Source organism: Streptomyces sp. NPDC048248 (assembly GCF_043201875.1).
Classification (GTDB): Bacteria; Actinomycetota; Actinomycetes; order Streptomycetales; family Streptomycetaceae; genus Streptomyces.
Window position 1 is genome coordinate 56,424 of sequence record NZ_JBICZL010000018.1, and the last position, 55,973, is coordinate 112,396.

Sequence of the window (55,973 nt, forward strand, 5' to 3'; positions counted from 1 at the left end):
CCCTGGCCTTCGACCCCGATGTGCTGCTGATGGACGAGCCGTTCGCCGCACTGGACGCCCAGACGCGCGATCTGCTGCAGGAGGAGTTGCTGCGGATCTGGGAGCGGACCGGCAAGACCGTCGTGTTCATCACGCACGGCATCGACGAGGCCGTGTACCTGGGACAGCGGGTGGCCGTGCTCACCTCGCGCCCCGGGCGGATCAAGGAAGTCATCGACGTCGATCTCGGCGACCGCCGTATCGGCGATGTGCGCTCCAGTCCGGAGTTCGCGCAGCTCAGGCACCGTATCTGGGAGCAACTGCAGGACGAGGTCCGGCAGGCGGCCCGCGAGGGAGAGGAGGCGGTGGCGCGTGTCTGAGACATTGCAGCTCGACCGTGAACGGACGGTTGCCGAGCCTGTTGCCGCCGGATCGCCGGTGTCGCCGCGGCCGAGTCCGGCGCGGCGCGCGGCACGCCTCGCGGGCGCCGTGGCCAAGCGCTCGGTGGCCATCGCCGCGCTGCTCGCCCTGTGGGAGGTGACACCCCGGGCGGGTCTGGTCGACAGCGTGTTCCTGCCGCCGTTCTCCGAGGTGGTCGGTGCCTGGCTGGAGGCGGCGGGCAGCGGACTGCTCTGGGACAACCTTCAGGCCAGTGTGGTGCGTTCGGTGGCGGGCCTGGCCATCGCGGTGGTGATCGCGATCCCGCTGGGAGTGCTGATCGGCTGGTACAGGACGGCTGCCGAGCTGCTGGGGCCGTTGCTTGAGCTGTTCCGCAACACCGCGGCGTTGGCCCTGCTACCGGTCTTCGTCCTGCTGCTGGGCCTCGGTGAGAGCTCCAAGATCTCGCTGGTCGTCTACGCCTCCACCTGGCCCATCCTGCTCAACACCGTCAGCGCGGTGCGCGGGGTGGACGCCCTGCTGGTCAAGTCCGCCCGCTCGCTGGGCTTCTCCTCCCTGCAGCTCTTTCGCAAGGTGGTGCTGCCGGCGGCGCTGCCCACCATCTTCACCGGTATCCGCCTGGCCGGCGCCGCATCCATCCTGGTACTGGTCGCCGCGGAGATGACCGGGGCGAAGGCGGGCCTGGGCTACATGATCAACGCCGCGCAGTTCAACTTCGCGGTGCCGCAGATGTACGCGGGCATCGTGACCATCGCCCTGCTCGGTCTGGCCTTCAACCAGGTCCTGGTGTCACTGGAGCGCCGTTTCTCACGCTGGCGCGTCGAGCCCTCCCGGTAGCCCTCCGATCGCGCGGCACCGCCGCACCGGCCATCGCCTCACCTCCCACCCCTCAGCTCCCACGCCTCACACCCGCACACCGTCGAACCCTCGAAAGGACATCCGTCATGACCGCACCCGTTTCCGCCGTCTCCCTCGACATCGTCAGGGTCTCCGGGAACATCGGCGCCGAGATCCACGGCGTCGATCTCTCGGCAGACCTGCCCGCCCCGGCCGTCGAGGCGATCCGGGCAGCCCTGCTGGAGCACAAGGTGATCTTCTTCCGCGGCCAGGAGCTGGACGCCGCGGGCCAGGAGCGCTTCGCCCGCCGGTTCGGCAGTCCGACCACGGCGCACCCGACGATCCCCTCGCTGGACGGCGCCCCTGCCGTGCTCGACCTGGACTACGGCCGTACCGCCGGCCGCGCCAACCACTGGCACACGGACGTGACCTTCGTGCAGCGGCCGCCGCTCGGCTCCATCCTGCGCGCGGTGACACTGCCCCCGTACGGCGGCGACACGGTGTGGGCCAACACGGTCACCGCCTACGAGCGGTTGCCGAAGGAACTGCGCACGCTTGCGGACGAGTTGTGGGCGGTGCATTCCAACGCGTACGACTACGCCGCCTACAAGCCGTCGGACGACAGTGAGGACGCCCGCCGGCACCGCGAGGTCTTCACCTCGACCGAGTACGTCACGGAGCACCCGGTGGTGCGGGTGCACCCCGAGACCGGTGAACGCTCACTCGTGCTGGGCGGCTTCGTACGGCGTTTCGTCGGCTGGAACGCCGACGACTCCCGTGAGCTGTTCAAGTTGTTCCAGTCCTATGTGACGAGCCTGGAGAACACCGTGCGGTGGCGCTGGGCGCCGGGCGATGTGGCCTTCTGGGACAACCGTGCCACGCAGCACTACGCCGTCGCCGACTACGGCACCCTGGCCCGCCGCGTACAGCGCATCACCCTGGCGGGCGACACGCCGGTGGCCGTGGACGGCTCGGCCAGCCGCTCGGTGACCGGCGACGACACCGCCTACAACACGGCCCTGGCCCAGCCGGGTGACGCGACGCGCTGACCCGCACCCGGTGACGACCACCGCTCGCCCTGCGGGCCCGGCAACTGCGCCGGGCCCGCAGGCATGGGCGCGGACACACGAGAGCCCCGACTGGACGGGGGAGACCAGCCGGGGCGTTTGTGGGCGGGCAACCAAGGGCGGTCGCCTCGCGGCGAAGGGCTCCACGAGACTTCAGCCGAACGATCTTTCTCGTGGGCGATAAGTCGGGCCCGGGGACACTGTTCCCTTGGCAGCCACTCATGTTCTACAACGACGTCCTGTCCCCGTTTGTTCCCCTTCGCAGCCCTGTCGCAGAGGTTGTTCAGATCTTTTTGCAGGTTGCCCTGCCATCCGGGCGACGCCGGCGGCACGGCCGGCTGCGACCCACCGACGTGCGAAGGACAGTGGGCCGCAGCCTGTTCCCGCCGGGTGGCGGGCCGTAGCCCGACGGTAACGGCGAACAGTCGTCGGCGCGACGAAGCCGCCGCCGAACGGAGCCCGGCCGGTACGTCCGCGAGGACGGCACGCCGCTCGCCGCACCCGAGAGCAGCCCTCCGACCTGCAGGTCCTGGTCGCAGACACCTTCCGCCGCTCGGCGGCTGTCACCGTCGCGCCACACACGTCCTGCCGTGCGTCGTGGAACGAATGCGGGATGGTGGATACAGGCTGTTCGTTCGCTGAGGAATCGCGCTGAGGGAGAGTGGCTGCATGAGCGGCACGGGCCTGGGGCCCGCCGACCGGATGCTGGGTGACCTCATCGCCGCCAGTCACGTGATCACGCTGGAGCAGATCCCGGACGTGGTCGGCAGGCACGCGGAGCGCGTGGGCTGGTCGCAGGTGCTGGTCTATCTGGCCGACCTGCAACAGGAGTCCTTGCACCTGCTGGCCGCCGACGGTTCGGCCGCGGGGCAGGAAAGTGCTGACGAGCCCACCGAATTGCAGGTGGAGGGCACACTCGCCGGACGGGCGTTCCAGACGGGCGGCATCGTCAAGGGCGTCACGGCCCCGGTGGGCCAATGGTGGGTGCCGCTGCTGGACGGCACGGAGCGTCTGGGTGTCCTGCGGGTGTCCGCCGGCGAGGCCGGCGCCCCGGTCGCCGACGATCTGCGCACCGTGGCGGGGCTGGTCGCCTTCATGCTGGTGAGCAAGCGCGCCACCAGCGACGGGTACGCGGGGCTGGTGCGACGCCGTGGGATGAACGTGGCGGCCGAGATGGAGTGGCGGCTGATGCCGCCACGGACGTGCGCCACCGACCGGGTGCTGATCAGCGCCGTGATGGAACCCGCCTACGAGATCAGCGGTGACGTCTTCGACTACGCGGTCGGCACCGACACCGTTTATTTCGCCCTCTTCGACGCCATGGGCCACGACACGGCCGCGGGGCTGACCGCGGCACTCGCCCTGTCCGCCTACCGCAACAACCGCCGCGACGGCGCCGGCATGCCGGAGACGGCCGCGGCCATCGAAACGGCCCTGGTCGAACAGTTCAGCGCCGCGCGCTACGCCACCGGCATCATGGCCGAATTGAACTTCGCGACGGGGCTGCTGAGCTGGACGAGCCTGGGGCACCCCGAACCGGTGCTCATCCGCCGGGGCCGTACGGCCTGGAGCCTGCCCTGCCCGCCCGCGCCGCCCGCGGGAACCGACCTCGGCCTGGAACCAACCGTGTGCCAGGAGCAGCTGGAGCCCGGCGACCGTCTGCTGCTGTACAGCGACGGCATCACCGAGGCCCGCAACAGCGACGGTGAGGAGTTCGGCCTGTCCGGCCTGACCGACTTCCTGCTGCGCCACCACGCCGACGGCCTGCCCGTGCCGGAAACCCTGCGCCGCCTCATCCGTCACCATCTGCGGTACCACAACGGCCGCCTCAACGATGACGCGACGGTCCTGCTGCTGGAGTGGAGCGGCCCCGATCCCTACCGCCCCGCCCGGGTCGAGGCGCTGACCGGCCTTCCTCCGCACACCACGCCCGAGGACGTCATGGAAGGGCGCCGCCCGCCACCCGGGGCGGACCCCGAGGGAGGGTGAGACGTCCCCGACGTGCTGGGTCTCGTTTCGAGACCCGCCGTATCCTGGGCGCATGAGACGGTCCTCCTTCGCCAACTGGCCCTGCTCGATCGCCCGCACCATGGATCTGCTGGGCGACTGGTGGACGCCGCTGGTGCTGCGGGAGGCGTTCTACGGCGTCCGGCGGTTCGACGAGTTCCAGCAGTCGCTGGGCATCGCCCGCAACACCCTCACCGACCGGTTGCGGCGGCTGGTGGACGAGGGGCTGCTGGAGAAGCAGCCCTACCAGACCCAGCCGGTGCGGCACGACTACGTCCTGACCGAGATGGGCCGTGACTTCTTCGGCGTGCTCCTGGCCATGAACGCCTGGGGCGACCGCTGGCTCGCCGACGAGCAGGGCCCGCCGATCGTCTTCCACCACGACCGCTGCGGGCACCGAAGTCGCGCCGCTGTGGTCTGCGACGACTGCGGCGAGCCGATGACCGCGGACAACACCCGCCCGCGGCTGGGTCCGGGCTACCCCGCGAGGCTGGCCGAGCGCGCGGACGTACGCGAGCGGTTCGCGGACTGACGCGGCCGTCCCGCCGATTCGAAGGTCCAATTACCTCGCGGCACCTCTTGACGAGTGAGTTCATCTACGCAACTTTAGAGGTCAGGCCCTGTTTCGCAGGGATCTTCTGACGGTCGAGGAGGCTGCACCGTCGTGGAGTGGACAGGCGCACGCTATGCGGACATACCGACGGTCGAGGTGTCGATCGGGATCGACGCACCGCCGGAGCGGGTGTGGGAGGTGGCCTCCGACATCGAGACGATGCCGCGGACGAGTCCCGAGCTGAGGTCGGTGGAGTGGCTGGACGGCCGCACCGGGCCGCGCCTCGGAGCCCGCTTCGTCGGGCACAACCGGCACGAGGCCTTCGGGGAATGGTCCACCACCTCGCACCTCGTGGAGTACGAGCCGCCACGCGTCTTCGCCTGGGCGGTCGAGGACATCGAGCACCCCTCCGCCGTCTGGCGGTTCACCCTCACCCCGCAGGAAGACGGCGGCACACTGTTGCACCAGTGGATGCAGATGGGGCCCGGCCGCTCCGGACTCTCGTACGCGATCGATCGGATGCCGGAGAAGGAGCAGTCGATCGTCTTTGTGCGCCTGCGGGAATTCGAGACCAATATCGGCAGGACACTTGCCGCGATCAAGGAGCTGGCCGAAGGCAGTCCCGACCGGCCATCCGCCCTCTCGGAAAAGACCCCGGGAAAGGTGGGCGAATAATGCGTACGTCCACCACGATCGAGGCGTCCGGCGGCAATTGGCGGGAATCCGTCGACTTCGTGCGCGAGGCGGAGAAGCTCGGGCTGGACATCTGCTGGGTGGCCGAGGCGTGGGGCTCCGAGGCGCCGTCGCCGCTCGGCTATCTCGCCGCCCGCACCGAGCGCATGCTGCTCGGCTCCGGGATCATTCAGCTCGGAACGCGCACACCGACGGCCATCGCCCGGGCGGCGATCACCCTGTCGAACATTTCCGAGGGACGTTTCCTGCTGGGCCTCGGCCCGTCCGGTCCGCAGGTCATCGAGGGTCTGCACGGCGTCCCGTTCGCCCGGCCGCTCGCGCGCATGCGGGAGACCGTCGAGATCGTGCGGCAGGCCGCGACCGGCGGGAAGATCTCCCACGCCGGGCGGGAGTTCACCATTCCGCTGCCCGACAACGACGCCGGAAGCATGCGCCTTTCGATGCGCTCCGAATACGACATTCCCATCTACCTCGCGACCCTCTCGCCCAAAACGCTCCGGTTGACCGGGCAGATCGCGGACGGCTGGCTGGGCACCAGTTTCGTGCCGGAGGGCGCGGGCGAGGCGTATTTCTCCCACCTGGACAAGGGCCTTGCCGAGGCGGGCCGCGCGCGCACCGATCTCGATATCTGCCAGGGCGCGGAGGTCGCTTTCGCCGAGGATGAGGACGCGTTGCGGGCGATGGTCGCCGGCCGGAAGAAGGAGCTGGCGTTCAGCCTGGGCGGAATGGGCTCCGCCACCACGAACTTCTACAACGACGCCTACAGCCGCCAGGGCTGGGCCGAGACCGCGGCCGAGGTACGGGAGCGCTGGCAGTCCGGTGACCGGGAGGGCGCGGCCGGACTCGTCACCGACGAGATGGTCCTCGGCACGACGCTGATCGGCACCGAGGACATGGTGCGGGAGCGCCTGCGGGTGTGGCGCGACGCCGGGGTGGACACCGTCCGCTTCTACCCCGCGGGCGAGACCCTCGAAGCACGGCTCACGACCCTCGGCCGGGCTCTGGACCTGACACGCGCCATGGAGCCGAAGGCGGGCGGCTAGCGGCCCGGGCCGGGGCGCGAGAAGGTCGGTGGCGTGCGGGGCTCCGTCCCGCTACCGGGCAGCGGGCGAGGCCGCGACACCGCCGAGGCGTACGACGACGAGCGCGATGTCGTCGCGGGCACCGGCGCTGACACCGAGACGGGCCAGCAGCGCATCGGCGAGCCGTTCGGGACTGAGCCGGCTCAAGCGGGCCAGACCGTCGGTGAGGCGGGCCAGGCCCGCGTCGATGTCCTCGCCCCGACGTTCGATGAGCCCGTCGGTGTACAGCACCAGGGTGTCGCCCGCGCCGTAGGTCAGTTGCGCCTCGGGACGGGCGACATGGTCGGGGCGGGCGCCCAGTGGCGGGTCGGTGGCCCGGTCCAGGAAGTCGCAGGTGCCGTCGGGATGCAGGAGCACGGGCGGCGGGTGGCCGGCGCTGCTGTAGGTGATGCTGTGCGCGCCGACGTTGATCATCACCTTGATCGCGGTGGTGGCCAGCGCGCCCTCGACGGAGCGGGCGTACAGGCCGAGCACCTCCAGCGCCTTCGCGGGCCCCTCCACGGCGCGGGTGGCGGCACTCAGCGCACTGCGCAGCATCCCCATGACGGTGGCGGCTTCCAGCCCATGACCGACGACATCGCCGACAGCGACGGCGAAGCCGTTTCCCGGCAGGTCGACGACGTCGTACCAGTCTCCGCACACGTTCAGCGAGCCGATGGCGGGCAGATAGCGCACCGCGATGTCGCGGTGCCCGGCCAGATCCGGCGAGTGGAGCATCGCCTCCTGCAGGGTGACGGCCACCTGACGCTCGCGGGCATGCGCCTGGCGCAGCTCCTCGTTGAGGCGTTGCAGCTCCCGGGCCCGGGCGTAGAGCTCGGTCTCCATCCCCTCCTCCCGCTCACTCAGGCTGCCGCCGGTCATCCGCAGCTGGGTACGGCGTGCCCGGACGAATGAGGTCACGTCCTCGACCCGGTGCAGGATCCAGGCCACCGCGCCGTCCACGCCGAGGACGGGAGTGTTGATCGTGGACCACCAGCGCTCCTCGAACCGGCCGGGCCGGTGCACGAGGGGGATGTCGTACTTCTGCAGCGCCATGGGGTCCTGCGTACGCGTCGTCAGCACGCGGTGCAGGGACGCGCTCAGCGTGCGCACCCCGTCGGCGTCCGGGTCCGCCGGATTGTCCGGGAAGGCATCGAATACGTACTGCCCCACGAGGTCGGCACGGCCGCGCCCGGTGGCCCGGCAGTACGCCCGGTTCGCGTCGACGATCACCAGGTCGGGTCCCAGTACCAGGCAGGGGCTCGGGGTGGCGGCGAACAGCGCCGCGTAGTCGATCTGAGATGTTGTCACATGTTCCTGCCAGGTGGCCCGCCGGGTCGAGATCATCCCAATCTACGAGCCGCACGCCCCCGGCAGCCGCCGCAACACCGCCGGCCGTCGGCTCGGCAGGGCCGCCGTGACGCTCCCAAGTGAGGGGCCATGAGGAGCGGCGGGAATCGAACCCGCATCTTCCGGTTCTGGAGACCGGTGCTCTGGCCCTTTGAGCTACGCCCCTCGGCAAGGGAGCTTGGCACCGGTCGGCGAAGGGGTAAAGCCCTTTCCCGTATCCCGCCGTTTCGGGCGCGGAAGATCGCTGGAAACAGCCATGGAACGGACGCACGACGGGCGGGGAGGCTCGTTGCCCGGGGGCGCTCGCGATCGGCGGAAGTTCCGGCCGCTGCGATCACACGGACACCCAAAGTGACGGAATCACAGCGACAGAGGACTCGTCTTGACGAATTGGCCGTGCCCGATCTTCACTGCCAGAGTCCCCCCACGTTTTCCTCCCACGACGAAGGTTTAGAACACATGCCGGTTGACGTCTCCGCCGCCACTGAAGTCGGGCAGTTCCTGCTCGGCGACTCCTTCGCCTGCCTGGCCGGTCGTTCGGCCTGGCGGCAGGGTGGCATCACCCATCGCCATTACACGTGGCTCGGGGACGATACGGCGGCGCGGGACATGGCTGCGGACCTGGAGGCCTACGTGAGGGCCGTGGACTGGGCCGCCAAGCCGTTCACCAGCTTCATCGCCACCTTCTCCGGTCCGCTGAACGTGTCGGAGACCGAGTTCGAGCATCTGCTGTGGCAGCAGCTCCAGGCCGTGCACGACCACGACAGCCTGACGCACCCCTGGGCCGACGGCTACGACCACGACCCGTCGTCCGGCGCCTTCGCCTACAGCGTCGCCGGGCACCCGTTCTTCGTGATCGGCCTGCACGAGTCGCACCGCCGCGTGGGCCGCCGCCCACCCTTCCCGATGCTCGCCTTCAACTCCCACGCGCAGTTCGACCGAATAAAGGCCGCCGGCCTGTGGGACCGCCTGCAGGAGAAGATCCGCAAGCAGGACATCGAACTGCAGGGCGACATCAACCCCAACCTCCTTGAGTACGAGCAGCTCTCCGAGGCCCGGCGCTACTCGGGTCGGCCGAAGCCGGCCGACTGGGCGTGCCCCTTCAGCGCCCGCACCGACCGCGAGCCGGTCGGCGCACAGCCGAGCGCGGTCGCCCAACCCGTCGGCTGAGAACGTCCCCTGCCCGGCCCCGCCCGCGGCCGGACACGACATCTGAGGCAGGGCCGACCGCGCCCGGGCCGCCGGACTGATCCGACGGCGCGGGCGCGGGTGGTACCGCGGTGCGACGTCAGGAGACGATGTCCTGCAGCGGCTTGCCTTCGATGTGGTTCACGACGTTCTGCACGGCGGCCAGGGCGATGCGCACCAGCGTTTCGCGGGTGACTCCGGCGACGTGCGGTGAGAGGACGACGTTGGGGGCGCGCAGCAGCCGCAGGTCCGCGGTGGGCGGTTCGGGATCGAAGACGTCGATGCCCGCACCTGCGAGCGTGCCGGCCTCCAGCGCGTCCGCGAGGGCGTCCTGGTCGATCAGGGCGCCCCGCGCCGTGTTGATGACGAAGGCGGTCGGTTTGAGCAGCGCCAGCCGCTCGGCGTCGAGGAGGTGCCGCGTCCCGGCGGTCAGCGGAGCGTGCAGGGTGACGTAGTCGGACATCCGCAGCAGCTCCTCGAGCTCCACATGGCGCGCACCGCCGAGCGCGGCTTCGGTCTCGGCGGCGGCGGGCCTCGGACCTGCGTAGACGACGTTCATGTCGAACGCGACGGCACGGCGGGCGACCTCCTGCCCGATGTGGCCGAGCCCCACGACGCCGAGGGTCTTGCCGGACAGCTCGGTGAGGGAGTGCTGGAGGCGCGGAAGCGCCCAGTCGGCTTCGGCGAGCGCGGTGTGTGCCGGGATCAGTTGCTTGGCGAGGGCGAGCATGAGCGCGAAGGTCTGCTCGGCGACGTTCTGCTTCTCCGCGCCACTGGAGCCGATGCTGCACACGAGGACACCGCGCTCGCGCGCCGCGTCCAGGTCGACGTAGTCGAAGCCGTGACTGGCGCACTGGACCAGCTCCAGGGCCGGGGCCGCCGCGATGTGCTCGGCGGTGACCGGCCCCAGGCCCGTGATGATCACGTGGGCCTCGCGCAGAGCCGTGGGATCCTCGTCGGCGCTCTCCACGACGGTGACACGCGCCTGCCCCGGGAAGACCTGGGCGAGCGCGCCTCCCGCGGCGCGGCCGCCCACATGGGGCGAGACGACGGCGAGCACGTTCTTCACGGTGTTCGTCGCTGTGGTGGTCATACGGCTCCTTGGGATTCGAGCGAGGGATGACGGGAGGGCGTGGGCGTGCCGAAGGCGCTAGACGACGCGCTGGAGCGCTTCCGGAGTGAGCTCCGACAGCGTCGGGTAGCCGTCGACGGCCATGATCAGGTCGGCTTCGGCCAGCAGGGAGCGGAGCACGTGCACGACGCCCTCGGTGCCGCCGAGGGCGAGCCCGTAGGCGTAGGGACGGCCGATCCCCACGGCGGTGGCCCCCAGCGCGATGGCCTTCACGATGTCCGCCCCGCTGCGGACGCCGGAGTCGAACAGCACCGGCAGCCCGTCGGCGGCCTCCACGACGGCGGGGAGCACATCGAGGGCGGGCAGCCCCCCGTTGGCCTGCCGGCCGCCGTGGTTGGAGCAGTAGATGCCGTCCACACCGCCGTCCTTGGCGCGGCGCACGTCCTCGGGATGGCACATGCCCTTGACGATCAGCGGCAGGTCGGTCAGCGACCGCAGCCAGGGCAGGTCCGCCCAGGTGAGCGGATTGCCGAAGATCTGCGTCCAGCGCAGCACGGCGGCCTGCGGCGCCTCCTCCGGGGTGTGCTCCAGGCCGGCGCGGAACACCGGATCCGAGGTGTAGTTGGCCAGACAGTGCCCGCGCAGCTGAGGGAAGTTGCCGGTCGCCAGGTCCCGGGGGCGCCAGCCGGTCACCCAGGTGTCCATGGTGACGACGATGCCCTTGAAGCCGGCTTCCTCGGCCCGCCGCACCAGGCTCTGCGCCAGGTCCCGGTCGGTCGGGGTGTAGAGCTGGAAGAAGCCGGGGGTGTCGCCGAGTTCGGCGGCGACCTGCTCCATCGGGTCGACGGACAGCGTGGAGGCCACCATCGGCACCCCGGTGTGGGCGGCGGCCCTGGCGGTGGCCAGGTCGCCGTGCCCGTCCTGCGCGCACAGGCCGATGACACCGATCGGTGCCGCGAAGACGGGTGAGGGCAGCGTCATCCCGAACAGCTCGACCGACAGGTCACGCTCCGCGGCGCCGACGAACATCCTCGGGACGAGTCCCCACCGGGCGAACGCCTCGACGTTGGCCCGCTGCGTACGCTCGTCCCCGGCGCCGCCGCAGACGTACGACCACACGGAGGGCGGCAGCACGGCCTCGGCTCTGGCTTCCAGTTCCTCGAAGCCCATAGGGAAGCGCGGCATCACGCCGCCGAGCCCGTTGAGGTAGATCTCGTCCTGATAGGAACCGAACGTGCGACGCATCAACCCGCCTCTTCCTTCCCGGGGCACCAGTGGCGAGCACAGTGTGCTCGCCCGGACAGATTGCGATACTGCACTGTGCCGCCCGCCTGATTGCAGGATTCCCGCAGAGGAGAGGTGCAGATGCAGGATCCGGCCACGTTGCTGAGCGAGGACGACCTGGCGCTCATCCATGCGCTGCAACTGCGACCACGCGCCTCATGGACGGAACTGGGAGGCGCCCTCGGGGTCGATCCCGTCACCGTGGCCCGGCGCTGGAGCCGGCTGTCCGAGCGCGGCGAGGCGTGGGTCGGCCTCTCCCCCGGGCCGCGGCTGTTCGAGCAGGTCTGTACCGCCTTCATCGAGATCGAGTGCGCTCTCGGCGACCCGGCCGCCGTGGCGCGCTCCCTGAGCCGGCACCCCCACATGCTCACCATCGAGCGCGCGTCCGGCGCCCACGACCTCCTCGCGACCGTGGCCACCCGCGACCTGCCCGCCCTGTCCCGCTACGCCCTCGACGTCCTGCCCGCCGTGTCCGGTGTGAGCGCCGTCCGCCCGCGGATCGTCAGCCATATGTTCACCGAGGGCGGGCACTGGCGGATCGCGGCACTCGCCCCGGGGCAGCGCGCCCAACTCGCCGCCGGCGCCGAGGCATTGCCCGCGGACCGGGGTCAGGGCGGGATCACCGCATCCGACCGGGCCGTCCTCGGCCACCTGGTGAACGACGGCAGAGCCTCCTACCAGTCCCTGGCGGCCGCGTTGGACATCAGTGCCTCCACCGTCAAGCGGCGCACCGACCAGCTCATCCGCCTCGGCCTGCTCCGCTTCCGCTGCGACTTCGCCCGCCCGCTCGGCGGCTGGCCCGTCTCCGTCACCTTCTGGGCCAAGGTGCCGCCTTCGGACCTGCCCGACCTCGGGCAGGCCCTCATCCGGCTCCCGGAGACCCGCAACTGCGCCGCGATCAGCGGCACCGAGAACCTCATCCTCCAGGCGACCCTGCACTCCGTCACCGACGTCCTCCGCTTCGAGACCCAACTCGCAGCGACCCACCCCAGTCTCGACATCGCCGAGCGGGTGATCACCCTCCGGCACGAGAAACTCCTGGGCCACCTCCTGGACGAGCACGGCCGCTCGGTGGGCGTCGTCCCGCCCGACGTGTGGACCGATGTCGGCGCGGGGCCCGGCTCGGAGGTCTGAACCGCCGCGCACGCCGCCGGACGACGGGGAGCCGTTCCCCGTGCGGGAGTTGGAGCAGGACCGCGCGGCTCAGGCGCGCGGGGCGTGTTGCGATCATGGGTACGTTCGGCCCGCCACAGCCGCGCCGGGCCGGTCGGCCGGTCCGGCGCCACGGAGAGGAAGTCGCATCGTGTCACCTGTCATTCCCCCTGACCCGACCGTGGTGCACCCGATGCCCGGCCAGCCGCGGGTGGTGCTGCTGAAGCCGCTGGTCACCTCGCCGCTGATCGAGGTCGGGGAGTTCACCTACTACGACGATCCCGACGACCCCACCGCGTTCGAGACGCGGAACGTGCTGTACCACTACGGGCCGGAGAAGCTGCGCATCGGAAAGTTCTGTGCGCTGGGCGAGGGTGTGCGGTTCCTCATGAACGGCGCCAATCACCGCATGGACGGGCCCTCCACGTTCCCCTTCCCGATCATGGGAGGTTCGTGGGCCGATCACTTCGATCTGATCACCGGCCTCCCCGGACGGGGCGACACCGTGGTCGGCAACGACGTCTGGTTCGGCTACCGCGCCATGGTCATGCCCGGTGTCCGTATCGGCCACGGGGCGATCATCGCGTCCGGCTCCGTCGTCGTCGATGACGTACCGGACTACGGCATCGTCGGAGGCAACCCGGCCAAGCTCGTCCGCCGCCGGTTCGACGACGCGGACATCGCTCGTCTGCTGGCGCTGGCCTGGTGGGACTGGCCGATGGACCACCTGAGCGAGCATCTGCCCTCTGTCATGTCCGGCGGCATCGACGCCCTGGAAGCCGCGGCTCCGGACAAGCGTTAGCGGCGGGCACCCAGGGGCGGTCGGACGCCGGGGTCCGGACGTCCTTGGGATGGCCGACGTCCGGGCGGATACTTGACGTATGAACGTCTCGTCGCGAGGGCTCCTCGGTCTGCGCGAGAGGGTGGGCAGCAGCCTCTTCCACCGCGTCGCAGGCCCGCAGGGGCCGGTCAACCGGGCCCGCATCCACGGCGCGCCCGGGCCTCGCTGGTTCGGCCCGGACCGGCCCATCCGTACCGTCCACGGTGACGCCTCGATGTTCATCGGCGGCCTGCGGGCCCTGTTGTTGCAGTCGCTGCACCCGCTGGCGATGGCCGCCGTCGCGGCGCACTCCGGCTACCGCGGCGACCCCTGGGGCCGGCTCCAGCGCACCAGCACTTTCCTCGCCATGACGACGTTCGGCCCCGCCGCGGACGCGCAGCTGACGGTCGACCGCGTACGCGAGGTGCACGAAAGTGTGGCGGGGACCACCGCCACCGGGGAGAAGTACCACGCCGCGGATCCGCATCTCCTGGCCTGGGTGCACATCGCGGAGGTCGACAGCTTCCTGTGCGCTCACCGGCTCTACGGCGCGCGCCCGCTGGACGCCGCCGGGCGCGACGCGTACATCGCCGACGCCGCACGGGTGGCGACCGCGCTCGGCGTGCTCGACCCGCCGCGCAGCCAGGCCGAGCTGGACGACCGGTTGGCCGCCTACCTGCCCGAACTCCGTGCCTCGCAGGAGGCTCGGGAGGCGGCGCGCTTCATCCTCCTTCATCCGCCCCTGCCCTGGGTCGCCCGGCTCCCCTACGCCGTCCTCGCTCTGAACGCGGTCGCCTCCCTCCCGCCATGGGCCCGCAGACGACTCGGGCTGGCACGTGTCCCCGGGATCGAGAACCGCTTCGTCCGATTGACCGGACGCGCCCTGACGGCGGCCATCCGATGGGCCATGACGCCTCCCCCGGCGTCCTCCCGCACCGATTGAGCACACCGGGACCTTCTCCGTCTCCGCACGCCTGGTGAGGGGCTCTGGGGAGTGTCCGGCATCCCGGAGTGCCCCGCATATGCCCCATGACGTTCCCGGAGGCAACCCGATTGCCCTCCCCCTGTTGCGGCATCGCCTTCCGTACCCGCCCCTTGGAAGAGCAAGGCAGCAGCAGAACACCCCCCACTCGATCACCTCGCCAGGCGGTAGATTCCCATGCCAGCTACGTCGAAGACGCTCAAGGAACTGGACAAGCAGGCCAGAGCCGCCGCCCGTCGCTACGGCGAAACGAGCGCCCAGCGGCAGGCGACCCGACGTGAGCTGGACGAAGGGGTGAAGTTCCCGGACTCGCCGGAGGCCCTCGCGGCCCGCGCGACCCGGCTGCTCGACCGGGGCGGCGTACCGGCAGCGGCCGCGGTGGCGAAGATCCACGCGGATCCGCTGGATGTGCCCGTGACGAACGAGCGCATCATCGGCACCTCCAAGGAACTCCAGGCGTGGAACTTCCTGCCGCGCGGCGTACGGGCCGCCGGCACCGTCGCCCGGATCTCGATCCGCGAGATGGGCCGGGAGCTGCCGCAGGGCACCGGCTTCCTGGTGTCCCCCCGGCTGCTGATGACCAATCACCATGTGCTGCCCGACGAGGCCACCGCGCGGAGCTGCTTCGTGGAGTTCAACGCCCAGGTCACCATCGACAACACCCCGGACGCTGCGACGCGTCTGGAACTCGACCCCGGGGCCTTCTTCCTCGCGGACGAGCGGCTGGACTTCGCGCTCGTGCAGATCGCGCACGCCGCCGATACCCCCGCCCCCGGCGAGACGTTCGGCTGGAACAGGCTCAGCGTCCAGCAGGGCAAGCTGGTCGTCGGCGAACCCGTGAACGTCATCGGCCACCCCAGCGGCCGCTTCAAGGAGATCGCCGTCCGCGACAACGCGCTGCTCGTCCGGCTGGACGACTTCCTGCACTACGAGACCGACACCGAACCCGGCAACTCCGGCTCCCCGGTCTTCAACGACCAGTGGGAAGTGGTCGCGCTGCACCACTCCGGCGTGCCCAGGACGGACGGCGAGGGGCGCATTCTGCGCAAGGACGGCCAGGTGTGGCGGCAGGGTGACGGCGACGACGCCGTCGACTACGTCTCCAACGAGGGCGTGCGCATCAGCTCCATCCTGCGGCATCTGGCCGGGCAGCAGCTGGGCCCCGCCCGCCGTGCGCTCCTGGCCGAGATGGGACCCGACTCCGGCCTCCAGCAGGGCACCGACGCCGCCTCCCCGATGGACGGGGCGCCCTCTCCCCCGCCGGTCACACGCGTCACCACGGAGCGCGCCGAGGAGCATATCGGCCTCCGGGCCCGCAGCACCGCCTTCGGCGGGCGTCGGCATCTGGTCTTCCTGCACGGCAGGAGCCAGGAGAAGAAGATTCCCGAGGACATGCGGCGCGAGTGGACCGGCGGACTGAACAAGGGACTCACCCTCGCGGGCATCGCCCCGATCGACCCGGCGGACGTCTGGCTGCCGTTCTACGGCACCCGGTTGATGGGCGCTCTCGGGCAGCAGGAATCCCTCCCCCGCCAGTTCGAGGAGCTGACCACCGGCTCCGCCGCGGAGGCCTTCGCGCCCGCCGGTTCCGCCAGGGATACGTACGAGGAGCTGATCGCGGAGGCCGCGGGCAGGGCAGGCATGCCGCAGGACGGCCAGCCCGCCACCGAGGGATTCGGGAACGCGCTGGTGGGCGCCCTGCAGGGGCAGTTGAGCTGGCTCGCGGCCAAGACGGACCTGGACGAGTGGGTCATCGCCACCGTCCTCCGGGACGTCGCCGCCTACCTCGACGACCGTGCCGTCCGGCAGGCCGTCCTGGACTGCGTGCTGGAGACGATGCCCACCTCCGGCAGGCTCGTCCTGGTCACCCACAGCCTCGGCACCGTGGTCGGCATGGACCTCATCCCGAAGCTCCCGGCGGAGCTGGAGGTCGACCTGCTGGTCACCGCCGGCAGCCCGTTGGGCATGAACGGCGTCTACGAGCGGCTGCTCGTCCCCGGCGCCAAACGCCCGCAAGGCATTCGCGAGTGGGTCAACGCCTGGTGCCCGACCGACACCGTGGCGATCGGCTGCCCGCTCGAGGACTCCTGGGGCAAGCTGACCGAGCGGGCCGTCGTCAACCCGCGCGACAAGGCACACAACATCGACGAGTACCTCGCCCACCAGGAGGTCGCCGCGGAGATCGGCCGGGCCCTCACCGCGAACTGACGAGCACCCGCCTCGCCTCCTGCCGTCGGCCGGTCACGGCCGAGATGAGTCCTTTCCGGCGGCGTCCGCGTCGGTGTGCGCCGCCGGGTCCCCGGCGGGCGGAACGGACGTGGGCGCCCGCCGCGGCAGCCGTCCCTGGGTCGCGGCCAGGACGGCGCCGGACAGCAGGACCAGCGCACCCACCGCCTGCAACGTCCCGAAGGTCTCCCCGAGGAAGAGCGTGGCGCATACGGTGTTGACGACCGGGACCGTGAACATCATCAGCGAAGCCGAAGCGGGCCCGACAGCCCGCACGCCCCGGTAGTACAGGAGGTTGGCGACGGCGGTGGCGCACAGCGCCAGGTATGCCGCGTTCAGCCAGACGCCGGGCGGGAGTTCGCCCCAGCGGACGTCCGGAAGGTCGGGCGTGGCGACGAGACCCAGGAGTACGGCCCCCGCGCACGTCGCGTAAGCGGTCGCGCGCAAGGGATCGGTGCCGGCGAGCACTTTGGGGCCCGCGAGGGTGTAAGCAGCCCAGCACACCGCGCTGAGCAGGAAGAGCGCGTCGCCGGCGAGCCGCGTTCCGCTGCCGTGCGTGCTGCCGCCCGCCCCCAGGAAGAAGAGCACGGCTCCGGTGAGTCCCAGACCGAGGCCGGCCAGCCGTGCACCCGACGCCCGCTCCCGGCCTGTGATCAGGAGGAACAGGCTGGTGAGCACCGGGCTCATGACGGGTATGAGGATGCCCGCGTCCAGGGAAGGGGCGAGCGAGAGGCCCCAGAAGAAGGCCCCGTTGTAGGCGAACACTCCCAGAATTCCGGCCATCGCCGCTCGTCCGCCGGACCGCCACGGCGCGTCGGGGCGCCGGCCGCCGAAGAGCGACACCGCCACCAGCAGCGCGACGGCGGCGCCTGCGAACCTCAGCAGCGCGGCCACGGTGTGCGGGACGTGCTCGACCACCGACTTCGAGCTGGAGAAGGCGCTGCCCCACAGCAGCATGGTGATCATCAGGAACAGATACGGGCTGCTCAGGCCCCTTTTCATTGGCATGCGTCGACTCTGCCGAACAGGAACCGCCGCGTCTTGAACGTGTGTGCGCACGCCATAATGTGCGGATGGCAACGGCCGGTAGCTGGGTGCGGTACTGGCGGGACGAAGAGCGCCCCGTGGAGGCGATGCACGCACACTTCCGGGACCACGTGTACCCTCCGCACGCTCACGACACGTACTCCTTCGGCATCACCGACGCCGGAGCCCAGCGCTTCCGCTGCCGGGGCGCTGCCCACACCAGCGGCGCCGGCATGGTGATGGCGTTCAACCCGGACGAGGTCCACGACGGCCGGGCCGCGGCGGAACTGGGCTACCGGTACCGCATCGTGCACCTGGGCCCTTCCGTGGTGCGTGAGGTGCTCACCGACGCGGGCGACGGACGCGCCGGTGCGCTGCCGCTGTTCACCCATCCGGTGCTGACCGACCCGGCTCTCGCGGACGCGCTCACCCGGCTGCACGCCGCCCTGGCCGGCGGCGCCGATCCGCTGGTCCGCGATGAGCGCCTGACGGCGGCCGTCCTGGCGATGGCGCGCCGCGGCGCCTCGTCCGCCGTCCGCGCGGACCGCACCCCGTCCGACGGTATGCGGCAGCAGGCCGCCCGCCGGGCCCGGGCGCTGCTGGACGAGGCGTATCCGGAGCCGGTGTCCGGCGAGCGCTTGGCGGAGGCAGCCGGATGCAGCCGGTTCGCCCTCTACCGGGCCTTCCGTGCCGAGTTCGGTCTTGCCCCCAGCGACTACCAGCGGCAGCTGCGGCTGCGCCACGCCCGTTCGCTGCTGATGGCCGGCACCGCACCCGCCGCCGCCGCGGCCGCCACCGGTTTCGCCGATCAGGCCCACTTCACCCGCTGGTTCCACCGCGTCTACGGCATCACACCCGGCGCCTTCAGCCGCGCCTGACTCGTGGTGTGCTCAGCCGGCGCTCCCGCCGCTCTTGTGGCCGAGTGCGGTGATGTCCGCGGAGCGGCTGCCGGCGGGCTGGAGGTCGGCCCAGGCGTGCAGAGCGGCGCCGGCCGTGCCGTTGACGAGAGTGCGCTGCGGCTGGGCGGGGGTGGGCCGCGGGCCGGTCTCGCCCAGGCGGCGCAGGGTCGCCTCGGGCCCCTGATCGCGGCGGATGGCGGCGAGTTCCTCCAGGTCCCAGACCATCGTGCCGACCACGGTCCTGCGGGGTCCGCGGCGTTGGACGACGCCGCGGACGAGCAGGAGCCCGGAGTGGAAGACGGTGTGGGCGCACGCCTCGTGGGAGTCCTCGAAGAAGGCGAGGTCGACCATGCCCGAGCCGTCCTCCAGGGTGACGAAGATGATCCGCCGGCCCGAGCGGATGGGCGGGGTCTGGGTGGAGGCCCGCACGCCGGCGACCAGGACGCTCTGCCCTGCCGCCATGCCCGCGAGGTGCCGGGCGTCGGTGGCGCCGATCTCGCGCAGCAGACGGTGGTGGTGCTCCATGAGGTGACGGGAGACGTCGATTCCGAGGACCTGCAGCTCGTTGCCGAGCTCTTCGCGGCCGGTGATCTCCGGCAGTCCGCTCGGCTCCGCGGCCACGGTGCTGCCGTCCAGGGGCAGTTGGCCGTCGCCCTGCCGGCCCCGGGCGTGCCGGTGCAGTTCCGCGATCTGCAGGAGGAGGTCGCGGCGGGTGAGGTCGCCGCGTACGGAGTCGAGGGCGCCGATCTCGACGAGGTGTTCCGCGGTGGGGCGGGCGGGGCGGGCACGCTCCCAGAAGTCCTGCAGGCTGGTGTAGGGACGGCAGGCGGCGATGCGCTGCACCTGATCGTCGCTGATGCCCTTGACCGCCGACAGGGCGAGGCGGACACCCCAGGTGCCGTCGGCGCTCTTCTCGACGGTGTGGGTCTGCCGGGAGTGGTTGATGTCCACGGTCAGGACGGGGACGTCGTGGCGGCGGGCATCGGCGACGATGACACGCTTGGGCCACATCCCCGGATCGTGCTCCAGCAGGCCGGCGTAGAGGGCCGCCGGGTGGTGGGCCTTGAGCCACGCCGACTGCAGCGCCGGGACCGCGAAGGCCACCGCGTGGGCCCGGCAGAACCCGTAGGCGCCGAAGGCTTCGATGATGTCCCAGATGCGCTCGCGGGCCTCGGAGGTGTAGCCGCGTGCGGCTGCCTTCCGGTGGAACCAGTCGCGCAGGGCGGGCAGGCGTGCGGCGTCGCCCAGGGCGCGGCGCGCGACCTCGGCGAGTGCCAGGTCGCAGCCGGTCAGCCGGGCGAGCATGAGGATGATCTGTTCGTGCCAGATGGTGACGCCGTACGTGTCCCGCAGGATCGGTTCGAGGTCGGGGTGCGGATAGGCGGGGGCCGCGCCGTGGCGTGCGGCGATGTACTGCTCCGGCATACCGCCGGCCACCGGGCCGGGCCGGAAGAGACTGATGTCGGCGATGACGTCCTGCGGGTCGCGGGGCTGCAACCTGCCGAGGAGGTCCTGCTGGCCCGGTGATTCGAGCTGGAAGAGCCCGATGGTGTCGCTGGCCTGGATGAGCTTGAAGGAGAAGAAGTCGTCCAGGGGCACCTGGCGGCCGTCGTCGAGGTCGATGTCCTGGCCGGTGGTGCGGCGGACCTCGGCGACGGCATGCGCCATGGCCGACTGCATCCGGACGCCCAGCACATCGAGCTTGATCAGGCCGAGGTCCTCGACGTCCTCCTTGTCGGCCTGGACCATGGGGTAGTCGCCGCCTGGGGTGGGCTGCACGGGGAGCCGGTCCAGCAGGGTGGCGTCGGTGAGGATCACCCCGCACGGGTGCATGGCGATGCCGCGCGGCAGGCCGTCGAGACCCTCGGCGAGCTCCCACAGCGGGCCGTACGCCTCGGCCTCGGCGGCGAGCGGCCGCAGCTCCGGCAGCTCGGCGAGGGCCGCGGTCACATCGCATGCCCTGATGTGCGGGAACGCCTTGGCGATCTTGTCGACGAGATGCGGGGCGATGCCGAGCGCCAGGCCCGTGTCCCGGAGCGCGTGCCGGGCGCGGTAGGTCTCCGGCATGGCGGTGACCGCTACCCGGTCGGTGCCGAACCGTTCGATGATGCGGTCGTAGACGTCCAGCCGGCGGGCGGACTCCACGTCGATGTCGATGTCGGGCAGCGAGGAGCGGCGTTCGGAGAGGAACCGTTCGAAGAGCAGCCGGTGTTCGAGCGGGTTCGCCGTGGCGATGTACAGGGCGTGGTTGACCATGCTGCCGGCGCCGGAGCCGCGGGCGGCGACCCGTACCCCCATCTCCCGTACGTCGGCGACGACTTGGGCGACGGTGAGGAAGTAGGTGGCGAAGCCGAGCCGGCCGATCACCGCCAGCTCCTCCTCCAGACGCCGGACGGCCTCCGCGTCGCGGTCCAGGCCGCGGCGGGCCATGCCGGCTTCGCAGCGCTGCCGCAGCAGCCGGTCGGCGTCCCCCGGCGCGGAGCCGGCGCCGACCGTCTCCGGCTCGGGGAAGCGGGGCGTGCCCAGTCCCAGATCGGCCACGGGGTCGATCCTGCATCCGTCCGCGGTCCGCTCCGTCTCGGCGAGCAGCCGGGCGGCGCGCGCGGAGCCGGCACCCGCAGCCGTGGTGATGCGTTCGGCGACGTCCAGCAGGGCTGCGGGGCCTTTCAGCCACCGCTCCCCCGGATCGAGGCGGCGGCGGTCGATGGGCCGCAGCAGGCGGGCCGCGTCCAGCACGTCGGCGAGGCGGTGCCGGTCGGGGTCGGCGTAGCGCACCGCGTTGGTCAGCACGGACGGGATGCCGAGCCGGTCGCCCAGGGCGAGGGTGCGGCCGGCGAGCCGTACGGAGCCGGGGCCGCTGCCCGCCGACCCGAAGGACAGCACCTCCAGTCGCAGCGAAGCCCCCGCGGCCGCCAGCTCACGCCACGGCGCCAGCAGCCGCTCGGCCTCGTCCGGCCGGGCGGCGGAGAGGGCACGCACCGGCTCGGAGACCGGGCCGAGGAGGACGGTCAGCCCCTCCCCCGCGTGTTCGGCCAGCGCGGGCCAGGGGATCACCGGCGAACCGCCCGCCGCCTGGTTGTGGGCGGCCGACACCAGGCGGCACAGCCGTGCCCAGCCTGCCCGGTTCCGGGCGAGGAGGGTGACCCGGAGCGGTGGCTCGGCGACGTGGGCGCCGCCGCGTACCGGGGTGCGCCGACGGTTCGCGGCGGGCGCGGGGGCGTACGGGGCCACGGCCGCGTCGACGCCGAAAATCGGCCGTACGCCGTGGACGGCACAGGCGTGGGCGAAGCGGACGTGCCCGGAGACGGTGTCCCGGTCGGTGAGCGCCATCGCCGTGATGCCGCGCTCGGCGGCGCGGCGGACCAGGTCCTCGGGGTGCGAGGCGCCGTAGCGCGCGGAGAAGCCGGAGGCGACGTGCAGGTGTACGGCACTCACCGGGCGCCACCTCCTCGCATCCCTCCATAGACGGATTTCGCCACCATGGCTTGATATCCACTCTAGACCAAGTTCGAGCAGACGTTCGAATGGGGGTTTTCCGTTGCCGCTGAAACCCTGCGCACCGCGGAGCCGCAACCGAGCCTCGACGTGGCACGACGGGGCGGCCGGCTCGGTCAGCCGCCCGGACCGGCGATCACATGCCGTATCCCCCGCCTCCTCCGCCCCTCGGACACAGCCGACGCGTCCACGCAGCCGAAAGAAAGACGTCACACGAGAGCCGGAATGCCCGGCCAACTTCCGCTGGTTGGCGCTGACATGACTGTGGGAGCAGCACTCAACACGACCGGTCCCGACAACCAGATCGACGCCACCGTGCGGCTCGCCGAGGAGGCCGCGGCCGCGGGCCTGCGGTCCGTCTGGTTCGGGCAGACCTTCGGCGCCGACTCACCTCAGCTCGCGGCGATCGTCGGACGCGCGGTACCGGGGCTTCAGGTGGGCACGTCCGCGATCCCCGTGTTCGGACGCCACCCGCTGACCGTCTCCAGCCAGGCGCAGACCGCGCAGGCGGCCACCCACGGCCGCTACCACCTCGGCCTCGCGCTCGGCACCAAACTCCTGACCGAGGCAGGCTTCGGCATCCCCTTCGAACGGCCGGTCGCCCGTCTGCGTGAATTCCTCATCGCCCTACGGCAGTTGACCGAGACCGGCAGCGCCGACTTCCACGGCGAGCTGCTCACCGCGACCACACCGATCCCCGCCCGGGTGCCGGGCGCGGAGGTCGGTGTGCCGCTGCTCGTCGCCGCGATGGGGCCGCAGGCACTGCGCGCCAGCGGCGAGCTGGCGGACGGGATCCTGCCGTATCTCGCCGGGCCCCGCGCCCTGGCCGAGCACATCGTGCCGGCCGTCACCGCGGCCGCGGAGGCCGCGGGCCGCCCGGCGCCCCGGATCGTGGCGCTGGTGCACGGAGTGGTGACCGATGATGTCGACGCCGTGCGCGAGACGGTCACGGAGCAGCTGGCGTTCTACGAGCAGATCCCGTCCTACGCGCGTGCCGTCGCGCTCTCCGGCGGCACACGGGCCGCCGACGTGGCCGTGATCGGCGACGAGAAGACGGTGGCAGCGGAGGTGCGGCGCTACCGGGACGCCGGCGCGACGGAGGTGGTCTTCTCGGGCACGGAGGTCGCCGGGGACGCCGACCGCCGCCGTACCTGGGCGCTCCTCGGCGAGCTGGCGGGCTGAGGCCGGGACGGCTTCCCCCGGGCCTTTCGTCAGTCGCGCAGGGACTCGATGCCCTGGGCGAGGATGAGTTCCTGCATCAGGGAGCGGCCCTTGTCCGGGTCGTCCGGCCACGGCGTCCAGCCGTGGCCGACCGGACAGATCAGCCGCGCCTGGTCCGTCCAGTGCCCCATGGCCGTCCACCCGCGGTCGGCATCGCACTCCGGACACCGCAGGGCCGTCACACGGAGGAACGGGGCGTACTGCCCGTCCGCGGCCCGCCTCTCCTCACCGGCGCCATCACTCTCCACGGCCACCGGATCTGCCTCATGCACCCGGATCTGATCACGCACCTCGATCGACCAGAAAGCGCCCTCCGGCACCTCGTCCCGATCCCGCTCGTCACTCCCCATACCGGCATCCTCCTCCGACCGCGCCCGTCCCGGATGACGCTAGCCCAGCGCCCTCGACCGGCGTCACCTGCGGTCGGCCCCGCCGCCGGTTCATTCCGTCGGGGGCGTGCACGGTGGCGGTCACGCCTCCGGCTGCTCCCCGGGGCCCGGGGTACGCGCGGGCCATGAGCGACACAGTGCAAGCAGGAATGTGGGGACTGGTGGCCGGGTCGGCCCTGCTGCTCGGGGCCGTGCTGGGATACGGGATGCGGATCCCGCAGCGGGTGGTGGCGTCGGTGATGGCTTTCGGTGCGGGGGTGCTCCTGTCCGCGGTCTCCTTCGAACTGGTCGAGGAGGCGTACCACCAGGCCGGACAGGCTCCGGTGGCTGTCGGGACCGTGTGCGGGGCGGTGGCCTACACCGCGGGCAACGTCTGGCTGGCGAGGCGGGGTGCGCAGCACCGCAAGCGGTCCGGTCGCCGTCATTCCCAGCCCACAGAGGCCCAGCACGCCGGCTCCGGTCTCGCCCTGGCGCTGGGCGCCCTGCTGGACGGGGTTCCGGAGTCGGCGGTCATCGGCGTCAGCCTCTCCGACGGCGGGAAGGTCAGCGCGGTCACGGTGGCGGCCGTCTTCCTCAGCAACGTGCCCGAGGGCCTGTCGAGCTCCGTCGGCATGCGGCGGGCGGGCCGCGGCAAGAAGTACGTCTTCGGCGTCTGGGGGGCGATCGCGGCGGCCGGCACGGTCTCCGCGGTTCTCGGCTACGCCGTCGTGGGCGGGATGCCCGCTCCGGTGGTGGCCTCGGTGACCGCGGTGGCCGCCGGTGCAATCCTGGCGATGGTCGCCGACACCATGATCCCGGAGGCCTTCGAGGACGCCCACCTCGCGATCGGCCTGATCACCGTCAGCGGCTTCCTTGTGTCGTTCGCGCTGTCCCACGTATGAGTTGCCGCCGACAACCGCGGCCCGGAGGTCCGGCGGATGCCGGGCGATCCCGCTCCCCGCCCCGGATTGTTGCCTCATCCGCGTGGGTTGCCCGGCGAGTCGGTTGTGCGGCCCTTGACGGTTCGGCACGGTGACAGCGTGCGCCCTCCCCTCCTTCTCGCCGCCGCCGCGATCGTGCTGCTCGCCACCACCGGTTGCGTCTCCGTCCCCGACCACGGCTCGCCCCGGGCCCCCGACCGGTCGCCGGAGGTGCACACGGTCGCGCCGGCCCGGCCCTCGGCACAGCTGACGCCGACACAGGAACCGGCCCACGAAAGGCTGGTGACGGTGGCGGACGCCCGCACGCCCATGAAGCGTGTGCGCCAGGCGAAAGCCCCCGCACGCGAGGCCGCCCCCCGACAGCTAGCGCGGCAGCCGCAGCGGTGGCAGGCGCCGCACGCTCGCCAAGCGCCACGGCAGCGCGTCCGACAACGGCCGGCCTCCACGCCGGCGCCCGTCCGGCAGCAACGGCCGAAGCGCCGTACGGCGGCCGCCCCGACTCCCCGCGAGACGGTGGACTCACGAGTCGTGTGCCGCCTGGCGTCCGGGAATGTCCGCGCGGACCTGCTGCGTCTGTGCCGGGGAATGTACGGCCGTTGAGGCCGCCGGTTGTCGGTCGCCGGTGGCGGTTCTGCTGACAATGAGCGCGATCAGAAGCCGGTCAAACCCTCGATCGCCGTCCGCGCCCACTCCTGCGCCCCCACCGCCGTACCGGCCGCCACGCCGGTCGCGACCGGAGCCAGCGCCCCCTTGAGCATGGCAAGCGCGCGGCGGAGCCTGCCCTCCTCCGGGGCGTCCGGCTGTGTGATCGCCGCGAGGACCTCCCGGGCCGCGGACTCGGCGTCCTCGCGGTCCCGATCGGCCAGGCCGGACTGCGGCAGTTGACCGAGCAGTTCGGAGACCCGGTCGGCGAGCGCCTCGAAGCCCGGGGCCACGGCGCTGTTGTTCTGCTGGTTCTGGGTGACCGTGTCGTTGGAAAAGGGCCCTGCCGTGCAGGATCGCGCTGTCCCGCAGCGTCACGGAGGTGTTCGGCCGCGCGTGCACGCTGACGCCGTTGTGCGCCCGGATCTCCGCGTGTTCGAGTGTGAGCGTTCCCGCACGGCAGCCGACGACATCGGCGTCGCGGCCGATCAGTACGAGGCCGTGCACGGCGACCGCCCCGAAGGCGTCGAGGACGGCACCGCGAGGCCGGCTCACCACCACGGAGCCCGGACCGTCGATCGCCGCCAACCGGACCTGGCCCCCGACCGTGAGCGCCTCTTCGTAACGTCCGGCCGCGATCTCGATCAGCGCGGGCCGGCCCCGTCCGGCTGCCGCGGACAGAGCGGACGAGATGTCGGGGTAGGCGCGACGGCCGCCGTGCGGCGCCACCAGATACCTCGCGACCATTCCCGCTTCCCCCCACGCCGCCCGCTCGCAGGCGCCGATATTACCCGAGCAGGTGAACGACGGCGGCTGCCCAGGCGTCCGCCCCGGGGGTATTCACCGACACAACGGTCCTTGACGGCAACGCAGTTGTCTCACAGGTCGAGGTCGGCGTACACCGCAGCGTGGTCGGAAGCCTGGTCGCCCTTCGAGGTCACGGTCGGGAACGACTTGAAGGTGCCGGGCGCGTGGATTCCACGCCGCTCCACCTTCACGTCCTCCACCAGATCCCACAACGCAGGGGCGAGCATCACGTAGTCGAATTTCTGGGCGAGGGAGGTGCCCGTCCCATGGGTACCGGGCGCGCCGGTGTACGTCCGGTGGCTCATCACGTCCTGCAGGCCGGTGTCAAGGAGCAACGCCAGCGGCTCGCTCTCCGGGTCGTCGTTGAGGTCACCGGCGACCACCACATTCGCGGACCGCTCCAGGGCGCTCTTGTAGATCTCCCGTACCCGCTCTGCCTGAGCCTTTCGCTTCTTGGTGGTGGCGGCCGGGCTGCCGATCTTGCTCTTGAAGTGGTTGCCGAGGATCCACAGCGGCGCTCCGCCGGTGAGTTCGACCTCGAACTCCGGGCAGTCCCGGCTGAAGATCGGCCGGCCTGCCGCGCTGTCGAAGATGTGCGACCGCACCGAAGTGATCGGCCGACGGCTGTAGAGGCCGATGTCGATGCCTCTGCTGTCATTGCCGTCGATCAGCATGTTGAAGGGGTACGTCTTCGCGCCCATCAGGTCGCTCAGCACCTGCTTCTGGAAGCGGTGCAGGGTGAGCCGGTCCTCGACCTCGACCATGAGCAGCACGTCGGCATCGACCTCGGCGACCACCTGACCGGTGTTGTGGACGGCCTCCTCGTCGAGGTCGTCGCGCACGAGTTCGGCCCAACCGACCCAGTGGGCACGCCCCTCGGCGACGATTTCGATACCGCCACCGCGCTTGGTCCGGAAGAGCTTGGCGCCGCCACGGGTCTCGTTCACCAGGATGGGGCGGCTCTTGGACTGGGAGGCGGGGACGTCGTACTTGTCGAGGAGTGCCGCGATCTTCTCCTTGTCATCGGCCGTGTAGAGGTCGTGGTCGAGGAGGGAGACAAGGGCGGCGAAGTCCTCCAGCGTCCGCTTGCGCTCCTCCGCGTCGGGAAGCGCGAAGACTCGTGGGCGGTGAAAGAGGTTCTCGGCGTTGAAGGTGGCGATGCGGAAAGTCATGGCGCCTCCCGTCGCGGCGCGGGTACACGCGGCCGACCGGGCAGGCGCGCCGCCGAGGACACTGCTCGCCGACACTTCCAATTCTCCGAGCGTGTGCGTTGCCTGTCCAACGGAGCGGACGCTCACGGCGAGGCGGGAGCGGGCACCTCGGCAATCCGGTGGCGGTGGTCCCGGCCTGCGGAGCCCCGGCCCTCATGACCACGGAGCGCACGATCGGCGTGACCTCTCGCCGCCCCGCTTCGTTAGCACCATCGACGCGTGCATCCTTCCCCCCACGGGAGACGCGCCGCGAAGGCCCTGAATCTGCCCGGCTCAGGGCCTTCACCCTGTCAGCTCGGTGCCCCCGCCCTCCGCCTCGTGCCGGCACCGCCTTCGGCGAAACTCCTTTGCGGCGGCGTTCGCAGGGCGGCCACGATCTGCGTATGGCTTCCAGAATCCGACGTATCAACCCGGACCGTCTCCATCCGACGCCGGGCTACCACCACATCACCGTCGTCGAGTCAGGACGTACCGCCTATCTCTCCGGTCAGTGCCCGCTGGACGTCTCCGGCGCGCTCGTCGGCGAGGGTGACCTGGACCGGCAGATCGACCAGGTGACGGCGAATGCGACGGCCGCCCTGGCCGCCGTCGAAGCCGGTCCCCACCATGTGGTGCGGTCCGTGGTCTACGTGGTCAGCGACGAGCGAGAAGTGCTCGCCGCCGCCTGGCACCGCTTCCACACCTCGGCGCTCGGGCCTGCGCTCAGCACGGCGAGCACCCTTCTCGGCGTCACGCGGCTCGGTTTCCCGGGGCAATTGGTGGAGTTGGACCTGACGGCGGCGCTTCCTGGGTGACGGGGCGGCGGCGTCCGCGAGTGCGGCCGCGGCGGGCCCCGAGCCGGCAGCTCAGCAGTACCGCTCGGCTCAGCGGCTCAGCCGAGCGGTGCACCGCGCCGGTCGCTATCCGTTCCGCCGTACCCGGTGGTTGTGCCAGGCGAAGGCCCGATCGAGCTGGCTGCGCGTCAGGCCGGTGGCCGCCGCCATCTGCTCGAAGGTGAGCCCGTCGGGGTGCCGGTCGAGCGCGCGGGACATCTTTCCCGCCCATTGCTCTTCGTCGATGAAGGGGCGCCGCTCGTACTCGTCCCGGAGTTCGGCGAGGTGCGCCGCGGAGCAGGCCGTGAGGCGGCGCCATCCGTCCAGCTCCGGATCGTCCGGGTGGACGACGGAGGAGTCGGGCACCCGGGCGCGCACCTCCGAGTGGTCGGTGATCACGGCGCCGCAGACATCACACAGCTCGGGCAGCGTCTCGCCCGCGTCATCCCGGTCGGCGTCCATTCTTCCGGTGTACTCCGGAATCACCCGGCATGCCAGTGCACGCGGCGGCGCCGAGGCCGGGCGCTCCCCCGGCGGCCCGGCCCTGTCGCGACGGCTCGCGCAAGCAGACGGCTGCCCGGGCGGAGAGCCGGTTGACCCTCCCCTTACGTCAGGCTTGAGGCTGTCCATCGACGAGAGGGCGGGTGCATGAGTTACTCGGTAGGGCAGGTCTCGGCTTTCGCCGGAGTGACGGTGCGTACGCTGCACCACTACGACAGGGCGGGGCTGCTCTCGCCCAGCGACCGCAGTCGCGCCGGGTACCGCCTCTACAGCGATGCCGACCTGGCGCGGCTCCAGCAGATCCTTTTCTACCGCGAACTCCGTTTCCCCCTGGAGGAGATCGCCGAGATCCTCCAGGATCCGCAGGCGAACGCGCTGGAGCGACTACGAGCCAGGCAACGGCAATTGGCCGAGGAGATCAGCAGACTTCAGCAGCTGGCGGAGGTGGCGGAACGCGCCATCGAGGTCCAGCAGACCGGGGTGCCCCTGACACCCCGGGAACGCTTCGACGTCTTCGGCGAGATCGGCTTCGACCTCAGTTACGCCACGGAGGCGCAGCTGAAGTGGAGGGACTCGGACGGACACCGCGAGGCGATGGCTCGCGCTGCCGCCCACACCAAGGAGGACTGGCAACAACTCATGGGCGAGGCCGCCGTCTGGCGCGCGGAGCTGCTCACGGTCTTCGACGACGGGGAGCCCGGCGACGGCGATCGGGCAATGGACCTCGCCGAGGAGCACCGCCGGTACCTCGCGCGCTGGTTCACCCCCTGCCCGCCCGACATGCATCGGCGCATCGCGGACGACTTCGCCGCCGATCCGCGCGCCTTCGCCCTTGTCGTACCACCCTCACAGCAACGCCCGGGCCTGGCGGCCTACTTGTGCAAGGCGATCCACGCCAACGCGTCCCGCAGCGCCGGTTCGCGTCCCGAACCGGAGGAAGACCGATGAGAATCATGATCGCCACTGCCGGCTCGCGCGGCGACGTCGCGCCGTACACCGGCCTGGGCGCCGCACTGCGCCGCGCCGGGTACGACGTCGCCCTGGCCACCACCGACTCCTTCGCACCCCTCGTACGTGATGCCGGGCTGGAATTCCGCCGTCTGCCCGCCGACACCCGTCCACACGCAGGTGTGCGGGGCAAACGTGAACTGATGCGCGCCGCAGCCGCCTTCCTCACCGAACTGGGCCAAGGATTCGCCGGTGCGGTGGCCGAGGGCACGGACCTGCTCCTGCTGTCGGCCACCACTGCCCCGCTCGGCTGGCACCTCTCCGAGGCCACGGGCATACCGAGCCTGGGCGTCCACCTCCAGCCCACCGCACCGACCGGTGACTTCCCACCCGTCATCACGGGCTCCCGTTCGCTGGGCCGCCCGGGCAACCGCGCGGCGGGGCGCTTCGCTCTGCGCATGACCGACCGCGTCTACGAGCCGGCGGTTTCGGAGCTGCGCCATCGTCTTCACCTGCCTCCGCTGCCCGCCTCCGCGATGCGCCGACGCCAGGAGGAGGCCAACTGGCCCGTTCTGCACGGCTTCAGTACGGCGCTGGTGCCGCGCCCCTCCGACTGGCGCCCCGGTATGGAGGTCGGCGGCACCTGGTGGCCCTACCTCGACGCTGCCGAACGGCTGCCCGCGGACCTGGAGGACTTCCTCGCGGCAGGGCCCCGCCCCGTCCTGATCGGCTTCGGCAGCATGGCGGCCGGGGAGGGCGAGCGCTTGAGCGAGATCGCCGTACGGGCGCTGCGGCGTGCCGGGCTGCGCGGGATCCTGCAGTCGGGGAGCGCCGGGCTCGCCGCCGACGGGAACGACATCCTCACCGTCGAGGACGTACCGCACGCCCTGCTGTTCCCGCGGCTGGCAGCGGTGGTTCACCACGCCGGCGCGGGCACCTCGGCGGCCGCACTGCGTGCCGGGGTGCCCGCGGTCACCGTACCGGTCACGGCAGATCAGCCGTTCTGGGCGGCGCGGCTCGCCTCGATCGGCGCCGCACCGGCCCCGATCCCCTTCCGGTCCCTCACCTCCGAACGACTTGCCGACGCGCTCAGCCGTGTCACCGGGGAGCCGACCTTCACACGCGCCGCCGCGGCCGCCGCGCGCCACATGGCCACGGAGGACGGAGCGGGGCAGGCCGTCAAGGCCGTCCAGCGGATGACCCGGGATTGATGCGCCTGCGTGCTCGGTGCGTCCGGGTCCTCGCCGCTGTCAGCCGCCGCTTGCCGCAGCCAGGCCCTTGCGCATGTCTTCAGTGTTCATCACAGGGGTGTAGGTGACCTTGGCACCGAACTCCAGGAAGAAGGGTTCGGACAGCTTCGGCATCTGCGACGGGTCCTGCAGGTCGAAGACGATGAACGCGGTGCGATGACCTTCGAACGTCGTGAAGTAGGCCGCCTCCGGGCGCAGGGCTTGCAGCGCCGACTCCATGGTCTTTGCCATCGTCCCGTTCCTGTACGCCTGGTTCCCGGCCTGGGTGTCCATCTCCACCTTCAACAACACGCGCATCCGGCTCACTCCCTCCGGCGGACCGAGCCGGGCGCCCGTTTGCGTCACGTGGGACCCAGTCCCGTTTCGCCCCCCGCTTTCAGCGTCTCTCGGGGTGACGAGAGCCGCCACCGGGCGCTCGCCGGCTCCGAGGCCGCCCTCCCGGGGGCCGGCTGTGGAGGCGAGCGCCACAACGCCAAGTGCAGCGCTCGCCTTCGCGACCCGGCAGGTCAGTTCTGGAGCCAGACGGTCGTGTCCTGCGGAAGGCGGTCTCCGGTCAGCGGGCCGCTGGCCAGCAGCACCTCGCCCGGCGGGACGGGCACCGGGCTGTCGGAGAAGTTCGTGACGCTGTGCCATCCGCTGCTGCGGCGGAAGTGGAGAACACCGCCGACGGCGGCGTCGTCCGCGCCGACCCACTCCAGGCTCTCGTCGCCCATCATCTTGCGCCGCAGCCGCAGGGCGGCCCGGTACAGCTCCAGGGTCGAGCCCTCGGCCCCGTCCTGCGCCTGCGGGGAGTAACCGCCGAAGGTCTCCGGCTGGGGCAGCCAGGGCGTACCCGTGCTGAAGCCGAACGACGGCCCGTCCACGGTCCAGGGCAACGGCACACGGCAGCCGTCCCTGCCCTTGCGTCGGTGCCCGGTGCGCTCCCACACCGGGTCCTGGAGCGTGTCCGGTGCCAGGTCGGCGACCTCGGGCAGGCCGAGTTCCTCGCCCTGGTAGAGGTAGGACGAACCGGGCAGGGCCAGCATCAGCAGCGTCGCCGCGCGGGCCCTCCGCAGCCCGGCCGCCCCGTCGGGGGCCGGCTCGCGGCCGTCGCCGAGCAGCCAGGAGTCCAGGTCGGTGCGGCTCATACCGATGGGCAGGGCGTAACGCGAGGCGTGCCGCACCACATCGTGGTTGGACAGCACCCAGGTCGCCGAGGCCCCGGCCGCACGTGCCGTGACCAGCGAGGTGTCGATGACGGTGCGGAACTCCAGAGCGCTCCAGGGGCATTCGAGGAACTCGAAGTTGAATGCCTGCCCGAGTTCGTCGGGACGGGCGTAGAGCGTCCGGCGGGCGTTCGCCACCCACGCCTCGGCCACCGCGGTGCGCGGCGGGTCGTACTCGTCGAACACCCGGCGCCACTCGCGGAAGATCTCGTGCACCTCCTCCCGGTCGTACAGCGGGTGGCTGCCGTCGAGCGGGAGTTTGCCCAGGGGGCGGCCCTGGCCGGCGCCGAGGTCGCGCAGGGGCTCGGCGAGATCCTTGGCCAGGCCGTGGGCAACGTCGACACGAAAGCCGTCGACACCCCGGTCGGACCAGAAGCGCAGGGTCGTGAGGAAGTCGGCCCTGACCTCGGGGTTGTCCCAGTTCACGTCCGGCTGCTCGGGGGTGAACAGGTGCAGGTACCACTGGCCGTCGGGCAGCCGGGTCCAGGCGCGGCCGCCGAAATTGGACTCCCAGTCCGAGGGCGGCTCGTCGCCGTTCTCGCCGCGGCCGTCGCGGAAGATGTAGCGGTCGCGCTCGCGTGAGCCTCGCGGGGCACGCAGGGCCTCCTGGAACCACACGTGCCGGTCGGAGGTGTGGTTGGGGACGATGTCCACCACCACCTTCATGCCGAGCCCGTGCGCCTCTTGGACCAGGGTGTCGAAGTCGGCGAGCGTGCCCAGGCGCGGGTCGACGTCGCGGTAGTCGTCGACGTCGTAGCCGCCGTCCGCCAGCGCGGAAGGGTAGAAGGGGCTCAGCCAGACGGCGTCCACGCCGAGGTCGGCGAGGTAGGGCAGCCGGGCGGTGATACCGGGGAGATCCCCGATGCCGTCGCCGTCCTGGTCCGCGAAACTGCGCGGGTAGATCTGGTAGACGGTGGCCTGGCGCCACCAGTTCGGGTCACAGGTCGCCTGGTCCGCGGGGTGCGAGGTGCTCACAGGGGCTCTCCATGTCTGCGGTGTGCGGTCTGCGGGTGAGGTCCGGATCGGCCGGGCGGGACGGCGTCGGCCGGTCCGCACGGGCCGGGTACGGGTGGTGGTGGCCCGCGGGGGCCGGGGTGCGCAGCGGGCTTCATCCGGTCACCCCTTGACCGCCCCGGCGGTCAGGCCGGAGGTGATCGAGCGCCGGAAGACCAGGACGAGGATGGCGATGGGCACGGTGGCGGACATCGCCCCGGCGAAGATCGTGCCGTAGGGAACGGTGTACTGGCTGCCGAAGAGTGCGATGCCGACGGGCACCGTGCGTGCGGAGTCCTCGCTGTTGAAGGTGAGTGCCATCAGGAACTCCGTCCAGGTGCCGGTGAAGGTGAACACCCCCGCGGTGAACAGGCCGGGCCGGGCCGGCGGCAGGATCACCGACAGCAGGGTGCGGGTGACCGAGGCGCCGTCGATCTCGGCGGCCTCCTCCAGGCCGCGGGGAAGCCCCAGCAGGGAGTTGCGCATGATCCAGACGGCGAACGGCAGATGGAACGCCACGTACGGGATGATCAGGCCGAGGTGGCTGTTGAGCAGCCCCAGGGAGCGTTCGACGAGGTAGAGCGGGGTGACGACGGCGATGGCCGGGAAGACCGAGATCATCAGCAGCGCGACCATGATCGTGCCGTGTCCGCGCATCGGCAGCCGGGCCAGCGCGTACCCCGCGAAGAGCGCGAGTCCCAGGACGACGATGGTGGAAACGACCGCCACCAAGGTGCTGTTGAGGAGGTAGTGGCCGAGGCTGTTGCCGCCGAAGGCGTCGGAGTAGTTCGCGAAGGTGGGGTCGGACGGGAAGACGCTCGGGGGGTTCGCGCCGATGTCGCGTGAGTCCTTGAAGGACGCCGAGGCCATCCAGTACAGCGGCATCGCGGTGAGGACGACGAGGACGAGCGCCCCCAGGTTCACCGGGTTGAGCCAGCGCCGCCGGCCCCGGCCGCGCGCCTGTGTCAGCTGTCTCATCGCAGCTCTCCTTCCGACGCCTGGGACGTGAACGCCCGCAGGAAGACCAGGCAGCAGACCAGCACCAGCAGAGCGGTGGTGGTGGCGATCGCGGCGCCCGGCCCCATGTTCAGGTCCTGGAAAAGGGTCTTGTAGCCGAGGATCGCCAGCGACTGGGTGGCGGTGCCGGGGCCGCCCTGCGTGAGGACGAACGGCAGGTCGAAGATGCCGAACGCCTGGAGGATGCGGAACAGCACGGCGATCCCGATGACCGGCCGCAGTTGGGGCAGGGTCACGCGCCAGAAGGTGGACCAGGCGTTCAGGCCGTCGATCTCGGCCGCTTCGAAGACGTCCCGCGACAGCATCACCAGACCGCCGAGGACGATGATCGCCACGAAGGGCGTGGTCTTCCAGATGTCGGCGACCATCATGCCGCCGACGGCCGTTGCGGGTGTGCCCAGGATGACCGGGGAGTGGCCGAGGAAGATCTCGCAGAACCAGGTGGCCAGCCCGTACGAGGCGTCGTAGAGATAGCCCCACAGCTGGGCGGAGACGACCGTGATCAGCGACCAGGGAACGAGCAGCAGCGCCATGATCCAGCCCCGCCCGGCGCCCAGTCTCTCCAGCACCAGCGCGGCCAGCGTCCCCAGCACCAGCTCCACCAGCACCGTGACCACGGTGTAGAAGAGAGTGAAGAGCAGCGCCTCGCGCCATTCCGAACTGTTCAGCAGAGCCGCGTAGTTGGCCGTGGTGAAGGAGTCGACGCGGAAGCCGTCGTAGGTGATCCGCACGGTGGTGAAGCTGAGCACCACGGAGAACAGGATGGGAAAGATGGTGACCGCGCCGACGACGAGAAGGGTCGGAGCGGTGTAGCCCCAGCCGACCCGGGCGCGGCGACGGCGTGCGCTTCCGGGCCCGGCGTCGGCCCGGCCCTTGGTTTTGTGGCTCACAGCACCGCTCCCTTCAGTGCCGCCCGCACCCCGGCTTCCATGGCGGACAGGGACTCCTCCACGGCCGCCGAGCCGCCGACGGCGGAATTGGCGCCGGTGTAGAGGGCCTTGCTGACTTTGGGGTAGTACGGCGTGCCCGACGGCCGGGCGACCAGCTCCAACGTCCGTGCGTTGTCGAGGACCGGGCTGCCCAGCTGCCGGGCGGCACGGCTGTTCAGCGCCGAAGTGAGCGCGGGGATATAGCTGCTCTCCCGTAGCAGCACCTGCTGCCCCTCCTCGGAGAGGAAGCGGGCGAAGGCGAGGGCGCCACCCAGCTCGCGGGTGTGCGGGTTGACGAAAACGCTCCAGCCGCCGAGTCCGCTGTGCTCGGAGCCCTCCCGGCCTTCGAATCCCGGGCGGGGGACGACACCGACCCTGCCCGCGGTCCTCGTCCCTTCCGCGTTCGACGCGCCCCAGGCGTAGGCCCAGTTCCGCAGGAACAAGGAGCGCCCGCTGATGAAGGCGTCCAGCGTGTCCTGCTCGATGTAGGTGGTCACCGCGGAGGGGCTGACCTTCGAGGCCACCAACTCCCGCATGAAGGAGAGGGCTCGCGTCCCTGCGGACCCGGCCACGGTGACGGAGGTTCCGTCGGGACCGATGACCGATCCTCCGGCGTCGGCCAGGAACTCGGTGAAGTTCACCGTCATTCCCTCGTAGACCGACCCCTGCCAGACGAAGCCATGGCCGACGTCACCGCTCCGGCGGACCTTCGTCGCGGTGTGCGCCAGTTCCTCCCAGCTGCGCGGTACCCGCAGCCCGTGCTTGGCCAGCAGATCCTTTCGGTAGTAGAGGAACGACTCGTCGATGAAGAAGGGCAATGCGTACACGCCGCCCGCTGCCGAGCAGGCGTCGATCAACGGCTTCGGATACTTCTTCCAATGGCCCTGCGGCACGTAGGGATCCAGTGGGAGGGCCAGGCTGTTGTACGCGAACTGGCCCGGCCAGACGACGTCTCCCAGGAAGACGTCGGGCGAGTGCGAGCCACTGGCGATCTGCGTGGTGAGCGTGGCGCGGTTGGTGTCCGTGTCGGACGGCGCCTTGAGCAGTCTGACCCTGATCTGCGGGTGCCGTCGTTCGAACGCCGCGATCAGCAACGGCGCCAGCTCGCCGTTGCGACGGTCGGTGAGGCGGTGGCACCACCAGGTGATGGTGGTGGGCTCGGTGGGCACCGCGGCGCTCTGTCCGGCCACGGGGTTGGTCACTTCGCTTCCACACGCGGTGAGCGCGGCGGCCGTGACCCCTCCGAGGCTTCCGGCGAGCAGGGAACGGCGGCTCAACGTCATAGGCCCTCCTTGGTCCTCCGTGACTGTTGCCGCCTGATGACAGCGTTTGCAAACTAGGGATGGCCATCGGTCACGTCAACCATGTCGACAGGTGATCTGCTCTCAAATCTCGTTGGTGGCCGGCATATCGGGCAACAACCGCTGGATTCACCTCTGATGGCAGCGCTGCCATTCTTTTGCCCCGTCCGGCAGTTGGAGAACAACGCCGGCCCCTGCCCACGGCAGTGACGGTGGGGTACGTTGAGCGCATGCGCCCCAGTCGGAGTCCCGCCACCATGCCCGATGTGGCCCGGCGAGCGGGTGTGTCGGTGTCGACGGTCTCGCGCACGCTGCGAGGTCTGCCCACGGTCTCGCCCGCGACCCGCCACAGGGTCGAACAGGCCGCCAAGGAACTGTCGTTCAGCATTTCCCGCAGCGCCTCAAGTCTGGTCACCGGCCGCACCGGGCGGGTCGCGGTGATGGTCCCCACGCTGCAGAGCTGGTTCATGGGCGCGATGCTCGCCGGACTCAGCTCGGTCCTGCGGGCCGCCGACCTCGACCTGCTGATCTACGACGTACCGAGCATGACCGAACGCGCCGCCTTCTTCGAGCGGCTGCCCGCCCGGCGCAACGCCGACGCCCTGCTGGTCGCCTCGTTCGACCTCTCCGCGACCGAGCGCGAACGGCTCGACGAGCTGGGCATGCCGGTGGTCTTCGTCAGCCAGCAGATGGCGGGGCGGGCCGGGGTGCGCGTGGACGACGTCGAAGGAGGGCGGCACGGCACGCAGTATCTGGTCAACGTCGGCCACCGCCGGATCGCCTTCGTGCAGACGGACAGCGGCAAGGGCTTCTCCTTCAGCGCCCAGGAACGCGTCGAGGGCTACCGAAAGGTGCTCGCGGAGTCGGGGATCCCCGTGGACGAGAGTCTGGTGTTCCGCGGCGGTACGGGCCGGCGCGCGGGCGCTGACGCGGTGGCACACCTGCTGAGCGCGCCGCAGCCGCCCACGGCCGTCTTCGCGGAGAGCGACGAGGTGGCCATCGGAGTACTCCAGGCCCTGCGCACCTCGCGCATCCAGGTGCCGGAGGCCATATCGGTGCTCGGCTTCGACAACCACGAGATGGCCGAGCTGTTCGACCTGAGCACCGTCGCGCAATCACCCGACGAGGTCGGCCGGGCCGCGGGCGAGCTGGTGCGCTCGATATTGGAGAACGACGAGGCGGACGACGCCCGGCAGGTGGTGTTGCCCACCCGCCTCATCCTGCGCGGGAGTACGGCACCCCTGGCAGCTCCGGACACCACACCGGCGGGCCGTCCCAGGAAGCCGAAGACGACGGGGCGGCCCCTCCAGGCCAAGAATCAGGGCGCCGCGTCCGGTCGCTCCACCGGAGCCGGGCGGGAAGGCACCCGGGGGTGACCGGCCTGCGGTTCGTCTCGACGCCGCCCGCTCCTCCGCATCCCCGGAGCGCCTTGTCACGCCTGCTCGCCGTGGATCGTGTCACCTTGCTTCCGTACACTCCGCCGCGTGATCCACAAACCCTCTCCCGCCCCTGACGCAGCCCTGTTCGACTTCGGCAAGCGGCGGATGCGCCAGACCATGCGCGGCGCGATCGGGGCCTTCGCCCTGGCCCCCGCGATGCCGGTCGCCGCCGTCGTCCATGAATACGGGCTCGGCACCTGGGTGTTCGCGGTGATCTGGTTCCTCGTCCTCGGCGGTGCGGGGGCGGGCATGGCGTGGGTCGGCTGAGCGGACCGCCATGCGTACCTGGCCTTCGACACGACCGGCGTCCGGCTGCACAAGCATCGGCGCACGCCGTCATACCGTGGGCCTCGCTCGAATCGGCCGGTCTCTTCTGGTGCCCCCAGGGACCGGACAACTCCGGCAAGCGTCTGGTGAGCCTCGAACTGTGCCCCGCCGGCGGGGTCGATGAGCACGAACCGGCACTGTCCCCGCTCATCGTCCATGACGCGCCGAACCTTCCGGGCGTGGCCGACCGTCGCTACCGCGTCGGTGTCCCGGTGTTCGCCCTCCGCGTGTACGGCCCGAAGCTCATCGAGGCGGCCCGCTCCCGCGCCGGTCACCTCTGGTTCGGCGAGCACGAGCGGCCTTCGGGCTACCTCCGCGTACAGGACCTCTTCAGCTGAGTCCGCCGCCGTCAGCGGCTGAGGAGAAAGACCCGCAGGCTTCCTCGTCAGCCGCGAGCGGCCCGGCGCGCCGACGCCGCTCGCCCGACCGGAGCCGCCGACCGGTCTACCGCTCCCGCTTCATGAGACGTTTTCACGCCGGGACGCCCCAACGCCCCCCGGTCCGACGGCGTCCGACTCGACAGGATCCTTCCCGGTCGTCTCCTGGCCCTTCGACCCGTGTGCCGCCGCCCCGCGACGTGGCCGTCCACCGCGGTGGACGATGACGACGGCCGTGAGGCCCACGGCGAGGCCGATGACGGTCTGCGGGCCGCACGGTTCACCGAACATCACCGCGCCCCACAGGGCCGTGACCGGAGCCATGAGGAACATGAGCGTGTTGACCTTGGTGACCCCCGAACGCCTCAGGATGAGCCAGTAGAGCCCGTAGCCGCCGAAGGTGGAGAGGGCCACGAGCCAGCCGATCGCCGCCCAGAACGACGACTCGGCGGGCGGTACCGCCGCCCCGGCAGCCATCGCAAGTACGGTGAAGACGACGGCACTTGCCGCACAGTGCACCGTCATCGCCACGCTGGGCGCGACCCGGGTGCGGGAGCGGCTCTCGACGAATGTGGCCGCCACCAGAGAGGCCATGCCGAGGAACGGCACGAGGTAGGCCCACCACGCCACGCCGGCGGCCGCCGCGGCGTCGGCCGTGGTGACGATGACCACGCCGGCCACTCCGAGGCACAGGCCGAGCCACTGCCGGCGCGAGACGTACTGCCGCAGCAGCGGCCCGGCGAGCGCTCCGGCGACGAGCGGCTGGGTGCCGTCGATCAGAGCGGTGGTGCCGCTGGAGACCCCGAGCTGGATCGCGTAGTAGACGGTGAGCAGGTAGCCGCTCTGCGAGAGCAGGCCGACGACTATCTGACGGGCCACCGCCCGACCGGTGAGACCTCGCCACGACGCCCGGGCGCAGCAGACCGAGACGACGAGCAGCACGACGGCGAGCGGCAGGAACCGCCACATCAGGATCGTGACGGCGGAGGCGGTGCCGGCGCCGAGCTTGGCCCCGATGAATCCCGAGCTCCAGCAGACGACAAAGGCGATCGAGAGCAGGAAGTTCATGCCGCGCCTCCAGTAAACAGATCGGTATACCCCTCACTATACAGATCGGTATACACTGGGGCCATGGGCACTGCACACACGACACGGCGGATCACGATGACGCCCGCCGCAGCCCGCGTCGTGGAAGCCGCCGCGCGGCTCTTCTACGAGCGGGGGATCCACGCCGTCGGGGTGGACCTGATCGCCTCGGAGGCGGGGGTGACGAAGAAGACGATCTACGACCGCTTCGGCTCCAAGGAGCAGGTCGTCGTGGAGTACCTCGCCGACCGCGACGAGCGCTGGCGGGCTTTCCTCGCCGAGCGCCTGGACACGGCCGGCCGGGAACCGGCCGCGCGGGTCCTGGCCGTCTTCGACGCCTCACGGGCGTGGTCGGAGGAGTACAGCACCAAAGGGTGCAGCATGGTCAACGCGCACGCCGAGATCAGCGATCCCGCGCACCCCGCCCACCCGATCATCGTCGGGCAGAAGGCGTGGATGCTCGCCCTGTTCACCGGACTCGCCGAGGAGATCAGCCCGGAGCAGGCCGGCGACCTGGCCAGGACGCTGATGCTGCTCCACGAGGGCGCTCTCGTCGCCCACGGTCTGGCCGTCTTCCCCGACCCCATCCCCCACGCGCGCGACCGGGCACGAGCTCTCCTCGCCGCCGTCGCCGAGGCTGCGCGGCAGGGCTGAGAACCGCAGGGCGGGCGGAGCGCCTCGACGTGCGGAGCCCGGTCGGCTCCACCGCCGACCGGGCTCCGCATCTTCCCTCGGGCCGCGTGGACCTCAGTCCGTGATCGGGATCTGCCCGTTGAGGGGCGCCCCTTCGGCTGCGGGTGCGGCGGCGGGCTTGACGGCGGAACCACGCTGGGTGACGCCCTTGAGCAGCTCGGCCAGATCGACGCCCGTGGTGGAGTTGAGCAGCTCCATCCCCTGGGCGACGTTGTCGGCAACCGTGCGGGACAGCTGGCTCGCGCCGTCCGTGGAGATCACGGTCATCTTGTCCACGGCGCTCAGCGGTTCGGACGCCTTGGCGACGACCTGCGGGAGCACCTCGACCAGCATCTGGAGGATCGCCGCGTCACCGTACTGCGAGAAGGCGTCGGCCTTCTTCTGCATCGCCGCCGCCTCGGCCGCGCCCTTCGCGGCGATCGCGGCGGCCTCGGCCTCACCCTCGATCCGTACGGCCTCGGCGAGCGCCGCGCGGTGCAGCTTCTCACCCTCACCGGTCAGCCGGGACCGCTGCGCCTCCGCCTCGGCCTCCTTGACCTGGGCGATACGACGGGCCTCGGCCTCCTGCTCTGCCTGGTAGCGCGCGGCGTCGGCCGGCTTGCGGACCTTGGTGTCGAGCTCGCGGTCGGTCAGCGCCGCCTGACGCTCGGCCACCTTCTCCTGCTCCGAGAGGATCTCCTGCCGGCGCGCGGCCTCGGCGAGCGGGCCCGCCGCGTCGGCCTGGGCCGCGGCCGCCTCGGTCTCCACCCTGATCTCGGCCTGCTTCAGGTAGAAGGTCCGCTCGGCGATGGCGATCTCCTCGGCCGCCTTGAGCCGGGCCTGCTCCGAGGCCCGCTTGGCGTTGGCCTCGGCGATGTCGGCCTCCTGCCGGGCCCGGGCGGCTTCGGGGCGTCCCAGGTCCTCCAGGTAGGAGCCTTCGGTGGTGATGTCCTGGATCTGGAAGGCGTCCAGGATCAGGCCCTGACCGGAAAGGCTGGCCTCCGCTTCCTCGGCCACCTGGCCGGCGAACGCCGCACGGTCGCGAATGATGTCCTCGACCGACATCCGGCCGACGATGGCGCGCAGCGCACCCGAGAGCACTTCCTGGGTGAAGCCGACGATGCCCTTCTGCTGCTGCAGGAAGCGCTGAGCCGCGGCGCGGATGGCGTCCTCGCTGCCGCCGACCTTGACGATCGCGACGCCGTCGAGGTTGGCCTTCACACCGCGCAGCGTGACGGCGCCCCTGACCGCGACCGGGATGTGCCGGCTGGACAGGTCCAGGGAGAACCGCTGCTGGACGAACGGGACGACGAACACGCCACCACCGACGACGACCTTCTGGCCGCTGTTGTCGATGCTGACGCGCCCGGTCGCCGGGTCGGTGGACTTCTTGCCGCGGCGGCCGGTGATGATGAACGCCTCGTTGGGGCCCGCGACCTTGTAACGGGTGATCACCACAAGGGCGAGCAGGACGAGGAGTACGACGACCCCTACGACGGCGACAACTACTGAGTTCATGCTGTTCCCCCGTGCCTCCCCACGGAGGCAATTGGAAGGTGGGCGGTGATGGTGTGCGCCGAGTGACGCTGAGGACAAGTGGTCGAGGACGAGTGCTGAGGACGTGTGGGTAGGAGTGACGGGCTGAGCCTGAATCGGCGGCTGCGGGTACGGAAATGGGTGTGGCCACGGGCGTGGCGGTGACCGCGGTTCCCTGGCCTTCCGGGCCCCGGGTCGGCCGACCGGCCGGACTCGACGCGGACGGTGGCGGGCGGACGGTCATGGGGACGTCCGGGAAGCTGGTCAGCGCTCCACGGGGCGGACCGCGACAGAGGTGGACGACAGCGACGCCTCCACCCAGATCTCGGCGCCCCGGGCGACGGGTTGCTCGCTCCTGGCCGCCAGTTTCACGGGATGACCCGCGAGTCGCAGCAGCACTTCCCCGTAGCCGTCGGCGGGAATGGCCGTCACCACCGATCCGGCCGTGCCGACCAGATCCTCGTGCCGGGGCACCGGGTCGGTCTGATCCCGCATCAGGACGCGGCTGAACTTCCACGCCAGCCATCCCGCGGCGACCCCGGCCGCCGCGCCGACCCCCACGGCCGCGCCCACTCCGAGCCCTGCGCCGCCCCATACGATCGCGCCGCTGAAACCGAACATCGACAGGAAGCCGGCGACGACCGGGAGCGACAGCAGTCCGTCGAAGAATCCGCCCAGAAATCCGCCGAAGAGCCCTTCGAGGATTCCGTCGAAGACCAGCGCGAGAAGCAGGAGCGCCACCCCCGCGATGCCGAGCCCGAGAAACCAGTTCACCCGGCTGCCCTCCCCCGTTTTCAACAATCGCGTGAACAGAAGGAGCGTCTCATACCCAGCCGGACATGCACATTGCCTGATCCCGGCAATCTTTACGCGCCTTTGATGCCGCGTTGCGTTACCGGGACCGCTGTGACGTACGGGAGAGCGGTCGGCCTGCGTCGAATCGGCGCGTCGTGCCCCGCCCGTGACGCGCCCTCACATCTCCCCGGGGCCAGGGTGCGTCCCGGCCGCACGTTCCGCGGTAGGGGTGCCGCCTTCACCACCCACCAGGTCCCGGGCCAGCGCGACACGGGAGAGCAGGACGGCGCCCCACAGGATCAGCGCCACTCCCGCACCCTCGGCGAGGAGCCACCAGCCGGTCCGTACACGTTCGTCGAACAGGGTGACGCCCAAGGACAGGCTCACCAGCGCGTCCCCGAGAGTGAGGACCGGCTGCGAGGCGGTCAGTGGGCCCGACTGCATGGCGTTCTCCAGGAGGAAGAGCGCCAGGACACCGACGAGCGCGAAACCGTATGTCTGCCAGGAGAGGAAGAATCCGGCGGGGCCCCCGACCTCCCAGGCGTACGTGGCGTCCTTCATCAAAGCCGCGGTGAGCGCGTAGGCGATGGCCGTGGCCGCACCGAAGCAGGCCGCCCGTACTCCCCCGGCGCCACGGCGCAGCGCCGCACCGACCGCAGCCATGATCGCCACCGCGCACACCACGAGCGCGGGCACCCAACGGCTCACCGGCGCGTGGTCGTTGCCGACGGTGGGCGCGGCAGCCGTAAGCGCCGAGCCGAGCCCGACGACGATCAGCCCTACGCCCACCCAGCCGCCGCGGGAGACCGTTCCCCCCAGAAGCACCCGCCCGATGAGCAGGGCGAGCGGCAGTTCGAGGATGAAGAGGGGCTGCACCACCGACAGCGCGCCCTGTGACAATGCCAGTGCCTGAAAGCAGGCGGCAGCGATAACCGCGAGCATGCCGCCCAACCACACGACCCGGTGCAGCAGATCGACGAGCAGGCCGAGACGCAACTTGGCCGAGACCGGGAGCGTGCGCGCGGCGCGCCGCTGCAGGACCGTGGCCAGGGCGTTGCTGAGCGCCGCGAGCACTGCGAAGACGGCAGAGAGCCAAACGCCCATGGAACTGCCTCCCCTACCTCCTCGTCAGCGCAGAATCGGCAGCCTTCGCCCTCGTCCGGTCCCTCACCCACCGCCCGCCGGTCGGTGCACCACACCCACATCCGCCGAGTCGCGGTCGCATCGCCGCCCGACCCTCTGACGTCGTGGCGCTGGGCTCCGGAACCGTCTCCGCTGCGCTCGCTCTGCTCATGCCGTGATCCCTACCAACCCGGACGGGCGGGGGCTCCCGAACACGGCACCAACCACGCGTTCGGCGCCGCCGCGCAGCTTGGACGGGGGTACTGGTGGCCGTGCGCAAATGCCGGCCCCCTGAACACCCTTGATCCGGTACTCACGGAGTGGGGGCAAGAGACCTGGGCGGGTACGGGTCGTGGGTGAGCAGCCGATGACTCAGCGGGCCAGGAGGGAATCATCCTTCACCCGAGCACCGGGCAGCCCGTGACGCGCGGCGATCAGCGCGGCGTCCACATCCCGCGTGCCGGTGGCGATGCACAGGCTGTACTCCACATCGTCCAGCCGCTGCCGTACCTCGACGCTGCCCTCCTCAGCGTGGAGAACCTTCAGCACCTCGTACTGCTCGATGAGCTTGCGCAGCACTGCGGGGTGAGCCATCAGCACGGTGGAACTCCTTGTGCCCTTGATCGCGTTCGCCGGTCGGTCACAGACCCGGCTACCCGGCACTCGCCCGGACATTCGGACCGGCTTCCCCAGCGCATCGGCGGTTTCGGTCTCCGCCCGGCATTCGGCGCCACGCACCTCCACCGCCGTTGATTCGGCACCTTCACGGTCGCGGTGCCGGGCGATGCCGACATCCCTGCCCTGTGCGGCGGGGCTCGCTGCAGGGAGTCGCGCCGATGCCGGGTCCGCACCGGTGACCACGGCCACAGGTCGTACGTCCGAACTGTTCGTCGTCAACGGCCACGTCCCGTCCGGCCGCCGATCACGGGACGCGGCGCGCGGGGCGGGCGCCGCGCGAGGGGCTCACACGACGTAGCTGGCCGGGGGCAGCGCAGGGTTGGCGGAGTCGGACAGCGTGGCACTGCCCGGCCCGACGGTGTCACCGACAGGGCCCGTGTGAGTGCGAGGGGCGGCGTTCGGGGGCCTCGTGACGGTCGTCGGGCGGGCGGATTCGGCCTGCTTGCGGGGCTTGACGTTGACCTTGACGGACCATGTCCTCTCGTCCGGGCAGGTGCCGTCGATGTGGTACTGCCCGCCCGCCGCCCGGGAGGCGATCTTGGCCTGGCCACGGTAGGTGGCGTCGCCCGTGCCGCCGGTCCTGTGCAGGACGAAACGGCCCTGGGCCAGCGCCTGGCTGTTACCCGAGATCGTGCTGGTGACCACACCGGAGGGCGCGCATCTGACGGTGACGGTCACGGTGTCGCCCGGACCGACCGCTCCGGGTGCCACGGAGTCGGCGAGCGCCACGGGAGCTGCCGCGGCCAGCACACCCGTGAGAACGCCGACAACGGATGTGGCGAGTGCGAGGCGCATGAAGTCTCCTTCTTCGCTGAGCCGCCTATGGGGCTCTCGATGTACCCGATGCGGTCATACGTGATGTGAGGTGTCACCCGGACAACACGCCCCACCCCTCGTACGGGTGACCCCTGGTGGCGGGCAGCGGCAGGGGTCAGCTGGACAGGTCGGCGGTGCTCATCGACCCCCTACGGCTCGCATGCCGCCCCCTCCTCGGACGGTGGCCTGGCCACGAACGGGGAATGAGTGCCTTAATGCCACAAGTCCGTACGACGGGCCGGCCGGGCGATGTGCCGACCGATTGCCGCCCGACGAAGGATCCTTGCGACAACGCCACACCGAGCAGACGAAGCCGGAGAACGATGACCAGGTCCCCCTCATGAACCTCCCCTCGCGCCGCCGCCGCGCTCCCGAGGCCCCCTGCCCCTCCTGCGGTGGTAGCGACCTCCTGTGGGAGGACGAGGGCGTCTACGGAGGCGGTGAACTGCTGTGGTGGTGCGCCGACTGCCTTCACCAGTGGCACGCAAGCGACTATGCCCCGCCGGTGCCGGCCCCGCGTCCTTCCGCGCCTCCGCCCTCCCCGGAACAACAGGTCCTCGCACAACACCAGCCCCCGGCACAGGCACAGCCCCAGGCGACGCTTCCGGCACGGGCACAGCTCCCGGCACAGCCGCAGGCACAAAGAGGAACGCAGGCAGTGCCCACGCCCGCACCCGCGCCGCCGCTCCCCCGGCAGCCGGCCGACCCACCCTCAGGAGCCGGTCCTGGCACCGTCGCGGAGCGCCTGATGCAGACCGCCGGTCTGATCCCCCTCGTGCCGTGTCCCGGTGCCTACGATCCGTGGCCCTGCCGTTGCGCGCACTGCGGCCGCGACGTCAATCCCACCTACCGCCAGATCCGCGACGGTGCCGCCGGCTGCGCCTGCCGCCGTACACGTCGGCGCCGTACGTCCCGTTCCGGGTGAGCAGCCGGAGCTCGTGGGCTCGGCGGCTTTGCGATGGCGGAGCCGCCCCGGCGGCCGGTCGCCGACGGGTACCCCGCGCAGCCCTGCGCGGCGCCCCTGCGTAGTAAAGTCTGCGGTCATGTCGAAGCCCGATGTGCTGCTCGTCGACATCGCCTCCAGGGTGGAGTCGGAGCAGAGCACTCAGATGTCCCTCACTGTGGTGGTCCACGGCACCGTCCTCACCGGACGCCTGGCGCCGGAGGCCGTGTGGAGGCAACGCGTGGCCGAGGTGCTGCAGGAATCGGAGCGGCTCGGTTCGTTCTCCGCCCTCTTCACCTCGGGTAGCGAGGACACCCCCTCCGCAGAGCCCGTGACGCCGCCCACACACCTGCATTTCCATGTCGCGCGCATTCTTCAGGGGACGGTCGGGATTCCCGAGACCGGCGGCATGTACCGCGTCGCCCTCGCCGACGTCAGCGCCTGGACGGTGGGCGACTTCAGCTACTCCGACCGCTGAGCCCTGCGACGCCGCTCCGGCACACGCCGAACCGCTGCGTCCTGTCAGCCGCTGACGCCACAACTCTCATCGACCGCTTGTTCACCGCTTGCGCGCCGCGAACGCCACCGGGTGAACGGGCCCCGGCCGCTTGCCGGGCCGGGGCCCTCATCATCCCCCTCTACTCCACCCGTTCGATCACGGCACGGCGGATGAGGAATTTGCCTGGTTCCCGCACCTGCTCGAATGCGGCGTTGTTGAGGAGCACGCAGCTGCCCGACGCCGAAGTGACGGACACCGTCGTCGACTTGTTGTTGTCCAGGTTCGTCACCTTCAGTTCGGTACCCGTCGGGAAGTCACCGCTGGAGGCCGCCGGTGCGCCGCCCTCGCCGGAGAGCGTCACCGTCGAGCCCTTGCAGACGACGTCGGCGGCGGGCTGCGCCGGGTCCTGCGCTTGGTCGTCCGGCCCGGCGGACGGGTCCGCACCGCCTTGACCGGGCGGCTCGGCCGACGCCGAAGGATCGGCCGATGCGGGCGGTTCCGCCGATGCGGAGGGTGCCGCCGATGCGGGTGGTGCGTCATCGGTCGGCGGTGCGGCGGCCTCGTCACCTCCGCCTTCCGAACAGCCCGCTGCCTTCTGCTGCTCACCGATCTGTGCGATCACCGCCTTGCGATTGGCGATACGGGCTTCCGACTGGGCGTCCGGATCGGCCTGCTGCGCGGCGATGAACTGCTCATTGCGGCTCAGGGCCGCAGCCAGCCCTTCGCAGGCCGCCGACGCGTGGCTGGTGCCCGTCATCGTGATGGCGACACCACCGACCAGTGCGGCGGCGCTGACACCCACGATGATCTTCTGGGTCCGACCAACTCTTCTCTTCCGGGACATCCACCACTCCTGTCCTCGATCGTGAACCCCCAGGGGCCCGGGGTCGGTCGAGGGTCAGTACGGGGACGAGGAGGCGTCACGTTCAGGGACGATGCGCAGTTGTCCGCAGATGCCAAATCTTCGCACTGGAGGGGTTGTTGTGGCAGGCGGCGCCGGAGGGAGCCTCGGAAGCGGTTCCGATGCCGTTGCCCATGACGGGTCGCGCCGCCGTCATTTCGCGGCGTAATCGGCGAGCGGGCCGCCGGCCAGCAGCGCGAAGACGCGATGGGCTGCTTCGGTCACCGTCTCGGCGATCCGCTCGTCGCTTCGCCCTTCCAGGGTCAGCTCCAGGATCTGCTGGAACAGGATCCGGTGGGCGCTGCCCAGTTGGGCGGCGGCCGCCCGGGGCGTGATGTCGTCGGGATCGGCGCCGGTCTCGGCGGCGAGGAGGGCGGCGAGCGCGGCCTCCCGCTGGTCGTGCATGTCGCGCAGGCGGGCCAGCAGCGTGGGGCTGTCCGCGATCATCCGGGCGAACTCCTCCCCGGAGAACCCGATCACCGGATCACGCCGCTCCACACCGGCGAGGAACTCGCGGAGCAATGCCTCCAGCGCGGACTCCCCTTCGGCACGGCGCGAGACGGCGGTGGCGAGACCCCCGATGAACTCCTCCTGGTGATCGAAGGCCAAGTCCTCCTTGCGGGCGTAGTAGTTGGTGACCGTTTTCTTGGCGACCCGGGAGGCCGCCGCGATCTCGGCGATCGTCGTCGACTCGAAGCCGTTCTCGATGAACAGCCTGGTCGCGCAATCGGAGATGAGCTGCCTGGTTTCTTGCTTCTTGGATGCGCGAAGCCCCGCCGGTTCGATGCCCATGGAGCAAGCTTACACCCGACGTAAATTTACCCTTGACGCATACGCCGCTCTCGGCGTAACTTTACGTCCGTAGTAAGTTTGACCTCGCCGCCACAGAAGGGTCCCCATGACTGCATTCGACGCCCGTGCGGAGTTCGATCGCCAGGTCAACACCCTGGTTTCCAAGGGGTATCCGGGTCTTGCCGGGATGACGGAGACCGAATTCCACGCGCTCGTCGAGCCACTGCGCGAGCCCGTGCTCGCCCGGGCGGCGACGCAGGCGTCGCCGAGCGACAGCCGGGTGCCGTTCCTGCTGGTGGTCACCAGGGCACTGGTCCCCCTGGAGGAAGCCGTCCCGCTGACCACACTCGCGGGCAAGCGCAGCCCCGGCGTCATCGAGCGCTTCTACGCCCCGGGCGAGCTGGAGCGCTTCGTGTCGCTCAAGGAACTGGCGCTTCCCGAAGGCGAGATGTACGTCGCCTTCGATGTCGAGCGGGGCGAGGAATTCTGTGGCGCCGTCCCGGTGGACGCCCTCGCCACCGTCGCTGAGCGGGGACGCACCCCGCTCACCATCGAGGAGGGCATCGCCCTCCTCACCCAATTCCCTCAGGCACTGGCCAAGAACAAGTGTTTCTCGCTCGGCGGCAGCCGCTTCGGGGACCGCCGGGTCCCGGCCCTGTGGATCAGCAAGGGTGCCCCGAAGCTCGGATGGTGCTGGGAGGGCAATCCGCACACCTGGCTCGGCATGGCCTCGGCCGGCGGCCGAAGCCGGTGAGGTGGGCCCCGAGTCCGGTCACTGGGCCGACCCTTGCCGGCGCGTGCTCCTGCCCTCCGGTACGCGGCGGGGTGGTCTCACGCGTCGGGGTCGTTGAGCGGGGCCGGTTCGCCGAAGCGTTCCATCAGGTCGTCCAGGTCTTCCGTACCGCACACGTCCGCCACGGTCTCAAGCGACAGCTCAGCAGAAATGATCTTGCCGTCGGCGGTGTAACGCGTGCCCCACCGCTGGGCGAACTGCGCGATGAGGAACAGTCCGCGGCCACCCTCGTCGGTGGCCAGTGCATGACGCAGGTGCGGCGAGGTGCTGCTGTGGTCCGACACCTCGCAGATCAGATCGCGTGCCCGGATGATCCGCAGACCGATCGGGGTGGACGCGTGCCGGATGGCGTTGGTGACCAGCTCACTGACGATCAGCTCCACCGAGTAACCGAACTCTTCGAGGCCCCACTCGGCGAGCTTGCCCGCGGCCTTCCGCCGGGCCTCGGACACCGCGGAGGGATCCGCGGGGATGTCCCACGTCGCCACCTGCGCCTGCGGCAGGGCACGGGTACGGGCCACCAGCAGGGCCACGTCGTCGATCGGGCGGGCACCGGGCAGACCGCTGACGACCGCTTGGCACACGTCGTCCAACGCGGCCTGCGGAGCTGCCAGGGCGCTGCGCAACCGGGTGATGCCCCCGTCGACGTCGAGGGCCTTCCCCAGCAGAAGCCCGTTCGTGTAGAGCGCGAGCAGGCTCCCCTCGGGCAGCGCGAGTTCCGTGGATTCGAAGGGGATGCCGCCCAACCCGAGCGGTGGGCCCGCGGGGAGGTCCAGGACCCTGGAGGCGCCCGCCGGACTGACCACCACCGGCGGCGGGTGGCCGGCACGCGCCAGGGTGCAGCAGCACCGAACCGGGTCGTACACCGCGTACAGGCAGGTCGCGCCGATCACGCTGTCGTCGGCGTGCGTGTCGCTGGCGACCCGGTTGACCATGTCGTCCAGATGCGCGAGCACTTCCTCCGGCGACAGATCCATGCCCGCCAGCGCCTGCACCGCGGCCCGCAGCCGGCCCATCGTGGCCGCGGCGTGCAGCCCGTGACCGACCACGTCGCCGACGACCAGGGCGACCCGGGCACCGGAGAGCGGGATCACGTCGAACCAGTCGCCCCCGACGCCGCTGCGCGAGTCGGCGGGAAGATAGCGGTAGGCGGCGTCCACCGCGACCTGCTCCGGCAGTTCGCGCGGCAGGAGGCTGCGTTGGAGGGTCAGGGCGGCGGCGTGTTCCCGCGTATACCTGCGGGCGTTGTCGATGGAGATGGCGGCGCGGGTGACGAACTCCTCGGCGAGGACGAGGTCGTCGGCCTGGAAGGGACCTACAGCCTGCCACCGGGCGAACGCGGCCGCGCCCAGGAAGATCCCTCGCGCCTGCAGCGGCACCACCATCAGGGAGTGGAAGCCGAGTCCGCGCAGATGCGCGTACCGTTCGGGGTCTTCCGCCGCCCAGTCGCCCGCGGCAAGGTCGAGCTGCGAAACCAGCGAGGAATTGCCGTTGGTAAGGCCCATCACGACGGGGGACGACGGGGAGTAGCCGGCCGGCTCCCCGACGGCGACCACCGCTTCCGGGCAGCCTTCCCTGACGGACTTCTGCCCCGCACGGCGCAGGGTGACCAGGTCGGCGCCGTCGACCGGGCCGGGAGCCTGCTCGGCGCCGCCGAGCACCGAGCCGAAGAGGTCGACGGTCACGAAGTCGGCGAGGTCCGGCACCGCAACATCCGCGAGTTCCTGTGCCGTCTGCAGGACGTCAAGGGATCTGCCGATGCGCTCACCGGCGCGGTTCAGCAGGGCCAGCCGCCGCCGCGCCCGATAGCTCTCCGTGACGTCGAGGGTCATGTAGCAGATGCCGAGAGGGTGACCGGAGGCGACCTCCAGGCGGAAGAAGTAGGTGGAGTACGCGTGCTCGCGATGGGGATCGGACTGCGGGCGGCCGAGATACTCGAAGCCGGCGGACGGCGCTCCGGTGTCGAGCACACGGCGCATCTCCGCCTCGATGGACTCCACGGCGAGCCCGGGCTGCACCTCTCCCAGCCGCCTCCCCAGACGCTTCTCCCGGGGAGTGCCCCCCATCCGCTCCAAGGTGTCGTTCATCCACACGTAGCGCAGCTCGGTGTCCAGCATTCCCACGCCGACGGGCGACAGGCCGAACATCCCCTCCAGCAGCGACTGATTGACCCCTGACCACGGTGTTCGCGTGATCTCTGCTGCCATGACCAGGCGACGCGAACGCGCATCGGCGTCCAGGACGGGCAGGATCCGCAGCTCCAGGTCGAGGCGGTGCCCGTCCTGGCGGCGCACGGCCTCCAGGCCACTCCAGCCACCCGCCTCCGCGAGCCGTTCGCTCCAGCGCCCGTCCTGCCCCGGCGGCCGGGGCTCGGTCGCGGCGAACAGTTCCTCCATCGGCCTGCCGAGGGCTTGGGACGCCGGGTGGCCGAGGAGGTGCTCGGCGCCCTCGGTCCAGCCCCGTACCACCCCGTCCGGGTCGACCATCACCACGGCGGTCCGGGTGAGGTCGAAGAACCCGTCTCCGAAGAGGCGGCTGCCTTGCGAGGTGCCCATACGATCCGTCCCACTGCCGGCACCACAGACGCGGGCAAGCCCTCTGCCGTGCCCGCCTACCACGCGTCACCAGCCAGTACCACGGTACTCTCCGGCCGCGGAGCCGGCCCCGCGCGAAGCTCGCGACAAGGCGGCCGGGAAGCCGCCGGGACGCCGCGGCGCCGCCGCAGGCCGGTGAAGCCGCTGCGGCGGAGCCTGGCCCGGCCCTGCGTGGACCGTTGGCCGGGCATGCGGTCGTCACATGGTCAGGAACCCGGCGTGAACACCAGTGAGGCGTTGTGGCCGCCGAAGCCGAACGAGTTGGCCAGAGCTGCCGTCAGGGCACCCTGCCGCGGCCCGCCGGAGACGATGTCCAGCTTCACCTCCGGATCCAGGGAATCGAGGTTCTGCGTCGCGGGGATGACGCCGTCGCGCACCGCGAGGATCGCGGCGATCGCGCCGATCGCTCCGGCCGCGCCGAAGAGATGCCCGGTCATCGACTTGGTGGCGGTGACGGCCGGGTGGGTACCGATGGCCTCGGTCACCGACCGGGTTTCGACGAGGTCTCCCTTGGGGGTGGACGTCGCATGCGCGTGGACGTGTTCGATCGCGAGCGGGGAGAGCCCCGCGGACGTCAGGGCCCTGCGCATCGCCCGTACTTGGCCGTCGGGGTGAGCGGCGGTGATGTGGTGCGCGTCCGAGGTGACACCGGCGCCGGCGAGCCTGGCGTGTGCACGGGCCCCTCGGGCCGAGGCGAACCCGGCGCGCTCCAAAACGACCACGGCTGCCCCCTCACCGATGACGAAGCCATCGCGGTCGACGTCGAAGGGCCGTGATGCCCTTTCCGGCGCGTCATTGCGCGTCGAGTGCGCCTTGGCCTGGGCGAATCCGGCCATCGGTAGCGGATGGATGCAGGCTTCCGCGCCACCGGCTACGACCACGTCGGCCCGGCCGAGGCGGATCAGATCCATGCCCGTCGCGATGGCCTCGGCCCCGGAGGCGCAGGCACTGACCGGGGTGTGGGCGCCCCCGCGGGCACCGAGGTCGATGCTGACCCAGGCAGCGGGGCCGTTCGCCATCAACATCGGGACGGTGTGCGGTGACACCCGCCGCACACCGGAGGCTTCGAGTACGTCGTCCTGTCCGAGCATCGTAAGAGCACCCCCGGTGCCGGTCCCGATCACCACGGCCAGCCGGTCCGGGTCGACGTCCGGTGTGTCCGCGTCGGCCCACGCCTCGCGGGCGGCCACCAGCGCGACCTGCTCACAGCGGTCCATGCGGCGCGCCTGCACCCGGTCCAGGACCTCGGTCGGTTCGACCTTGAGCCGGCCGGCGATACGCACCGGCAGATCGGCCGCCCACTCTTCCTCGATCGCGCTGATCCCCGACTGCCCGGCCAGCATCGCTGACCAGGTCGAGGCGACGTCGCCGCCGAGCGGTGTGGTGGCCCCGAGACCGGTGATCACCACGTCCTCGTTCTCTGCACTCACGGAAGCAACCCCCTTGTAGTAGTGAGACAACTCCCCGCACGGTCTGGATGCGGGGGAAATTGACTTGGCACCCACTCTGTCAGGGGAATTGGCGTTACCGGAGTGTCATGATCGACGGAGTCGACGATGCAGGGTTTGTGGGGTTCCACCATCCCGCTCCCCTCGGGAGCCTGTGATCATCCGTGGGCGGAGGCGCCCCCGGAGACTCCGTTCCGAGGAGCCGCCCCCTGTCGCCCCACTTCAGCGGAAGTCGTCCGCGTGGTCCTGCGCCCACGAGCGGAAGGTGCGGGCGGGCCGCCCCAGCAGCCGCTGCACGGTGTCGGTCACCCGCTCCGGCGAGTCCACGAACCCCCGCCATGCCTCAAGCCGGGCCTCCACGAACGCCGGGTTGCCCCAGGACGCCACCAGCTGCCGCCGCGCTGTCTCCACGGGCAGGTCCTCCCAGCGCACCTCTCGCCCGATCGCCTGACCGATGATCCTGACCTGCTCGGCATGGGTGATCGATTCGGGTCCCGTGATCACGTATCTGGCTCCGTGGTGCCCCTCGGTGGTGAGCGCGCGCAGGGCCACATCCGCGATGTCGCGCTCGTGGATCAGCGACCTGGCGGCCTGCCCGTACGGCCATCGCACGACGCCCCGCCTGATCTGGTCGGCCCACCCGAGTGTGTTCGTGGCGAAGTCGATGGCCCGCACGAACGTCCAGCTCACACCCGACTTCCTGATCAGCCGCTCGATGTCCTGGTGGAAGATGGTGGCCGGCTCGTCATCCGCCAGGTCCGGGACGTCGGCGGACAGGTAGACCACGCGCTCGGCACGCTTGGCGATCACCTCGACCACACGGGGATCCACGGGGATACCGGGCCACATCAGGTACACACCGCCCACCCCGTCCAGCGCCGCCTCCAGCGTCTGCGGAGACGAGAGGTCTCCTTGCACCACTTCCGCCCCGTCGGGCAGATCGGACCTGCCCGGTTCGCGTACCAGCGCGCGTACGTCCCGTCCCGACTCCACCAGCGAGGAGACAAGGAGACTGCCCACGGTGCCGGTCGCGCCGGTCACCAAGATCTTGGTCATGGCGACGACCGTAGAACCTCAATTCAAGTTGAGGTCAAGGGATCTTCCGCCCGGCGCGAGATACGCGAGTCCACTCCGTCAACACCCCCGGCTACAGGGCGACTTATAAGGAGCGGGGCGCTCTTGGTCGTTGCGCCAAAGGCGGCCTTCCCTTACGCCCAGCGGACGCACGTCGCCTCTCCTGCCTCGTGGAGGGCATCCGGAGCACCCGGCGCAACGCACGGGTGCCCGCGCCCCACATGTGGCGCGCGGATCGTGACGTGCTTCACGAGCATGCCGTGCCGAGCTCCGGGTAGCCGGTCTCGAGATCGCCTGGTGGCAGACCTCTATGAAATGGTAGAAAACCGGGGAAACCCATCGCGAGGAGAGGAGACGACATGTCGTCGAAGCGGCGTCGTAAGAAGAAGGCACGTCGTAAGAACGGAGCCAACCACGGTCGGCGGCCTCAGTCCTGACCGAGGAGGGCTCTGCCCTGCTTCTGCCCAAGGCTCCCCGTGGCACTGCGCGCGTCGCGCGCACTGTCGCGGGGAGCCTTCGGGCTGGTTGGGGACGTTAGAGCGGACGCGGGGCAGGGAAGCCAGGTCGAGCGGGAACGGCAACACCCTTGGCTGCACGGCCCCTTGTCCTCACCGACAGCCACTTGATCAGCTCCGCGTACGGAGTCCGGTCGCCGCGCCCCGCCACTCCCCCGGCCCGGGCAGGCGCGCCCTACAGGCGCACCGGCAGCGCGGCCAACCGCCAGCTGCCGGGCAACGGCACCCGCTCCAAACGATCCGCCGGAACACCAAGCGCGAGGTCGGGGAAGTGCGTGAGCAGAGCGCCGAAAGCGACTTCGCCTTCCTGCCGGGCGAGGGTGGCGCCCAGGCAGTAGTGCATTCCGTGACCGAAGCCGACGTGGTTCTCGGCGTGGCCCGCGGGATGCCGGGTCAGATCGAGGCGTTCGGGTTCGTCGTAGTGGCGTGGGTCGAAGTTCGCGGCAACCAGGACGAGTTGGACGGCGTCGCCCTTTCGGATGAGTGTGCCGCCCAGCTCCACGTCCTCGGCGGCGAAACGCAGCTGGGTCAGGTGCACGGGTCCGCACCAGCGCATCAGCTCATGGACGGCGCGTGGGAGCAGTGCCGGGTCGCCCTGCAGGAGGCGCCGCTGGTCGGGGTGGGTGAGGAGCGCGGCGGTGCCGTTGGCGATGAGGTTGGCGGTGGTCTCGTGGCCGGCCAGGACCAGGGTGAGGACCATGGTGACCATCTCGACGTCGCTGAGCTTGCCGCCGTCGTCGTCGTGCGTGCGGATGAGTTCGCTGAGCAGATCGTCGGTGAGCGCCCCGCGCCGGACGCGGATCAGTTCGTGGATGTGCTCGACCAGCGCCGGGAACGTCTTGCCGAGCCGGTCCGGTTGCGTCGAGACGAGGTCGGCGCTCCATGCCCGCCATTGCGGGCGGTCCGCCTCCGGGATGCCCACGAGCTCGCAGATGACCGTGATCGGGAGCGGATAGGCGAAGTGCTCGATGAGGTCGACGACGCCGTTCTCTGCATGGTCGGGGAGCCGGGCAAGCAGCTCGTCGGCGATCTGCTGCACACGTGGCCGCAGATCGGTGATCTTGCGGGCCGTGAAGGCACGCGACACCAGGCGGCGCAGGCGGGTGTGGTCGGGGGCGTCGTTGTTGAGGATGGATCCGCGCAGGTAGTCGGCGAGGTGTACGGGAAGGCCCAGCGTCTCCATCAGCCGGCTCAGCGGGTCCTCGGCGGAGTCGCCCCGTGCGGCCGCGCCGTTGTTCACGAAACGCTGGTCGCGTAAGACCTCGCGGACGTCGTCGAAGCGGGTGACGAACCACACCGGTGAGTCGTCGAGGAAGCGTCCTCGGACGAC

General features: G+C 70.9%; 52 protein-coding genes and 1 tRNA gene (2 of these 53 cut by a window edge). 26 read left to right on the forward strand and 27 right to left on the reverse strand.

The genetic code is table 11. From position 1 onward, the window contains the following. The 7 genes from ACGFZW_RS31795 to ACGFZW_RS31825 all read left to right on the forward strand — a co-directional run. Positions 1-359: the 3' end of an ABC transporter ATP-binding protein gene (locus ACGFZW_RS31795; RefSeq protein WP_393896740.1), read on the forward strand. It extends 448 nt beyond the left edge of the window; 359 of the gene's 807 nt are visible here — the last part of the coding sequence; the start codon falls outside the window, past its left edge; the stop codon is at positions 357-359. Beyond that, positions 352-1,215, forward strand: coding sequence for an ABC transporter permease (locus ACGFZW_RS31800; protein ID WP_393896741.1), 864 nt, complete (start codon positions 352-354; stop codon positions 1,213-1,215). Before ACGFZW_RS31795 ends, ACGFZW_RS31800 begins: the two co-directional genes overlap by 8 nt. A gap of 107 nt (positions 1,216-1,322) precedes the next feature. Beyond that, complete coding sequence (locus tag ACGFZW_RS31805) at positions 1,323-2,264, forward strand: TauD/TfdA dioxygenase family protein (RefSeq protein WP_393896742.1); 942 nt, start codon at positions 1,323-1,325, stop codon at positions 2,262-2,264. Positions 2,265-2,951: 687 nt separating this feature from the next. After that, positions 2,952-4,271: a PP2C family protein-serine/threonine phosphatase gene (locus ACGFZW_RS31810; protein ID WP_393896743.1), complete on the forward strand. Its 1,320-nt coding sequence runs from the start codon at positions 2,952-2,954 to the stop codon at positions 4,269-4,271. A 52-nt stretch (positions 4,272-4,323) separates the two neighbouring features. Beyond that, positions 4,324-4,821, forward strand: a complete 498-nt coding sequence (locus ACGFZW_RS31815; RefSeq protein ID WP_393896744.1) for a winged helix-turn-helix transcriptional regulator — start codon at positions 4,324-4,326, stop codon at positions 4,819-4,821. 132 nt (positions 4,822-4,953) lie between these two features. Then, positions 4,954-5,517 carry an SRPBCC family protein gene (locus ACGFZW_RS31820; RefSeq protein ID WP_393896745.1) on the forward strand — a complete coding sequence of 188 codons (564 nt, stop codon included), beginning with the start codon at positions 4,954-4,956 and terminating at the stop codon, positions 5,515-5,517. After that, positions 5,517-6,578: an LLM class flavin-dependent oxidoreductase gene (locus ACGFZW_RS31825; protein ID WP_393896746.1), complete on the forward strand. Its 1,062-nt coding sequence runs from the start codon at positions 5,517-5,519 to the stop codon at positions 6,576-6,578. The genes ACGFZW_RS31820 and ACGFZW_RS31825 overlap by 1 nt, the downstream gene beginning before the upstream one ends. Before the next feature lie 51 nt (positions 6,579-6,629). Here ACGFZW_RS31825 and ACGFZW_RS31830 read toward each other — a convergent pair whose 3' ends face one another. Both ACGFZW_RS31830 and ACGFZW_RS31835 read right to left on the reverse strand, forming a co-directional pair. Continuing rightward, positions 6,630-7,907 carry a SpoIIE family protein phosphatase gene (locus tag ACGFZW_RS31830; RefSeq protein ID WP_393896747.1) on the reverse strand — a complete coding sequence of 426 codons (1,278 nt, stop codon included), beginning with the start codon at positions 7,905-7,907 and terminating at the stop codon, positions 6,630-6,632. 130 nt (positions 7,908-8,037) lie between these two features. Beyond that, positions 8,038-8,113: transfer RNA gene (locus tag ACGFZW_RS31835), tRNA-Trp, on the reverse strand. Positions 8,114-8,405: 292 nt separating this feature from the next. On the opposite strand from ACGFZW_RS31835, the gene gntA reads away from it, so the two are divergent. After that, a complete protein-coding gene (gene gntA / locus ACGFZW_RS31840) occupies positions 8,406-9,116 on the forward strand; it encodes a guanitoxin biosynthesis heme-dependent pre-guanitoxin N-hydroxylase GntA (protein WP_393896748.1) in 711 nt (236 codons plus the stop codon). Between the two features lie 118 nt (positions 9,117-9,234). Here gntA and ACGFZW_RS31845 read toward each other — a convergent pair whose 3' ends face one another. Both ACGFZW_RS31845 and ACGFZW_RS31850 read right to left on the reverse strand, forming a co-directional pair. After that, positions 9,235-10,227 carry a 2-hydroxyacid dehydrogenase gene (locus ACGFZW_RS31845; RefSeq protein ID WP_393896749.1) on the reverse strand — a complete coding sequence of 331 codons (993 nt, stop codon included), beginning with the start codon at positions 10,225-10,227 and terminating at the stop codon, positions 9,235-9,237. A 57-nt stretch (positions 10,228-10,284) separates the two neighbouring features. Then, complete coding sequence (locus tag ACGFZW_RS31850) at positions 10,285-11,451, reverse strand: lactate 2-monooxygenase (protein ID WP_393896750.1); 1,167 nt, start codon at positions 11,449-11,451, stop codon at positions 10,285-10,287. A 120-nt stretch (positions 11,452-11,571) separates the two neighbouring features. Here ACGFZW_RS31850 and ACGFZW_RS31855 point away from each other — a divergent pair, with 120 nt between their 5' ends. The 4 genes from ACGFZW_RS31855 (at position 11,572) to ACGFZW_RS31870 (ending at position 16,652) form a co-directional block, all read left to right on the forward strand. Further along, a complete protein-coding gene (locus tag ACGFZW_RS31855; protein ID WP_393896751.1) occupies positions 11,572-12,624 on the forward strand; it encodes an Lrp/AsnC family transcriptional regulator in 1,053 nt (350 codons plus the stop codon). A gap of 211 nt (positions 12,625-12,835) precedes the next feature. Continuing rightward, positions 12,836-13,444, forward strand: coding sequence for a CatB-related O-acetyltransferase (locus tag ACGFZW_RS31860; RefSeq protein WP_393896807.1), 609 nt, complete (start codon positions 12,836-12,838; stop codon positions 13,442-13,444). Positions 13,445-13,523: 79 nt separating this feature from the next. Beyond that, complete coding sequence (locus ACGFZW_RS31865; RefSeq protein ID WP_393896752.1) at positions 13,524-14,405, forward strand: oxygenase MpaB family protein; 882 nt, start codon at positions 13,524-13,526, stop codon at positions 14,403-14,405. A 216-nt stretch (positions 14,406-14,621) separates the two neighbouring features. After that, positions 14,622-16,652 (forward strand): trypsin-like serine peptidase, encoded by a 2,031-nt coding sequence (locus tag ACGFZW_RS31870; RefSeq protein WP_393896753.1) that lies wholly within the window; start codon positions 14,622-14,624, stop codon positions 16,650-16,652. Positions 16,653-16,685: 33 nt separating this feature from the next. On the opposite strand, the gene ACGFZW_RS31875 is transcribed toward ACGFZW_RS31870, so the two are convergent. After that, entirely contained in the window at positions 16,686-17,678 is a 993-nt protein-coding gene (locus ACGFZW_RS31875; protein WP_393896754.1) for a DMT family transporter, read from the reverse strand. Between the two features lie 65 nt (positions 17,679-17,743). Between ACGFZW_RS31875 and ACGFZW_RS31880 the strand changes: the two genes are divergently transcribed. Then, positions 17,744-18,574 carry an AraC family transcriptional regulator gene (locus ACGFZW_RS31880; RefSeq protein ID WP_393896755.1) on the forward strand — a complete coding sequence of 277 codons (831 nt, stop codon included), beginning with the start codon at positions 17,744-17,746 and terminating at the stop codon, positions 18,572-18,574. 12 nt (positions 18,575-18,586) lie between these two features. Here the strand turns inward: ACGFZW_RS31880 and ACGFZW_RS31885 are convergent, their stop codons facing one another. Then, positions 18,587-22,030, reverse strand: a complete 3,444-nt coding sequence (locus ACGFZW_RS31885; protein ID WP_393896756.1) for a DNA polymerase III subunit alpha — start codon at positions 22,028-22,030, stop codon at positions 18,587-18,589. Positions 22,031-22,348: 318 nt separating this feature from the next. Here ACGFZW_RS31885 and ACGFZW_RS31890 point away from each other — a divergent pair, with 318 nt between their 5' ends. Then, the gene (locus ACGFZW_RS31890) at positions 22,349-23,272 is read left to right on the forward strand and encodes a TIGR03564 family F420-dependent LLM class oxidoreductase (protein WP_393896757.1); all 924 of its coding nucleotides are present in this window, start codon (positions 22,349-22,351) and stop codon (positions 23,270-23,272) included. Positions 23,273-23,301: 29 nt separating this feature from the next. Here the strand turns inward: ACGFZW_RS31890 and ACGFZW_RS31895 are convergent, their stop codons facing one another. Continuing rightward, positions 23,302-23,661 (reverse strand): hypothetical protein, encoded by a 360-nt coding sequence (locus tag ACGFZW_RS31895; RefSeq protein ID WP_393896758.1) that lies wholly within the window; start codon positions 23,659-23,661, stop codon positions 23,302-23,304. A gap of 164 nt (positions 23,662-23,825) precedes the next feature. Here ACGFZW_RS31895 and ACGFZW_RS31900 point away from each other — a divergent pair, with 164 nt between their 5' ends. Both ACGFZW_RS31900 and ACGFZW_RS31905 read left to right on the forward strand, forming a co-directional pair. Next, a complete protein-coding gene (locus ACGFZW_RS31900; RefSeq protein ID WP_393896759.1) occupies positions 23,826-24,581 on the forward strand; it encodes a ZIP family metal transporter in 756 nt (251 codons plus the stop codon). A gap of 138 nt (positions 24,582-24,719) precedes the next feature. Then, positions 24,720-25,220, forward strand: coding sequence for a hypothetical protein (locus tag ACGFZW_RS31905; protein WP_393896760.1), 501 nt, complete (start codon positions 24,720-24,722; stop codon positions 25,218-25,220). Positions 25,221-25,270: 50 nt separating this feature from the next. Here ACGFZW_RS31905 and ACGFZW_RS31910 read toward each other — a convergent pair whose 3' ends face one another. Both ACGFZW_RS31910 and ACGFZW_RS31915 read right to left on the reverse strand, forming a co-directional pair. Next, positions 25,271-25,555, reverse strand: a complete 285-nt coding sequence (locus ACGFZW_RS31910) for a hypothetical protein (protein ID WP_393896761.1) — start codon at positions 25,553-25,555, stop codon at positions 25,271-25,273. 585 nt (positions 25,556-26,140) lie between these two features. Next, the gene (locus tag ACGFZW_RS31915; protein ID WP_393896762.1) at positions 26,141-27,241 is read right to left on the reverse strand and encodes an endonuclease/exonuclease/phosphatase family protein; all 1,101 of its coding nucleotides are present in this window, start codon (positions 27,239-27,241) and stop codon (positions 26,141-26,143) included. A gap of 422 nt (positions 27,242-27,663) precedes the next feature. Between ACGFZW_RS31915 and ACGFZW_RS31920 the strand changes: the two genes are divergently transcribed. Continuing rightward, on the forward strand, positions 27,664-28,074 hold the full coding sequence (locus ACGFZW_RS31920) for a RidA family protein (RefSeq protein ID WP_393896763.1): 411 nt from the start codon (positions 27,664-27,666) through the stop codon (positions 28,072-28,074). 105 nt (positions 28,075-28,179) lie between these two features. Here ACGFZW_RS31920 and ACGFZW_RS31925 read toward each other — a convergent pair whose 3' ends face one another. After that, positions 28,180-28,554 (reverse strand): hypothetical protein, encoded by a 375-nt coding sequence (locus tag ACGFZW_RS31925; protein WP_393896764.1) that lies wholly within the window; start codon positions 28,552-28,554, stop codon positions 28,180-28,182. Between the two features lie 186 nt (positions 28,555-28,740). Between ACGFZW_RS31925 and ACGFZW_RS31930 the strand changes: the two genes are divergently transcribed. Further along, entirely contained in the window at positions 28,741-29,541 is an 801-nt protein-coding gene (locus ACGFZW_RS31930; RefSeq protein WP_393896765.1) for a MerR family transcriptional regulator, read from the forward strand. Continuing rightward, positions 29,538-30,752 (forward strand): glycosyltransferase, encoded by a 1,215-nt coding sequence (locus tag ACGFZW_RS31935; protein ID WP_393896766.1) that lies wholly within the window; start codon positions 29,538-29,540, stop codon positions 30,750-30,752. The genes ACGFZW_RS31930 and ACGFZW_RS31935 overlap by 4 nt, the downstream gene beginning before the upstream one ends. Positions 30,753-30,791: 39 nt before the next feature. On the opposite strand, the gene ACGFZW_RS31940 is transcribed toward ACGFZW_RS31935, so the two are convergent. The 5 genes from ACGFZW_RS31940 to ACGFZW_RS31960 form a co-directional block, all read right to left on the reverse strand. Beyond that, on the reverse strand, positions 30,792-31,088 hold the full coding sequence (locus ACGFZW_RS31940; RefSeq protein ID WP_393896767.1) for a DUF3303 family protein: 297 nt from the start codon (positions 31,086-31,088) through the stop codon (positions 30,792-30,794). A gap of 209 nt (positions 31,089-31,297) precedes the next feature. Continuing rightward, complete coding sequence (locus ACGFZW_RS31945) at positions 31,298-32,971, reverse strand: alpha-amylase family glycosyl hydrolase (RefSeq protein ID WP_393896768.1); 1,674 nt, start codon at positions 32,969-32,971, stop codon at positions 31,298-31,300. A gap of 141 nt (positions 32,972-33,112) precedes the next feature. Next, a complete protein-coding gene (locus ACGFZW_RS31950) occupies positions 33,113-33,967 on the reverse strand; it encodes a carbohydrate ABC transporter permease (protein WP_393896769.1) in 855 nt (284 codons plus the stop codon). Then, entirely contained in the window at positions 33,964-34,896 is a 933-nt protein-coding gene (locus ACGFZW_RS31955; RefSeq protein WP_393896770.1) for a carbohydrate ABC transporter permease, read from the reverse strand. The genes ACGFZW_RS31950 and ACGFZW_RS31955 overlap by 4 nt, the downstream gene beginning before the upstream one ends. Next, positions 34,893-36,218, reverse strand: a complete 1,326-nt coding sequence (locus ACGFZW_RS31960; RefSeq protein ID WP_393896771.1) for an ABC transporter substrate-binding protein — start codon at positions 36,216-36,218, stop codon at positions 34,893-34,895. Before ACGFZW_RS31960 ends, ACGFZW_RS31955 begins: the two co-directional genes overlap by 4 nt. Positions 36,219-36,466: 248 nt before the next feature. On the opposite strand from ACGFZW_RS31960, the gene ACGFZW_RS31965 reads away from it, so the two are divergent. The 3 genes from ACGFZW_RS31965 to ACGFZW_RS31975 all read left to right on the forward strand — a co-directional run bounded on the left by ACGFZW_RS31965 (position 36,467) and on the right by ACGFZW_RS31975 (position 38,340). Beyond that, positions 36,467-37,612: a LacI family DNA-binding transcriptional regulator gene (locus ACGFZW_RS31965; protein ID WP_393896772.1), complete on the forward strand. Its 1,146-nt coding sequence runs from the start codon at positions 36,467-36,469 to the stop codon at positions 37,610-37,612. 108 nt (positions 37,613-37,720) lie between these two features. Further along, complete coding sequence (locus ACGFZW_RS31970) at positions 37,721-37,942, forward strand: hypothetical protein (RefSeq protein ID WP_393896773.1); 222 nt, start codon at positions 37,721-37,723, stop codon at positions 37,940-37,942. A 146-nt stretch (positions 37,943-38,088) separates the two neighbouring features. Beyond that, the gene (locus ACGFZW_RS31975; RefSeq protein ID WP_393896774.1) at positions 38,089-38,340 is read left to right on the forward strand and encodes a hypothetical protein; all 252 of its coding nucleotides are present in this window, start codon (positions 38,089-38,091) and stop codon (positions 38,338-38,340) included. A gap of 120 nt (positions 38,341-38,460) precedes the next feature. On the opposite strand, the gene ACGFZW_RS31980 is transcribed toward ACGFZW_RS31975, so the two are convergent. Further along, a complete protein-coding gene (locus ACGFZW_RS31980) occupies positions 38,461-39,447 on the reverse strand; it encodes a DMT family transporter (protein ID WP_393896775.1) in 987 nt (328 codons plus the stop codon). 63 nt (positions 39,448-39,510) lie between these two features. Here ACGFZW_RS31980 and ACGFZW_RS31985 point away from each other — a divergent pair, with 63 nt between their 5' ends. Beyond that, entirely contained in the window at positions 39,511-40,119 is a 609-nt protein-coding gene (locus ACGFZW_RS31985; protein WP_393896776.1) for a TetR/AcrR family transcriptional regulator, read from the forward strand. A 93-nt stretch (positions 40,120-40,212) separates the two neighbouring features. Here ACGFZW_RS31985 and ACGFZW_RS31990 read toward each other — a convergent pair whose 3' ends face one another. The 5 genes from ACGFZW_RS31990 to ACGFZW_RS32010 all read right to left on the reverse strand — a co-directional run bounded on the left by ACGFZW_RS31990 (position 40,213) and on the right by ACGFZW_RS32010 (position 45,063). Beyond that, positions 40,213-41,655, reverse strand: coding sequence for a flotillin family protein (locus tag ACGFZW_RS31990; protein WP_393896777.1), 1,443 nt, complete (start codon positions 41,653-41,655; stop codon positions 40,213-40,215). Between the two features lie 282 nt (positions 41,656-41,937). Then, entirely contained in the window at positions 41,938-42,447 is a 510-nt protein-coding gene (locus tag ACGFZW_RS31995) for a hypothetical protein (RefSeq protein ID WP_393896778.1), read from the reverse strand. Between the two features lie 198 nt (positions 42,448-42,645). Next, positions 42,646-43,572 (reverse strand): DMT family transporter, encoded by a 927-nt coding sequence (locus ACGFZW_RS32000; RefSeq protein ID WP_393896779.1) that lies wholly within the window; start codon positions 43,570-43,572, stop codon positions 42,646-42,648. 390 nt (positions 43,573-43,962) lie between these two features. After that, entirely contained in the window at positions 43,963-44,190 is a 228-nt protein-coding gene (locus tag ACGFZW_RS32005) for a DUF5133 domain-containing protein (RefSeq protein WP_393896780.1), read from the reverse strand. A 363-nt stretch (positions 44,191-44,553) separates the two neighbouring features. After that, a complete protein-coding gene (locus ACGFZW_RS32010) occupies positions 44,554-45,063 on the reverse strand; it encodes a hypothetical protein (protein WP_393896781.1) in 510 nt (169 codons plus the stop codon). Positions 45,064-46,127: 1,064 nt separating this feature from the next. Between ACGFZW_RS32010 and ACGFZW_RS32015 the strand changes: the two genes are divergently transcribed. Then, positions 46,128-46,505, forward strand: coding sequence for a hypothetical protein (locus tag ACGFZW_RS32015; protein WP_393896782.1), 378 nt, complete (start codon positions 46,128-46,130; stop codon positions 46,503-46,505). Positions 46,506-46,665: 160 nt separating this feature from the next. Here the strand turns inward: ACGFZW_RS32015 and ACGFZW_RS32020 are convergent, their stop codons facing one another. Together ACGFZW_RS32020 and ACGFZW_RS32025 are read right to left on the reverse strand one after the other, a co-directional pair. Further along, complete coding sequence (locus tag ACGFZW_RS32020) at positions 46,666-47,370, reverse strand: hypothetical protein (protein WP_393896783.1); 705 nt, start codon at positions 47,368-47,370, stop codon at positions 46,666-46,668. 210 nt (positions 47,371-47,580) lie between these two features. After that, on the reverse strand, positions 47,581-48,219 hold the full coding sequence (locus tag ACGFZW_RS32025) for a TetR/AcrR family transcriptional regulator (protein ID WP_393896784.1): 639 nt from the start codon (positions 48,217-48,219) through the stop codon (positions 47,581-47,583). 106 nt (positions 48,220-48,325) lie between these two features. On the opposite strand from ACGFZW_RS32025, the gene ACGFZW_RS32030 reads away from it, so the two are divergent. Further along, the gene (locus ACGFZW_RS32030) at positions 48,326-48,973 is read left to right on the forward strand and encodes a DUF5701 family protein (RefSeq protein ID WP_393896785.1); all 648 of its coding nucleotides are present in this window, start codon (positions 48,326-48,328) and stop codon (positions 48,971-48,973) included. A 77-nt stretch (positions 48,974-49,050) separates the two neighbouring features. On the opposite strand, the gene ACGFZW_RS32035 is transcribed toward ACGFZW_RS32030, so the two are convergent. The 3 genes from ACGFZW_RS32035 to ACGFZW_RS32045 form a co-directional block, all read right to left on the reverse strand. Beyond that, the gene (locus ACGFZW_RS32035) at positions 49,051-51,567 is read right to left on the reverse strand and encodes a SpoIIE family protein phosphatase (protein WP_393896786.1); all 2,517 of its coding nucleotides are present in this window, start codon (positions 51,565-51,567) and stop codon (positions 49,051-49,053) included. Between the two features lie 245 nt (positions 51,568-51,812). After that, the gene (locus tag ACGFZW_RS32040; protein ID WP_393896787.1) at positions 51,813-53,036 is read right to left on the reverse strand and encodes a beta-ketoacyl-[acyl-carrier-protein] synthase family protein; all 1,224 of its coding nucleotides are present in this window, start codon (positions 53,034-53,036) and stop codon (positions 51,813-51,815) included. Between the two features lie 240 nt (positions 53,037-53,276). After that, positions 53,277-54,110, reverse strand: coding sequence for an NmrA family NAD(P)-binding protein (locus ACGFZW_RS32045; RefSeq protein WP_393896788.1), 834 nt, complete (start codon positions 54,108-54,110; stop codon positions 53,277-53,279). 377 nt (positions 54,111-54,487) lie between these two features. Between ACGFZW_RS32045 and ACGFZW_RS32050 the strand changes: the two genes are divergently transcribed. Then, positions 54,488-54,565, forward strand: coding sequence for a 50S ribosomal protein bL37 (locus tag ACGFZW_RS32050; RefSeq protein ID WP_372486533.1), 78 nt, complete (start codon positions 54,488-54,490; stop codon positions 54,563-54,565). A gap of 253 nt (positions 54,566-54,818) precedes the next feature. Here ACGFZW_RS32050 and ACGFZW_RS32055 read toward each other — a convergent pair whose 3' ends face one another. Further along, positions 54,819-55,973 carry the 3' portion of a cytochrome P450 gene (locus ACGFZW_RS32055; RefSeq protein WP_393896789.1) on the reverse strand. 129 nt of this gene lie beyond the right edge of the window, so 1,155 of the gene's 1,284 nt are visible here — the last part of the coding sequence; its start codon lies off the right edge, out of view; the stop codon is at positions 54,819-54,821.

Bases quoted from the DNA above. Each gene is read 5' to 3' on its own strand.
- ACGFZW_RS31805 (WP_393896742.1), top strand. From the start codon at position 1,323: ATGACCGCACCCGTTTCCGCCGTCTCCCTCGACATCGTCAGGGTCTCC.
- ACGFZW_RS31810 (WP_393896743.1), top strand. From the start codon at position 2,952: ATGAGCGGCACGGGCCTGGGGCCCGCCGACCGGATGCTGGGTGACCTC.
- ACGFZW_RS31815 (WP_393896744.1), top strand. From the start codon at position 4,324: ATGAGACGGTCCTCCTTCGCCAACTGGCCCTGCTCGATCGCCCGCACC.
- ACGFZW_RS31825 (WP_393896746.1), top strand. From the start codon at position 5,517: ATGCGTACGTCCACCACGATCGAGGCGTCCGGCGGCAATTGGCGGGAA.
- gntA (WP_393896748.1), top strand. From the start codon at position 8,406: ATGCCGGTTGACGTCTCCGCCGCCACTGAAGTCGGGCAGTTCCTGCTC.
- ACGFZW_RS31845 (WP_393896749.1), bottom strand. From the start codon at position 10,227: ATGACCACCACAGCGACGAACACCGTGAAGAACGTGCTCGCCGTCGTC.
- ACGFZW_RS31850 (WP_393896750.1), bottom strand. From the start codon at position 11,451: ATGCGTCGCACGTTCGGTTCCTATCAGGACGAGATCTACCTCAACGGG.
- ACGFZW_RS31855 (WP_393896751.1), top strand. From the start codon at position 11,572: ATGCAGGATCCGGCCACGTTGCTGAGCGAGGACGACCTGGCGCTCATC.
- ACGFZW_RS31860 (WP_393896807.1), top strand. From the start codon at position 12,836: ATGCCCGGCCAGCCGCGGGTGGTGCTGCTGAAGCCGCTGGTCACCTCG.
- ACGFZW_RS31865 (WP_393896752.1), top strand. From the start codon at position 13,524: ATGAACGTCTCGTCGCGAGGGCTCCTCGGTCTGCGCGAGAGGGTGGGC.
- ACGFZW_RS31870 (WP_393896753.1), top strand. From the start codon at position 14,622: ATGCCAGCTACGTCGAAGACGCTCAAGGAACTGGACAAGCAGGCCAGA.
- ACGFZW_RS31875 (WP_393896754.1), bottom strand. From the start codon at position 17,678: ATGCCAATGAAAAGGGGCCTGAGCAGCCCGTATCTGTTCCTGATGATC.
- ACGFZW_RS31880 (WP_393896755.1), top strand. From the start codon at position 17,744: ATGGCAACGGCCGGTAGCTGGGTGCGGTACTGGCGGGACGAAGAGCGC.
- ACGFZW_RS31890 (WP_393896757.1), top strand. From the start codon at position 22,349: ATGACTGTGGGAGCAGCACTCAACACGACCGGTCCCGACAACCAGATC.
- ACGFZW_RS31895 (WP_393896758.1), bottom strand. From the start codon at position 23,661: ATGGGGAGTGACGAGCGGGATCGGGACGAGGTGCCGGAGGGCGCTTTC.
- ACGFZW_RS31900 (WP_393896759.1), top strand. From the start codon at position 23,826: ATGAGCGACACAGTGCAAGCAGGAATGTGGGGACTGGTGGCCGGGTCG.
- ACGFZW_RS31915 (WP_393896762.1), bottom strand. From the start codon at position 27,241: ATGACTTTCCGCATCGCCACCTTCAACGCCGAGAACCTCTTTCACCGC.
- ACGFZW_RS31920 (WP_393896763.1), top strand. From the start codon at position 27,664: ATGGCTTCCAGAATCCGACGTATCAACCCGGACCGTCTCCATCCGACG.
- ACGFZW_RS31925 (WP_393896764.1), bottom strand. From the start codon at position 28,554: ATGGACGCCGACCGGGATGACGCGGGCGAGACGCTGCCCGAGCTGTGT.
- ACGFZW_RS31930 (WP_393896765.1), top strand. From the start codon at position 28,741: ATGAGTTACTCGGTAGGGCAGGTCTCGGCTTTCGCCGGAGTGACGGTG.
- ACGFZW_RS31935 (WP_393896766.1), top strand. From the start codon at position 29,538: ATGAGAATCATGATCGCCACTGCCGGCTCGCGCGGCGACGTCGCGCCG.
- ACGFZW_RS31940 (WP_393896767.1), bottom strand. From the start codon at position 31,088: ATGCGCGTGTTGTTGAAGGTGGAGATGGACACCCAGGCCGGGAACCAG.
- ACGFZW_RS31950 (WP_393896769.1), bottom strand. From the start codon at position 33,967: ATGAGACAGCTGACACAGGCGCGCGGCCGGGGCCGGCGGCGCTGGCTC.
- ACGFZW_RS31960 (WP_393896771.1), bottom strand. From the start codon at position 36,218: ATGACGTTGAGCCGCCGTTCCCTGCTCGCCGGAAGCCTCGGAGGGGTC.
- ACGFZW_RS31965 (WP_393896772.1), top strand. From the start codon at position 36,467: ATGCGCCCCAGTCGGAGTCCCGCCACCATGCCCGATGTGGCCCGGCGA.
- ACGFZW_RS31980 (WP_393896775.1), bottom strand. From the start codon at position 39,447: ATGAACTTCCTGCTCTCGATCGCCTTTGTCGTCTGCTGGAGCTCGGGA.
- ACGFZW_RS31985 (WP_393896776.1), top strand. From the start codon at position 39,511: ATGGGCACTGCACACACGACACGGCGGATCACGATGACGCCCGCCGCA.
- ACGFZW_RS31990 (WP_393896777.1), bottom strand. From the start codon at position 41,655: ATGAACTCAGTAGTTGTCGCCGTCGTAGGGGTCGTCGTACTCCTCGTC.
- ACGFZW_RS32000 (WP_393896779.1), bottom strand. From the start codon at position 43,572: ATGGGCGTTTGGCTCTCTGCCGTCTTCGCAGTGCTCGCGGCGCTCAGC.
- ACGFZW_RS32010 (WP_393896781.1), bottom strand. From the start codon at position 45,063: ATGCGCCTCGCACTCGCCACATCCGTTGTCGGCGTTCTCACGGGTGTG.
- ACGFZW_RS32015 (WP_393896782.1), top strand. From the start codon at position 46,128: ATGTCGAAGCCCGATGTGCTGCTCGTCGACATCGCCTCCAGGGTGGAG.
- ACGFZW_RS32020 (WP_393896783.1), bottom strand. From the start codon at position 47,370: ATGTCCCGGAAGAGAAGAGTTGGTCGGACCCAGAAGATCATCGTGGGT.
- ACGFZW_RS32025 (WP_393896784.1), bottom strand. From the start codon at position 48,219: ATGGGCATCGAACCGGCGGGGCTTCGCGCATCCAAGAAGCAAGAAACC.
- ACGFZW_RS32030 (WP_393896785.1), top strand. From the start codon at position 48,326: ATGACTGCATTCGACGCCCGTGCGGAGTTCGATCGCCAGGTCAACACC.
- ACGFZW_RS32035 (WP_393896786.1), bottom strand. From the start codon at position 51,567: ATGGGCACCTCGCAAGGCAGCCGCCTCTTCGGAGACGGGTTCTTCGAC.
- ACGFZW_RS32045 (WP_393896788.1), bottom strand. From the start codon at position 54,110: ATGACCAAGATCTTGGTGACCGGCGCGACCGGCACCGTGGGCAGTCTC.
- ACGFZW_RS32050 (WP_372486533.1), top strand. From the start codon at position 54,488: ATGTCGTCGAAGCGGCGTCGTAAGAAGAAGGCACGTCGTAAGAACGGA.